The following is a 56,030-nucleotide window of genomic DNA, read 5'->3' on the forward strand; positions in this document are numbered from 1 at the left end:
CCGGAGACAAGTCTGCGGGCGAGTTCCCGCGTCGTTTCCGCTGCGATTCCCGTCAGCCCGGCCGCCCAGGCGGCATCCTTGGCGACGCCGTCCTCGGTGCCGAGAAGATAGGCGGCAAAAGCCTCGAAGCCGACGCAGCAGCGCGTGAGGAAGTCGCGGTCGTGCAGGCCTTCGCTCAGCAGCGTATGCGCGAGGCCGAGCATCAGCGCGACATCGGTGCCGGGGCGGATCGGCAGCCAGCGCGGCCTTGCCTCGCCCGGCATGTCGTCGCGCAGGGGGCTGACGGAGCAGAACACGGTGCCGCGCGCAGCGGCACGGGCCATCGCCTGCGCTTCGATGTGACGGGTGATGCCGCCGCTCGCGATCATCTGGTTCTTCAACGGCATTCCGCCGAAGGCGAGCACGAAATCGGTATGCTCGCCGATCTGGTCCCAGGTGACGTTTCGTCGCGAGAGCACCTCGAACGGGCCGAGCACATGCGGCAGGATGACGGAGGAGGCGCCGGCGCTGTAGCTGTTGATGGAGCGGACATAGCCGCCGCAGGCGGTGTTGAAGAAGCGATGGATCTGGCTCTGGGCATGATGGAAGCGCCCGGCGCTCGCCCAGCCATAGGAGCCGCCATAGATCGCTGCCGGACCGAAGCCGTCGGTGACGCGCCTGATCTCGCCGGCCAGCCTGTCCAGCACCTCGTCCCACGCGACCGGGATCAGGTCGTCGGTGAAGTCGCGCCGGCGTGGGCCGGGGCCGTTCTCCAGCCAGCCGCGCCTGACCATCGGGCGCTGCACCCTTGCCTTGTGGCGTAGCGCATCGGTGAAATTGCCGAGGATCGGCGAGGGCGCCGGATCGTCCGGGTGCGGTGTGACCGCGAGGCGTTCGCCATCCCAGCGCGCCGAGAAGCTGCCCCAATGGGCAGCGTGCGGTGTGCCTGGCAGTGGGGCTGGCAGCGTTGAGGTCGGATCATCCATGGGGGCTCGCGAGGCCTGCGTGCCGCCGGGCCGGTTTGGCCCAGGCAGCGTTGCGCCGGATATTGCTGGCGGCCCAGATATCAGTCCAATATGCAGCTCTCTGGATTTCAAGAACTTTCAATTATGAGAGATAGCCATGGCCCCCGGCCGACGACCGAGCAGCGCGACGCTGGAGCTGCGCCATCTCCGCTACTTCCTGGCCACGGCCGAGGAACTCAATTACGGGCGCGCGGCCGAGCGGCTGCGGATCGCCCAGCCTGGCCTGAGCCAGCAGATCATGAATCTCGAGGAGATCGTCGGCACGCCGCTCTTCGACCGGACGCGGCGTTCGGTACGGCTGACGCTCGCCGGCGAGCTCTTCGCGCAGGAGGCGCGCAAGGCGGTGCTGCAGACCGAGAGCGCGCTGATGGTGGCGCGCCGCGCCGGGCGCGGCGAGCTGGGGCGGATCGCCATCGGCTATGTCGGGTCGGCGGCTTATACGGGTGCGCTGACCACCATGGTCGGCGAATTCCGCGCGGCCTATCCGGAGGTCGAGCTCCAGATCGCCGAAATGGAGATGCAGCAGCAGCTCGACCAGCTCGATCAGGGCAGGCTCGATATCGGCTTCATCCGCCCGCCGGTGCCGCTGCCGATGGGCATCGCCAGCATCCCGATCATGCTCGAGGAGATCATGCTGGCCCTGCCCGAGAGCCATCCGATGGCAGGCCAAGAGGCCGTGCCGCTCTCTGCGCTCAACGGCGACATCTTCATCACCCCGCGCCATCCCCCCGAGGTCAGCTTCCACCGGCACACGACCGCCGCCTGCCAGGCGGTGGGGTTCTTCCCGAGACTCGGTCCGCAGGGCCGCGATTTCGTGACGATCGCGAGCATGGTGGCGGTCGGGCTCGGCGTTGCGCTCGTGCCGCAATCGCTGCGCTGCATCCAGGTCCCTGGCCTGCGCTACAAGGCGATTGCCGGGGAGCCGGTGCTGGCCGAGCTCGCCGTGGCCTACCGTCGCAACGAGCCATCGCCTGTGGCGCGCGCTTTCGCGGCGCATGCGCGCCGCTCGGCCGCCATGGTCGAACAGAAATCCCCCGGTTCGGGTTCAATTGAGAATTTGTAATTATCAAAAATGATGAAGATGCATATTGGACTGATTTGAAGCACTGCGCCGATACTGACTGATCTTCTGGATCAGGTTGGCGATGATGCATTGGCGCGACCGGGCGGGCAGCCCCTTCACATGCGAGAAGACCGCGGTCTCCGCCCATCGCGGCATGGCGGTCACCAATCACCCGCTCGCCTCGGCGGCTGCGGTCGAGATCCTGGCCGCGGGCGGCAATGCCATCGACGCGGGGGTCGCGTCGCTGTTCACGCTCACGGTCGTCGAGCCGATGATGGTCGGCATCTTCGGCGGCGGCGCGGCTCTGATCCGGCTGGCCGATGGGCGTGAGGTCGTGCTCGACGGGCTCTCCACCGCGCCCGCAGCGGCCCGCCCCGACAGCTTCACGCCGATCTCCGATTCCTGGCCGGACTATATGGAGACGAGGGGCCGCGCCAACCGCGTCGGGCCGCAGGCGGTCGCGGTGCCCGGCACGCTGAAGGCCTGGTGCGAGGCGGCCGGGCGCTATGGCCGGCTGCCGCTGCGCGATCTGATCGAGCCGGCGATCCGCCATGCCGCGCGCGGCTTCCGGCTCTCGCCCTATCTGGCGACCTGCATTGCCGAGATCGCGCCGGACCTGGCGCTCGATCCGGTGATCGCGGCGGTGTTCCTGCCGGGCGGCAAGCCGCTGGCGGCGGGCGAGCTGCTGGTGCAGGCCGACTATGCCGCGACGCTGCGGCTGATCGCCGAGCATGGCCCCGACATCGTCTATGGCGGCGAGCTCGGGCGCCGGATCGCGGATCATCTCGCCAGGGCGGGTTCCTACCTGCGGCTCGAGGACCTCGCCGCCTACCGTACCGTCGAGCGGGAACCGGTGCGCGGGGTCTATCGTGGCGTCGAGGTCGTGGGGCCGCCGCCGCCCTGCTCGGGCGGCGTCCAGACGCTGCAGATCCTCAACCTGCTCGAGACCTACGATATCGGGAAGCTCGGTTTCGGCACCTCCGAGACGCTGCATCTCGTGCTGGAGGCGCTCAAGATCGCCGCCGCCGACCGGCGTGCGGTGACGGCCGATCCGGCTTTCGTGGATGTGCCCGTCGCGCGGATGATCTCGCGCGACTATGCGGCGCAACGCCGGCCGGATATCGACCCCGGCCGCGCGCAGGCATTCGAGTCCAGGATCCTCTCGAATGAATCCGCCAACACCACCCATGTCACCATCGCCGATGACGAGGGCAACATCGTCACCTCGACGCAGACGATCAACAGCCTGTTCGGGGCGCGGATCATGATCCCGGGCACGGGGATCATTCCCAACAACTACATGTACCTGTTCGATCCGCATCCCGGGAACGCGCTTTCGCTGCAGCCGGGCAAGCGCATCACCAGCGGCATCACCGCGCTGATCGGCAAGCGCGACGGCCGGCCGATCTTCGCGCTCGGCCTGCCCGGTGCGCACCGGATCCCGGCTTCGGCCATGCAGGCGGTGCTCAACCTCGTCGACCACGGCATGAGCGTGCAGGAGGCCGTCGAGGCGCCGCGCGTCTTCACCTGGGGGCCGGAGGCCGAGATCGAGCGCAGCGTGCCCGACGCGGTGCGCGGGACGCTCGCCAGTCTCGGCCATCGCGTTGCGCCCGTCGATCATGTCGCGGGCGGCATGTGCGCGATCGGCTTCGCCGAGGACGGCAGCATGACCGGCGCGGCCTGCTGGCGCGCCGACGGCGTGCCGATGGGCGTGGGTGGCGGCGCCGCGCGGGCCGGAACCTCGTTCTGGCCCGATCCACGGCGCGGACGCAGCTACTGACCACCGGCGATACGCCAGACCAACGAAAAAGAGGGAACGGGAACGATGCTGATCAACCGACGCGAAGCCCTGGCCCTGTCGGCCGGCGCCCTGCTTGCCACGACGAACCTGGCGCGCGGCCAGGGCCGGAAGACGTTGCGCATGGCGCCCCATGCCGCGCTGCGCGTGCTCGATCCCGTCGTGACCAACGCCTACATCACCCGCAATCACGCCTATATGGTCTACGACACGCTGTTCTCGGTCGATTCACAGTATCGGCCGCAGCCGCAGATGGTGAAGGACTGGTCGGTCAGCGCCGACAAGCTCGCCTACACCTTCACGCTGCGCGAAAAACTCGCCTTCCATGACGGCCAGCCGGTCACGGCGGAAGACTGCATCGCCTCGATCGCGCGCTGGGCCAAGAAGGACGTCGTCGGCCTGCGTCTCGCCGCGGTGACGACGGGCATGCAGGCTGTCGATGCCCGCAGCTTCCGGATCGATCTGAAGGAGCCCTTCGGACCGATGCTGGAGGCTTTCGCCCGACCAAGCTCGATCCCGCTCTTCATTATGCCCAGGAGGATCGCCGAGCTGCCGGCCGACAAGGTGCTGGAGGAGGTCGTCGGCTCCGGCCCGTTCAAGTTCGTCGCCTCGGAGTTCCGGCCGGGCGTGAGCTGGGCTTACGAACGCAACGAGGCCTATGTGCCGCGCGACGAGGCGCCGGACGGGCTCGCTGGCGGCAAGCAGGTCAAGGTCGATCGCGTCGAGGTGATCTGGTTCCCGAGCAAGCAGACCGCGATCAACGCGCTCGCCAAGGGCGAGATCGACCTCTTGGAGAACATGAACGCCGACCAGCGCTCGCAGCTGCAGGCCAACAAGGATGTGGTGATCCGCCGCCGGCCCGGTCCCAACGCCTCGACCGTCCGCTTCAACTGGGCGCAACCGCCCTTCGACAACGTCAAGGTCCGGCAGGCGGTGCAGGCTGTCGTCACGCAGCAGGACTACATGGACGCCTCGATCGGGGATCCGGAATCCTACCAGGTCTGCCCGGCCTTCTTCGGCTGCGGCACCCCGCTCGAAACCGCGGTCGGCTTCGCCGATACCGGAAAGCCCGACATCGCCAAGGCCAAGGCGCTGCTCAAGGAAGCCGGCTACAAGGGCGAGAAGATCGTCATCATCACGCCCGGCGATATCGCTTCCTTCGCGCCGCTCGCACCGCTGACCCAGCAGCTCCTGCGCCAGATCGGCATGGATTCCGAGATCCAGACCATGGAATGGAGCGCCTTCCTGACAAGGCGCTCCAAGCCCGTTCCGGTGACCGAGGGCGGCTGGAACCTCGCCCATGCGGTGTTCGACCGCATCGACCTGATCTCGCCGCTCGGCAACCTCAACTTCGACGCGCGCGGCAAGGCCGCCTATACCGGCTTCGTCGACGATCCGCAGACCGAAGCGCTGAAGGGCCGATACCAGCGCGAGACCGATCCGGCCAGGCAGAAGGCGATCGTCGAGGAGATGCAGAAGCGCGCCTATGAGCTCGTCTTCTACATCCCGCTCGGCACCTATTTCGACTACGAGACCTTCCGCTCCACCGTTTCCGGCTATGTCCCGTCGCCCGTCATGGTCGTCTGGGGCGTCGACAAGCGCTAGTGCATCGGACCGAAAAGTGGAACCGGTTTTCGGAAAATTCCGATGCTCAAACAAGGAGCTGGATCGCCGCTCCTGCGTCCGAACGGACGCAGGAGCGGCGATCTAGGGAGGCCGCCCGATGCTGAGGCTCATCGCCCTGCGCGTCGCCATGGCCGTCCCGGTCATGCTCGTCGTCGCGACCATCGTCTTCCTGCTGCTGCGCCTCAGCCCCGGCGATCCGGCGCTGATCCTGGCGGGCGACAATGCGGGCCCGGAGGCGGTGGCCCGCATCCGGGCGGAGATGGGGCTCGACCGGCCGCTGCTCGTGCAATATTTCGGCTGGCTCGGCGAGATCGCGCGCGGCCGGTTCGGCATCTCCATCCTGTCCAAGGTGCCGGTCCTGGGCCTGATCCGCGACCGGCTGGAACCGACGCTGGTGCTGGCCTTGAGCGCCATCGTCATCACGGTGGTGCTCGCGGTGCCGCTCGGTGCGATCGCGGCCTGGCGGCATAACAGCTGGATCGACCGCGGCGTGATGATGCTCTCGGTCGTCGGCTTCTCCGTGCCGGCCTTCGTCATCGGCTATCTGCTGATCCTGTTCCTGTCCGTGAAGGCCGATCTCTTTCCGGTGCAGGGCTATGTCAGCCCGTTCGACGATCCGCTCGCGGCGCTGCGCCACCTCGCCTTGCCGTCGGTCACGCTGGCGCTCGTCTTCATGGCGCTGATCGCCCGCGTGACGCGCTCCAGCGTGCTCGAGGTCCTGGGCGAGGATTTCGTGCGCACGGCGCGCGCCAAGGGCAATGTCGAACGCCGCGTGCTCTGGCGCCATGCCCTTCCCAACGCGGCGGTTCCCATCATCACCGTGATCGGGCTTGGCATCGCGCTGCTGATCAGCGGCGTGGTCGTGACCGAGAGCGTGTTCAACCTGCCCGGCGTCGGGCGGCTGACGATCGATGCGATCCTCGCGCGTGACTATCCGGTCGTGCAGGGGCTGATGCTGTTCTTCGCGCTGATCTATGTCGGCGTGAACCTCCTCATCGACATCGCCTATGTGATCGTCGATCCGCGCATTCGCTACTGAGGTCATTCCCATGTCGGCGACCGGACAGGCCAGATCGATGCCGCAGCGGGGCGTTCTGCTCGAGGCGCTGCTTTCCAACCGCGTCGTGCTGTGCAGCGGCGTGCTGTTGCTGGCGATCATGCTCTCGGCGGTGTTCGCCGGCCTGCTGACGGGAACGGAGACGTTCCTGATCCGCCCGCGCCTGCGCCTGCGTCCGCCGGGCAGCGCGTTCTGGTTCGGCACCGATGCGCTCGGCCGGGACGTCTTTGCGCTGGTCCTGCATGGCGGCAAGCTGTCGCTGCTCGTCGGCCTGCTCGCCGCCGTCTCGGGCGCGGTCATCGGCACGGCGATCGGTCTCGTCACCGGCTATCTGCGCTGGCTCGACCCCGTCGTGATGCGGATCATGGACGGGATGATGGCGATCCCGGGCATCCTCTTCGCCGTGGCGCTGGTCTCGCTTGTCGGACCGAGCCTGATTGCCATCGTCGCCGCCATCACCTTCGCCGAGATTCCGCGCGTCACGCGGCTGGTGCGCAGCGTCGTTCTGAGCGTGCGCGAGGAATCCTATGTCCGGGCGGCGGAGGGGCTCGGCATTCCGCCCCTGCTCGTCCTGCTGCGCCATATCCTGCCGAGCTGCATCGCGCCGCTGATCGTCCAGACCACCTATATGTTCGCGGCCGCGATCCTGTCGGAGGCGGTGCTCGGCTTCCTCGGCGTTGGCTTTCCGCCCGACATTCCGAGCTGGGGCAACGTGCTCGCCGAAGGCAGGGCCGTTTTCCAGCGCGCGCCCTGGACGATCATCGCGCCCGGGCTCTTCCTCGCCATGACGGTGATGGCGGTGAACCTGCTCGGCGATGGCCTGCGCGACCGGCTCGACCCCCGTCTCTCGCGCGCCGCCAAGGTCTCGTCATGAACACGTCCGAGCCCATCCTCCGCATCGAGAACCTCAGCGTCGCCCTGCCGGCCGGGCTCGACCGCAGCCATGCGGTCCGTGATCTCTCGCTCGACGTCCATCGCCGCCAGATCGTCTGCGTCGTCGGCGAATCCGGCTCGGGCAAGTCCGTGACGGCCTCGGCGGTGATGCGCCTGCTGCCGGACAAGGTGCTGCGGATCACCGGCGGCACGATCCGGCTCGAAGGCGAGGACATCGCCGCGGTCTCGCCGGCCCGGATCTGCGAGCTGCGCGGCAACCGCATGGCGATGATCTTCCAGGAGCCCCTGACGGCGTTGAACCCGGTCATGCGCATCGGCGACCAGATTGCCGAGGTCATGCGGATTCACCGGCCGCAAGTTGCGCCGGATGCCGTCGAGGCGCGCGTCCTCGAACTGATGGGCGATGTCCATCTGCCCGATCCGGCGGCGCTGCGGCGCGTCTATCCGCACCAGATCTCGGGCGGCCAGCGCCAGCGCGTGATGATCGCGATGGCGCTGGCATTGGAGCCTGCGCTGATCATCGCCGACGAGCCGACCACGGCCCTCGACGTCACCACCCAGGCGCAGATCCTGCGGCTGTTCCGGGAGCTGCTGACCAAGCATGACAGCGGCGTGCTGATGATCACGCATGATTTCGGCGTCGTCGCCGATGTCGCCGATCATGTCGTGGTCATGCGCCGTGGCGAGGTGGTCGAGCGTGGCGCGCCGGAGCAGGTGCTGAACCGGCCGGCGCATCCCTATACCCGCGCCCTGATCGAGGCCGTGCCGCGCTTCCGCTACCGTCCGACGCGGCTGGCGACGGCGGAGCCGGTGCTCGCCGTCGAGGATCTGACGCTGACCTATCGCAGCACCAGCCTGCTCGGCCGCAAGCGGGAGACGAGGGCGCTCGACCGGGTTTCGTTCAGGCTCGCGCCCGGCGAAACGCTTGGCATCGTCGGTGAATCCGGATCGGGCAAGACCAGCCTGGCCAAGACGCTGCTGCGCTTCGAGACCCCGGATTCCGGGCGTATCCTGTTCCGGGGCGACGATGTCGCGGCGCTGTCGGGCCGCGTGCTGCGCGACTTCCGTCGCCATATCCAGATGGTTTTCCAGGACCCGTACAAATCGCTCAACCCGCGACGCCGCATCGGGCAGTCGCTGATCGAAGGGCCTGTCCAGCACGGGCTGTCACGCGTCGATGCCGTCGCGCGCGCCCGCGAGCTGATGGAGCTGGTCGGGCTCAGCCCCGATGCGCTCGAGCGCTTTCCGCATGAGTTCTCAGGCGGGCAGCGGCAGCGGGTCTGCATTGCTCGCGCGCTCGCCATGCAGCCCTCGATCATCGTCGCCGACGAGGCCGTCTCGGCACTCGACGTCTCGGTGCAGGCGCAGGTGCTGGCCCTGTTCGAGGCGCTGCAGCGCCGCATCGGTTTCGCGATGATCTTCGTCACGCATGACCTGCGCGTCGCCTCGAATATCTGTGACCGGATCGCGGTGATGAAGCGCGGGCGGATCGTCGAGCTCGGCCCGGCGCAGGCGGTGTTCGAGCAGCCGCAGGACGACTACACGCGCGAGCTCATCGCGGCGGTGCCCGGGGGCGTCTTCGAAGTCGCGCCGGCGGCTTAGAGCATCGGACCGAAAAGTGGAGTCCGGTTTTCGGGAAAATCCGATGCTCAAACAAAGAGTTAGATCGCCACTCCTGCGTCCAAACGGACGCACGGCGATCTAGCGCCATGTTGCGACACAACCCCATGAGAGCTGCGCATGAACATCTCGGACCAGGCGCCTCCGGGCCGCCGCATGGTTGGAATGCCCTGCGGCCGCGGCGAGGTCTGACATGAAGAGCCTAGGCGTCGCTCCCGCCTATCGGTCACGCTCCGGCTGGAATGCATTGCTGCCGCCGCGCATTGCCGGGGAACAGGTCCCGACAGCGCGGCGGTTTCGCACCGTGATCATTGGCGCGGGCTACACGGGCTTGGCCGCCGCGCGCCGGCTGGTCGAGCTCGTTCCGGATGAAGAGGTGCTGCTGCTCGATGCCTCGACGATCGGGGAGGGGGCGTCGGGCCGGAACTCGGGCTTTCTGTTGATCAATCCTGGCGAGCCGAGTGCCAATGCCGCCGGTTTCACGGAAGACTGGGCCATTCGGCAGATGGCCCTGGTTCAGGCAGGGCTCGATTGGTTGCGCCTGTTGGTCAGGACGCATTCCATTGCTTGCGACTGGGAGGAAGGCGTTCCGGCGATCACGGCTGCAGCGACAGCCGCCGGCGAAAAATCCGTGCGGGCGACGCGAAGCCGCTATGAGGCCTGGAATGTCGAAACGCAGGAATTCGGTTCCGAGGAACTCCGGCGCACGCTCGGGACCGGTTATTATCGCTACGGGATTCAATCCCTGACGCGGGCGCTCGTCCAGCCCGCAGCACTCCACCGCGGCCTTGCCGATAACCTGCCCGCCGGGGTCACGCTTCTCGAGAACACCACCGTGAGCGCGTTGAGCGACGGTGCTCCGTTTCGACTGCAGACCAATCGCGGCGAGTTCGTCGCCGACCGTGTGTTCATTACGAATAATCTGCACGCTCGCTCGCTGGGCATCGTTCGCGACCGGATGATCGGCATCTACACCTATGGCGCATTCACACCCGAGCTCGACGAAGCGCAGCTGAATGACCTGGGAGAGGCGCCCGGATGGGGCGCTCTCCCGGCGCATCGCATGGGAACGACGATGCGCAAGACCATGGGGCGCCTTCTCATCAGGAGCGGCGATTCCTATGAGCGAGAGCTCGATCCCGACACAGTACGCGCCATGCTGACCCGGCTCTATCGGAACCGGTTCCCGAGAATGCGGACGCATGAATTCGAGCATGTCTGGGGTGGGCTGACTGCGATCACCCAGAACGGCGCCTTCGCCTTCGGGCAGATCAGGCCGGGGCTGTTCGCATCGGTGGGCTGCGGCGGCGCAGGCGTCGTGAGAGGCACGATCCATGGCAAATTGCTGGCTGAGCTGGCCTGCGGTTCGCAATCCATGCTCCTCAGCGATCGCCTGAATCAGGCCGGCCCCAACTGGCTTCCCCCCGAGCCGTTCAGGCGTTTTGGCGCAACGGCCCAGATCGCCTGGGAACAATGGCTTGCCGGGGCGGAACGGTGATCCCGCCCGCCGGCCGCTCATGCCGTGATGGGCGGCCGGCAGGCAGGGCTTCCGTCAGGCGCTCAGGACGGTCTCGGGTGGACCGGGCGGGAGTTCGAGCCATGGGACATCAAGACGGTCGCGACAGCACGCGACCCGCCAGATCGCTGCGCGTCAGCGCTGCTATTGGGACGAACGTCGGATCATCCTTGTATGGGCGTGCCGACATTGCCGATCAACTGATTGGGCGACGCGAAGGCATGCTCCGTCTGGCGCAGCACATAGCCCGGCATCGGAGCGAGAATCACCTCCGGGGCACTGCGGGCTCCTGCGGTCGGATGAAGCAGCGCGACAGGCTGGCCCTTCGTGACCTCGTCGCCCAGCGCGACGAGATGTTCGACAAGGCCTGCTCTCGGTGCCAGGTACTGCCCTTCCGGACCGGCCGTGAAATGCACGCCGGCGAACGGCACCGGAGCCAGCATCGGCTTGATCGCGCCGAAATCGGCGAGGGCGCGGAGCAGCCCTTCTTCCATGATCGTCAGCTCGGATGATTTCATGCGCCCGCCGCCGCCCTCGACTTCGATGGAGGCCAGATCGGCGAGCTTCGCGGCGCCGCAGGCGGTTTCGTCGATTCCGTCGACATGCTGCACGAAACGGTAGCCCCATGCCTCCATCAGGCGGTTCAGCCGAGCCTCGTCGACGACGCTGTTAGGCGTCGTGAAGCCGAAGACCATGGGCACGACCGAGACGTCGCTGCCGCCGGCATGGACGTCGATCAGCAGATCGACAGCCGGAAACAGGGTCTCTGCCATGAAGGCGCAGAGGCGCTCGGTCGGCGTGCCGTCGGCATTGCCGGGGAAGAAGCGATTCATGTTCTGCCCATCGAAGGGCGAGAGGCGCTTGCCCTTCTGCGAGGCGGGGAAATTGAGGGACGGCGCGATGATCACGCGCCCGGTCACATCGGCGGGTTCGAGCCGCTCGGCAAGTCGGCGCAGGACGATCTGGGCCTCGTATTCATCGCCATGGATGCCGCCGCAGAGCAGGACGGATGGGCCCTGGCCATTATTGATGCACCAGAGGAGATCACCAGTGACACCGTCGAGCGCGCCGACGAGCGGCCCGAGATCGTAGCTGAACTTGCCGGGGCGGGTGGCGTCGAAATCAGGAAGCATAGTCGTGTCCTTCCGGCCGACAGGCGCAGCCCAACCGAGCTGCACCCGTCGGCGCTGGTTTTCGATGGGGGATGGTTCAGGCGGCAGCGCGCCCGAGCGGCGTGGCGGCGAGGATCGCGGCTGGTTTGTGAAAGCGCACCGGAGAGAAGGGCTCCAGGACCTCTGGCTTCACCCCGGAGATCAGCCATTCCGTGAAGAGCTTGGTGAACCCCAGCGAGATCGCGAAGCCATGGCCGGACCAGCCATAGCCATAGATGGTGTTGGACAGGCCCTCCGCCTGACCGATCAGCGGAATATGGTCGACGGCAACGGTATCGACCCGCGACGCATCCGCCTTGAGGAAGGTCGAGTTGTCGATGAAGGGCAGGGTCAGGATCGCATCGGTGACGTTCTGCGTCATCGCGCTGAGCGAGCCCTTCCAAAGGCCTTCCGGCGTATGGGCGACATGGGCACCGCCGGAGAGCATGATCGTTCCATCCGGAAGCTGCTTGACCGCGAGGCGCCGGTGCGCGTGCGAGAGCAGATGGTTGACCGTCTTCTTCAACGGGTTCGAGACGTAATGCATCTGCGGCATGAGGTTCCAGACCGGACCGAGCTCGTGCGGCTTGAGGACCGGCTTCAGCAGCGCCTCGGCGCCGGCATTGGCGACCACCACCAGCCGCTCTCCGACCGGGACCGTCTCGCCGTCGGCGAGCTTCACGGCGGTGGCCACGCCGCGCGCATGCAGGATCTCGACGACTTTGACGCCCGTGCGGATCACCGCTCCGGCCTTCGTCGCCTGCGCCGCGAATTGCAGCGTTGCGAATGTGTGGTCGCCGACGCCGTCATTCGGGCAGTAGATCGCGCCGACGATACCGGGGGTGAGCTCCGGTTCCCGCGCCAGCGCCTCATCGCGCGTCAATACCTCCGAAGGCGTGCCAAGGCTCGCCTGGGCGGCCGCGTTTGCCCTCATGCGGCCAAGCACTTCGTGTTCGCGATGGCCATACGACACGTCGTAGACCTGCAGGCCGCCGACGCGGCGGAACCCGACACCACCTTCAAACCTCTCCTGGTAATCGCCCCAAAGCTTCTGGGCGATGGCGCAGATCGGCAGCTCGCGCAGGTCGCGACCATTGGCGCGCACGCCGCGCTCGCCCGGTCCGCCGGAGGCGCCGCCGGCGATCTCGCCGGCCTCGAGAAGTGTCACCGTCTTGCCGGCGCTCGCCAGCTGATAGGCCAGGCTCGTGCCGTAAATGCCACCGCCAACGATGACGATTTCGGAGGCATTGCTGTGATCGGACATCGATCAGTTCCTTATGTTGCTTCGGTAGTCGGAGTCGGGGAGGCGTTCATCCGCGAAGTGACAAGTCGCGGTGCTGCGGCCTCCCGGCGCAGGAAGGGGAGGTGGCGGGTCCTCGGCGCAGGGCCGTGGCACGCGGCCATCGGCGGTCTCGACGACCGCCGTCGTACTGATGGCGAGCCGCCGCGCCAGCGGACAGCGGGTGTGGAAGCTGCAGCCCGGCGGAATCGCGAGCGGGCTCGGGATCGAGCCCTCCAGAACCGGCGCTGGCCGGTCGCGGGAGATCGGGGCGGAGTGGCCGGCGATCGCCATCAGGCTTTGTGTGTAGGGGTGGCGCGGCGTGCCACAGACCTCGCCGACATCGCCCTGCTCGACGAAGCGGCCGAGATACATCACGCCGACGGCATCGGCCATGTGCTCGACCAGGCCCAGGTCATGCGTGATGATCAGGTAGGTCAGTCCAAGCTTTGCCTGAAGATCGGCCAGGAGATTGATGATCTGTGCCTGAACCGAAACGTCGAGCGCGCTGACCGGTTCGTCGAGGACGAGCACCTCCGGCTCGCAGATGATCGCGCGGGCGATCGCAACGCGCTGGCGTTGTCCGCCAGACAACTCGTGCGGATAGCGGCCGAGATGGGCCGGGTTGAGACCCACCAGCCCGATCACCGACTTGATCCTGTCCAGCCTGGCCGTGCGGTCGGGATGGAGGCCGTGGACGGTCAGCGCTTCATTGAGCGTGTCGAAAACGGTCATGCGCGGATCGAGCGATGCTCGCGGATCCTGCAGGACGAGCTGAACCTTGCGGCGCATCGCGCGCAGGCCGGCTGAGTCGAGGGTCGAGAGTGGCACGCCGTCGATCGTGACCTCGCCGTCGGTCGGTCGCAGAAGCCCGACGACGAGCCGTGCCAGCGAGCTTTTGCCCGAGCCGGATTCCCCCACGATGGCGAAGCAGGTTCCGCGCTGGACCCGGAAAGAGACCCGGTCGACGGCCCGCACCACGGGGGCCGCCACACCGCTCAGAAAGCGCCGTCGGCCACCGAAATGCCGGCTGACATCTGCGACGACGATGATGTCGTCGGTATCGGTTCCGGGCGCGCGAGGCGGGAGCGGGAAGGGCGCGTTCATCGCATCGCCTCCTCGGCAAAAGCGCAGGCCACATCGCGGCCGGCGACGGCCCGGACATTCGGCTCGCTTGCGGCGCATTCCGCCCGGTTGGCGCTGCGCTGGCAGCGGGGGCGGAAGGCGCAGCCCGATGGCAGGCGGCCGATCAGCGGCGGCTCGCCGGCGATGGTGCGCAGATGCCGTCCGCGGCCTTCGCTGCCGCCCGGCGCCGAGGCTCGCAGCGCCTGGGTATAGGGATGGAGCGGTCGCTCCAGCACGGTCGCAACATCGCCGCTCTCGACGAGCCGGCCCGCATACATCACCGCGACGTCGTCGGCGAAGCGCGCAACCAGGTTGAGGTCGTGGGTCACGAGCAGGATGGCCATGCCGCGCTTCTTCTGGATCTCGGCCAGCAGGACGAGGATCTGCTGCTGGATCGTGACGTCCAGCGCGCTGGTCGGCTCGTCGGCGAGCAGGACTTCAGGGTCCTGCGCAAGAGCGATGGCGATGACGATGCGCTGCTTCATGCCGCCGGAGAACTGGTGCGGGTACATGTCGAGCCGGCGCTCCGGATCGGCAATGTTGACGTCGCGCAGCAGGCCGATGCAGCGCTGCCGCACTGTCGCCGGATCGAGCCGGGAGCCGGCCGTGACCGCCTCGGCGAGCTGGTTGCCGATGGTGAGCACGGGGTTCAGGGCGTTTGCCGCGTCCTGGAAGACGATGCCGATCTTGCGGCGGCGCAGATCGCGCAGGGCGGCTGGGGCGAGGCCCAATGCCGTCTCTCCACCGATGCTGATCTCGCCTGCGGTGATCGCGACTTCCTGCGGATTGACCAAAGTGCCGACCGCCCTCAGCAGCGTCGACTTGCCGGAGCCGGATTCCCCGACGACCGCCAATGTCCGCCCCGGCCTGATCGTGAGATCAACGCCGCGGACCACTTCGAGCAGGCCTTCGCTCGTGCGGTAGGCGATGCGCAAACCACGAACCGAAACGGCCAGGCCGGTCGCTTCGTCCGCAGTCTGCGGCGCAGGGTCCGCCGGAGCGCGGCGCCGCAGGAAACCGAGAAGCGGGGCCCTGCGGGCGACGCGCCGGCTGGTCGGGTCGTAGATCGTGCGCAGCGCATCCCCGAGCAGGTTGAAGGCCAGCGCCGAGACGGCGAGGAATAGCCCGGGAAACGTCGCCAGATAGGGATGGCTGCGGATATAGGAGCGGCTCTCGCCGAGCATCGTTCCCCATTCGGGGAAGGGCGCCTGGGTGCCGAGGCCGAGGAAGCCGAGGCCCGAGGCGGAGAGCAGCGTCGAAGCGAACAGCAAGGTCGACAGCGTCAGAAGCGTGCCGGAGATGTTCGGCAGCACATGGCGCAGGATCACCCGCACCGGATTGGCCCCCAGCGCGATCGAGCCTTCGATATAGGGCTCGGCGAGGATGCTGAGCGTCACCGCCCTTGCCGTCCGCGCGAAGACCGGGATCGAAACGATGCCGACCGCGATGATGACATTCTGCGTATTGGCGCCGAGGATTGCGACGACCGCGAGCGCGAAGACGATATCGGGGAAGCTCAGCATGACATCGATGGCACGCATCACCGCGGCCTCGATCCAGCCGCGCCGCCAGGCGGCGAGGACGCCAAGCGGCACGCCGACCAGAAAGGCCACGGCGACGCCGCCCACTCCGATGCCCAGCGTTGCCCGAGCCCCGACCAGGATGCGGCTGAAGACATCGCGGCCGAGTTGGTCGGTTCCGAACCAGTGTGCGGCGGAAGGGGGCCGCAGGGTCTGCGCGAAATTCTGGCGAAAGGCATCCTGGGGCGCCAGCACCGGCCCGAAGATCGCGAGCAGCAGGTAGAGCGTGACGAGCGTCAGGCCGACCACGCCCTTCGGCTGTGAAAGGATGCGCCGCAGCAGCACCCAGCGCGATTGCCGTGCAAATTCGTCGGGGCGCGCGGTTCTTTCAGGCGCGGAGAGTACGTTCGGCATGATGCTCATGTCGTCCTCTCCTGATCGCGCGTGCGGGGGTCGAGCCACTGGGTCAGCAGGTCGGTGACGAGATTGATGACCACGAAGAAGAACGCGAACATCAGGATCGCGTACTGGATCACCGGGTAGTCGGCGCGGGAGACCGCATCGACGAGCAGGCGGCCGACGCCGGGAATGCCGAACACGGTCTCGGTGACGACCGAGCCGCCCAGCATGCCGCCGAACTGCACGCCGGCGACGCTGACAGCTGCGATCAGCGAATTGCGCAGCGCATGGAACAGCACGACGCGGGTCTCGCTGAGTCCCTTGGCCCGGGCGGTGTCGAGATAGTCCTTGCCCATCGATTCCAGCAGGCTCGTTGCGACGAGGCGGCTGAACATCGCTGCCGGGCGCGTCGCGATGACGAGGATCGGCAGGACGAAATGGGCCGGCGTCGAGGCGCCCGCCGCGGGCAGCCAGCCGAGATTGACCGCGAAGAACCAGATGCAGAGCAGGCCGAGCCAGTAGATCGGCATCGAGATGCCGGCGAGCGTGAGCACCGTGATCGCCGCATCGGCGAGCCCGCCCGGCCGCATGGCGCAGATGATGCCGGCAATGGTGCCGACGACAATGCCAAGCGCGAGCCCGCCGATCGAGACGATCAACGTATTCGGCAGCCGCTCCGAGAGCTCGACGACGACGGGGCGGTGCGTGCGGAAGGACGTCGCCGCGGACGGGTCCCAGATGCCGCGCAGAAACTGGCCGTACCGCGTGAGAAGCGGCTCGTTCAGGCCGAGGAATTTGCGGATGCTCTCGATCTCTTCGTTCGAGGCGGTCGGCCCGGCGAGGATCTGTGCCGGGTCGCCCGGGATCAGGTCGACGAAGAGGAAGACGAGCAGGGAAACCGCAAAGAGCGTCGGCAGCGCGCTGCCCAGGCGTCTGAGAACGAACATTGCCGCTTCTCCGCTATGGCTAGCCTCACTTCAGCGTGACTTTGTCGAACACCAGCGTTTCGTTCGGCTGGATCGCCAGTCCCTGCACGCGGTTGGCTACGCCCAGCGCCTGGGTCTGGTACCAGAGGAAGAGGAAGGGCTGGTCGCTCCAGACGATGTTCTGGATTTCGCCATAGATCTCCTTCTGCTTCGCCGGATCAGTTGTCGCGCGGCCCTCTTTCAGCAACGCATCGACGCGGGGATTGGTGTAGCCGGTCCTGTTCGCGCCGACCCCGGTGAAGAACAGGCGGTAGAGCGTGTAGTCCATGCCCGCGGTGGCGCGGCCGACCATGCCCATGTTGTCGGTCCGCTGGGCCGGCTCCATGCCGATGACCTTGCTCCATGTGCCGCGATCAACGACGAGCGGCGCCGCCTTGATCCCGATATTCTCGAACGAACCGGCAAGGGCCTGGCAGACCTGCGAGTCCTTGATGTAGCGCCCGGTCGGGCAGGTGAAGCTGAGGGTGAGTTGGCCCGGCTTGTAGCCGGCCTCGGCGAGCAGCTTCTTGGCGCCTTCCGGGTCAAAGGCGATCGGCGGGAAGGTCTTGCGCAACTCGTCCTGCGTACCTGGGCCGACCATGCCGACCGATGGCGTTCCCAGCCCGCCAAGAATCCCCTTGGTGATGCCTTCCCGATCGATCGCGAGGTTCAACGCCTTGCGCACGCGCGGGTCGGCGAGTGGCCCGCGCAGCACCATCTCCATGTTGATGGAGAACATGCTGGGCGGGTTGATGACCTTGGCGTTCTTCAAGGCGTTGATCGCCGGCATGGATTCAGGCGGCACGCGTTCGACGACATCGACGCTGCCAGTCTCCAGCAGCGCCATGCGGGACCCGTCTTCGGGAACCACGGTGAAGTCGATGGCCTTGAGCGTCGCCGGGTAATCGCCGGAATAGGAAGGATTGGGGACGAGCCTGAAGCCTTCGCCACCGATGAATTTCTCGACCATGTAAGGGCCGGAGCCGACGGGCTTGCGGCCATATTCGGCGCCCATGGCCCGCAGGGCCTTGACGTTGACGATGCTGGCGGCGGTGTTGGACAGCAGCATCAGGATATGCCCGTTCGGCTCGGCGAGGTGGAACTCGACGGTATCCTCGCCCACCGCCTTGATCGTCCCGAGCGAAGCGTAGAGACCGCGATAGATCGAGCCGGTCTTCTCATCGAGCATGCGGTTGAAACTTGCCGCGACGGCTTCGGCGTTCAGCGGGTCGCCGTTGCTGAACGTCCTGCCTGTCCGGATCTTCACCGTGAAGACCTTCCCATCGGGCGAGAAGGCGTAGTCTGTCGCAAGATTCTTCTGGACGTTGTTCTGCGGATCGAGCCGGAAGAGGCCCTCCATGACGGCCAGATCAACCGCATTGCCAACCGGGAGATCGTTGAAGGCAGGATCGAATGTCGCCGGGTCCGCACCGACCGCGACGCGAAGGGTGCCGGCCGGCTGCGCCTGGACCTGGATGGCCATGATCGACACGCCGGCAGATAGAACGGTGACGTAGCAGGATCGACGAAGGTTGCGCATGTTCGACTGTTCCCCAAGCTCGCAAAGATATCGTTCCATGACGGCGCAGCAGGACGGGTGCCCAGCCGAACGCCATGGTGGGATTGCTGTTTTGCTTCTTGGTCGCTTTCGCGCCGCGATTGGATCGGGCGCAGCAAGGTCAGCGACAGCCTTCAGAAAACCACACGCATTGATCTGCCTCAAATTCATAATTATGCGATGTATATGAACTGAGGTTATGGCGAGGCCGCATGAATTATCGGCAGGTTGAGGTCTTCAAGGCGATCATGGATTCCGGCTCCATCACGGAGGCGGCGACGATGCTGCGGATCTCGCAACCGGCGGTCAGCAAGGCGCTGAAACTGCTCGAAGACGAACTGGGGTTGCGGCTCTTCTCGCGCACCACCAAGGGGATCGCGGCAACGGAAGAGGCGCGGGCCCTCTACACGGAAGTCGAGCGCACCTATTTCGGAATGCAGAATCTGACGCGCTTCGCTGCCAGTCTGCGCGACCGCAAGCAAGGCCGCATCGTGGTCAGCACGATTCCTGCGCTTGGTATCGCCTGGCTCCCGACGATGGTTGCGCAGTTTTCCGCAGCTCATCCGGATGTCACGGTTTCACTGCATTCGAGCAATTCCACCGACGCCGCCCGCCTGGTCGGCACGGGCGAGATCGATCTCGGCATCGCCCAGCTCCGAAGCGAGGAATATAACCTGTCGCGCCGCAAGCTGTTCGACCTCGAAGGGGTCATCGCGCTGCCGGAAGGGCATCCGCTGACGAGCAGGCCGGATATCCGGGCCGAAGACCTCGCCGACGCGGCTATCGTCGGGCTCGGACTGGATGACGAATTCCGGCGTCGGCTGTCCCAGGCCCTCGATGGCGCCAGCGTGCGCTACCGCTCGATGATCGATGCAAGCCTGGGTGTCACGGTCTGCACCCTTGTTGCGGCGGGATGCGGCGTGGGCATCGTCGACAGCGAGGCCGCTCGCACCCAGGTTGGGAAGGGGCTCGTGTTTCGTGCCTTCAGTCCGAGGATTCGCGTGCCGATCTATCTGTTCCGCCAGCGCGGTCGGCCCACGAGCAAGTTGGTTGAGGCGTTCAGTGCCAGCCTGTTGCCGCCGTCACCTTTTCGACGGGACAACTGACGGCTGCGTCTTTCACTCTTCCCGAAGCTTGACGACCGACTGAGGCGGGTTGTCGCTGAGTATGGCCGGACAAGGGTCGCAGTCTGGATTCGACACGGGTGCTGCGCAGACGCGCGGCGATGTCGGAACTCTCGATCACGAGCAAGGGGTGGTGCGTAGATGAATCTCAGGCATGTCGAGCTTTTCCGCTACATCATGAAGTTCGGGACGCTGACGCAGGCGGGCGAGATCATGGCTATCTCGCAGCCGGCAGCGAGCAAGATGCTCGTCCAGCTTGAGAGGTCGACGGGGATCACGCTGTTCCAGCGCGCCAAGGGACGTCTCAAGCCGACGCGCGACGGCGAACTGTTCTTCGCGGAGGTCCAGCGGACCTGGGAAAGCATCGAGCGGCTTGAACGGATGTCGAAGGACATCAGCCAAATGCGCCTTGGCCGCCTGAATCTGGGAGTGAAACCGGCGCTGGCCGGCACGCTGATGCCGCCGCTGATCGCGCGTTTCCGTCGCAAGCACGAGAATACGACGATCTCGTTGCATTCGCGCAGTTCCGAGCGCGTGATCGAATGGGCCATCGCCGGGCAAATCGATCTCGGCATCGCCAATACCTCGACGCCCCATCCGAACGTCGCCTGCCGCGTCATGGCGCGCATACCGGGCGTCTGTATCGTTCCCGAACAGCATCGCCTGGCGGGGCGCAGCGAGGTGCGGCCCGAGGATCTCGACGGAGAGGACTATGTCTCGATCGGTGCGATCGAGCGCAGCACGATCATCGAGAAGGCCTTTGATGCAGCCGGCGTGCGGTTGCGGATCATGATCGAGGCTCCGATGGCGCATTTGACCTGCGCTCTGGTCGCGAACGGGGCGGGCGTCGCCATCGTCGACGAGATCAATGCGCGAGCCTTTGGCGGCCGCGGCCTCGTCGTGAAGCCCTTCCTGCCAGAGATTTCCTTCCCTGTCTGGCACCTGCGGCCCCTCAGCCTCAGCAGCTCTTCCCTTGCCGAGGCCTTGACCCGCGATCTCGAGGACGAATTCGAGCGGCTTGGCTATCGGGCCGATGCTTAGGCGCTGCTCGGATGCTGTTGTGCGGGGGGGTGGAGGTCATAACCTGAAGGAATGAACTAGCAAAAACATATTCTTTGACGGCCAATTTTTCGGCTCATACGCTCCCTGTCATTGACGTAGATCAAACAGAGCCCGCCAGTTCCATGCGCGTTTAACAACGCGGTGGAACGAAGGAGATCTGTTGCCCCGTTGACCTGGAGAAGTATTCGCTGATGCGGATTTTCGTCTTCCTGACCAGGAGAACGATCTTTGCGGCCCTGCTGATGCTGGGGGTCAGCGCAGCGATCTTCTTTCTGGTCAATTCGATCGGCAACCCCATCGAATTGATGATGGCGGAAACTCCGGGAATGACCGGGGAGGTGATCGATCGGATGAAGGCCTATTACGGGCTCGATCATCCACCGATGACGCGCTACCTGCTCTGGCTGAGCCGGATCGTTCAACTCGATTTCGGCACGAGCATCGTCTACAACCAGCCGGTCGGCTCGCTTATCCTCACCTGGGGTTGGCAGACCCTCAAGATCCAGCTTCCCGCGATTCTGATCGCCCTTGCGATCGCGATCCTGTTCGGGGTCACGGCGGCGCGCCGGCAGCACTCGCGCTCCGATTTTGCGGTGATGGCCACGGCGCTGCTGGGGCAGTCGCTGCCGGCCTTCTTCCTCGGCATCCTGCTGATCTTCATCTTCTCGTACAGCCTGGACTGGCTGCCGAGCTACGGCGCCTATTCGACCCGCAATCCGCTCTGGGGCAGCCCGACGCTCGATGCGCTCTGGCACATGGTCCTGCCGATCGCGATGCTGACCTTCTTCAACACCGCGACGCTGACGCTCTTGATGCGCTCGAACATGGTCGATGTGCTGAAGAGCGACTTCATCGCGGCGATGCGCGCGAGCGGTATCCCCGAGCGGCGGGTCATCTATGTGCACGCGCTGCGGGCGGCCTTCATCCCGATGCTGACCTATCTCGGTCTGCTGATCGGCCTGATGCTGGGCACGGCGCCGGTGACCGAATCCGTCTTCACCTGGCCGGGGCTGGGATATCTCTACATCTCCGCGATCCATCAGCTCGACTACCCCGTCATCATGGGGGCGAGCGCGGTCATCGCCTTCATGCTGATCTGCACCACCCTGCTGACGGACGTCATCTACGTCCTCATCGACCCCCGCATCAGCCTGGAGTGAGCACGTGAGCGATCAAACGATCACGGCTCATCGGCCGTTTCCCGCAAAGCCGGCCCGTCGCCCGGTCAAGGGCATCTGGCGACAAGGCTGGCAGCGCTTCACGCGCAGCCGAACCGGCATGCTCGGCCTCATCCTCGTCCTGCTCGTCGTCGCGACCGCGGTGGTCGGGCCGTTCGTCGCGCCCTTCGATCCGCAGGACCAGAGCCCGATGATCGACCCCGGCGCAAAGGCGCCCCCGAGCTGGGTCCACCCGCTGGGGACGGACCGCATGGGCTACGATGTCGCCAGCCGGGTGATCTATGGTGCACCGACGGCACTTGCCGTCGGACTTGGAGCCATGTCGATCGCCTCGCTGATCGGCGTGCTGGTCGGCGGCTTTGCCGGGTATCGCGGCGGCACCACGGATGAGGTGCTGATGCGCTTCACCGATTTCTTCCTCGTCATTCCGATGTTCGTCGTCATCCTCGCCGTCATTCGCCTGCTCGGCGTGGCGGTCGTCAACACGCCCTTCGAAAGCGTGCCGTATCTCAATCTCGGCGTCATCATCCTGCTGATCGGCGTCTTCTCCTGGGCCCCGATCGCCCGGATGACGCGTGCGGAATTCCTGCGCCTGAAGAACCAGGAATTCGTCGAGGCGGCGCGCTGCATCGGCGCGACATCGGGCGATATCCTGTTCCGGCACATTCTGCCGAACGCGCTGCCGTCCCTTGTCGTCATCGTGGCGCTCGGCATCGGCGGGGCCGTGCTGGCGGAGGCGATGATCGGCTTCCTCGGTTTCGGCGACCCGGCCGCGGTGAGCTGGGGGCAATTGCTCTACTTCAACTACGAGGCGCTGAAAGTCGCTCCCTGGGCATCGCTCAGCCCGGGTGTCGCCATCTTCATCACGGTGCTCGGCTTCAACCTCCTGGCGGACGGGCTGACCGATGCCTTCAACCCGCGGGCGAAGCGCTGAGATGACGAGCCTCACCACCGCCAAGCCAGCTGTCGCCAAGCCAGCCGCTGCCAAGCCAGCCGCCACCACATCGATCGACGATATGGGCCCATTGACGCCGCCGGCCCGCAGCCTGGTCAGCGTCGAGAACCTGCGGATTCAGTTTCCCCCCTGGAACGAGCCCGTTCGGATCATCGAGGACGTCAGCTTTCAGGTTCGCGCCGGCGAGACGATGGGCATCGTCGGAGAATCCGGCAGCGGCAAGACCCTGTCGAGTCTCGCGATTTTGAACCTTTTGCCACCTCCCGCAAGGATCGCCGGTGGCCGCATCATGTTCGATGGCGAGGATCTCGCCGCGAAGTCGCAGGGCGAGATGCAGAAGCTGCGCGGGCGCAGGCTCGCCATGGTCTTCCAGAATCCCGGCTACTCGTTGAACCCTCTGATGACGGTCGGCGCGCAACTCGCCGAGATCCTGAAGGTTCACGAGAAGATGCCGCGCAGCATGGCTCTGCAGCGGGTGGAGGAGCTGTTTCGCCTCGTTGGCATAACCGATCCCGGTTCGCGGCTGTCGCAGTATCCCCATGAGATGAGCGGCGGCATGAAGCAGCGTGTCTGCATTGCCCGCGCGCTGCTCTGCAACCCGGCGCTCGTGCTCGCGGACGAGCCGACGACGGCGCTCGACGTCACGATCCAGGCCCAGATCCTCGATCTCTTCGAAGATCTGAAGGCACGGTTCGGCATGTCGATGATCTTCGTCACGCATGACATGGGCGTCGTGGCTCGCATCGCCGATCGCATCACGGTCATGTATGCGGGCCAGGTCTGCGAGACGGGCGACAAGCACGCCATCTTCGCGCGGCCCTCCCACCCCTACACGCAGGCCCTTCTGGCGAGCACGCCGCGCATCGACCGGCGCTACGCCGTCGACGGTGAGGGGCGTCGCGAGCGCTTGCCGACGGTCGGGCGCGCCGTAGCGCCCGGACAATCTCTCGGTGGCGGCTGCCGCTTCGCCGGGCGCTGTCCCGAGGCCGCGCCGGACTGCGCACGCCTGGTGCCTGAGGCCGCAGCGATCGAGACAGGCCGTGTCGTTCACTGCCTGAAACGCGGTAGCGCCGGAGTGGCGAGCCATGATTGAGCCGACCCTGGCCCTCCGCCAGCACAGCACACCCCAGCCTCTCCTGACCGTCGATGGGTTGGTGAAGAGCTACCCGCTGCGCCGCCGCGGTCTCTTCCGCCAGACGGTCACGGGCGAAATCCGCGCCGTCAACGATATCAGTTTCAGCGTGGCGGCTGGCGAGACACTGAGCATCGTCGGCGAGAGCGGCTGCGGCAAGACAACGGCGGCCCGCGCGATCCTGCACCTCGTCGAACCGACTGCCGGAGCGATCCGCCTCGGCGAAACCGATATCCGGGCGACGTTCGCCGAGGACCGGCGGCCGGACGTGCTCGCCCTGCGCCGTCAGATGCAATACGTCTTCCAGGATCCCTATCTTTCGCTCAATCCGCGCTGGAGCGTCAGGCAGATCCTGACCGAGCCGCTCCGTGTGCATGGTCATGCCCCCAGGGAGGACTGGGACGCGACAGTGGAAAGCCTGCTGGAGCGGGTCGGGCTGCCGCCGGACTATGCCGATCGCTATCCGCACGAATTCTCCGGCGGGCAGCGCCAACGCATCGGGATCGCGCGCGCGCTGGCGGTCGAGCCGCGGCTGCTGATCTGCGACGAGCCTGTCTCCTCGCTCGACGTCTCGGTGCGGGCGCAGGTCCTCAATCTGCTGGCGGACCTGCAGGAGGACCTCGGACTCTCCTATCTCTATATCTCGCACGACCTGAGTTCCGTGCGCTTTCTGAGCAACCGCATCGCGGTGATGTATCTCGGTAATCTCGTCGAGATCGGCGAGGTCGACGAGATTTTCGCACGACCGCGGCATCACTACACGGCCGCCCTGATCTCGGCCATTCCCGTGCCTGATCCGTCAAACCAGACGCAGCGCCAGGCGATCCAGGGCGAAGTCCCCAGTGTGGTCCGGCGACCGTCGGGCTGTGTCTTTCACACCCGCTGCCCTGCCGCACTGCCTGTCTGTTCCCAACAAATTCCGCCGCTGTCCGCGCCAGACGGCACCCACGGCTTCGCTTGCCACAACCCGCGCTGAGTGCGGGAAGACACCATAGGAAACGCCATGATGAACGTTATCGTCGTCGGAGCCGGAATTGTCGGCAGTTCCATCGCCTACCGCGTCGCCCAGGGCGGCGCGAAGGTCACGGTCCTCGAAACCTCTCGCGTTGGCGCCGGAACATCGGGGGTAAGCTTCGCCTGGACGAATTCCAACAACAAGACACCGCGCCCCTATCACGACCTCAACGTCGCAGGCATGCGTGCGCATGCCGCGTTGAAGGATGAGTTCGGCTCGACACCCTGGTTCCATCAGAGCGGCAGCCTGGAGTGGCGCGTCGATCCGGCGGAGGTCGCGGCTCAGGCGAAAAAGGTCGAGCGGCTGCGCGAGTGGGGCTATGCGGCGGAATTCATCGACAAGAAGCGGTTGCAGGAGCTCGAGCCGGAACTGGCGATCGACGCCGTTTCGGACAAGGCCCAGATCGCTTTCTGCCCTGAAGAAGGCTGGGTGGACCCGGTCCATTACGCAGGCGCCATGCTGCGCGCTGCCCGTCAGCGCTATGGAGCGGCGCTGAAGACCGGCGTGAAAGTGACCGGGATCGAGACCCGCAATGGTCGTGTCGTCGGCGCTCGGGATGATACGGGCGCTGTCCACGCAGCCGACCTCGTCATCAACTGCACCGGGCGCTGGTCCAACGATACGGTGAGCGAGACGGCGCCGAATGTCCCGTTGGCGCCGACCGTGGGCTTCCTCGTTTTCACGCCGCCAGTCGGTGTTGATCTGCGCCGGCCCTTCCATGCGCCCGATGTCGATGTCCGTCCGGACGGGGCAGGGCGCCTGATGATCCGCAAGGACTCGCTCGACGATCGTTTCGCCGGGTTGGAAAGCCGCCTGCCGGATTGCGAGGAGGCGAAGATCGCGCTCGCAAGCGCGACCGAGCTTCTGCCCGGTTTGGCCGGCGTCGAGGCCGAGGCGGTGCGCACGACCGTGAGACCGATCCCCGCCGATGGCCTCTCCACCGTCGGACCGGCCCGCGGCGTCGACGGCTACTACGTCGTCGTGACCCATAGCGGCGTGACGCTGTCTCCCTTCCTCGGCCAGGCCGTGGCCGACGAAGTCCTGCGTGGCAGGGAACGCCCGGAGCTGGCGCAGTTTCGTCCTTCGCGCTTCCAGGCCTGAGCGCCGGACGCTCTCGGCCCGTTTATTTCGCAGCACCAAGACTCAAGGGGAAAATCGATGTCAGGGAAATCGACACGACGCGATGTGCTGAAATGGTCCGGAGCCGGAGCGGCCGCGCTCGCGGCCGGCGGGATACCGGAGGCGGCGCTCGCCAAGCCGCCGTTCTTCAAGCTCTACCTGATGATCTTCAACAACCTCCAGTCGCGGATGATCTGGACGGACCTGATCGGCAAGCAGTTCGCCCGCCTCGGCATCGATATCGTCTCGAGCTATCAGCCACCCTCCGTCGTGATCGCGCGACGTGCCAACGACAGCGGCAAGACGCATGTCGACGGCGGCTGGGACATGTATTCCGAGCGGATTTACTACAGTGGGCTCGTGCCGCTGCCCGAGACACTCTTCCACAGCAAGAATTTTCCACCCAATGGGCAGAACTACTACCGCATCGCCGACAAGCAGATCGATGAGGCGATCGAGAAATATTCGCGCGCCGTCTCACCGGCCGACCGCAAGGCGGCGATCACCGCCTTCATGAAGCGCTGGTACGAGATCGAGCCGCTCCATGTCGTCTTCTATCCGGAAGAGGTGATCATCACCAATCCGAAGCTGAAGGGCATGGAATCGACGACCTACAACCCGGTCTTCTATCCGCGTCCCGAGAACTGGACGATCGAGGGGGCGACTGGCGACGTCACGGCCACCTTCGCGTCCTGGCAACCGCCGAGCCAACTCATCCCGATGTATGGCAGCGGCTACAACGAGGCCAATATCTTCGGTCCTGTCTACAACGCGCTGTTCGAATACGACAGCTGGGCCAACAAGAAGCTCGTCCCGGCGCTGGCGGAGTCAGTGGCGATCTCGGAGGACGGCAAGGCCTGGGTGCTGACTCTGCGCAAGGGCGTGAAATGGCATAGCGGAGAGGAGTTCACCGCCGAAGATGTCAAGTTCACCTGGGATACGGTGATCGACAAGACCTATGCCAGCGTCTTCCAGTCGCCCCTCGCGACCGTCCTGGGCAGCAAGGATGCCTACAAGGTAACCGGCACGCACGAGATTACCGTGACCTTGCGGGAGCCGAACGTGATGTTCCGGGATTTCATCCTGCCGGTGATCGCGATCATGCCGAAGCACGCCTATCAGGGCCTCAAGCCCGAGGAACTGCGTGGCCATGTCATCAGTACCTGGCTCGGCACCTTTCCGGTCAAGACTTCCGACGGCAAGACCTTCGAGGCCAAGGGCGGTATCGGCACGGGGCCATGGATTCCGCAGGGGTTCGATCCGGCCCGCAAGGCATACAAATACATCAAGAACGAAAACTACTGGAAGACGACCGAAGGCAATGTGAAGACGTTCTACGTGGTCAACATTCAGGGTGCCGACGCCGTGCTGAGCGCGATCAAGGCCGGCTCCATCGATGCGCATGATCCGATGTACGACGTCGGCGGGCTGCTCGAGACGATCGATCCCTCATGGGGCACCGTCAATCGCTTCGATTCCTTCAAGTGGATGCAGACCTGCCTGAACATGAACCACCCGGTCTTCGGAACTGGCGTCGAAACCCCGCTCGGCAAGCAGGATCCCAGCCGTGCGGCTGAGGCTGCGGCCTATGTCCGCAAGGCCATGAGCCACATGATCCCGCGCGAGCAGATCATCAAGAACGTCGTTGCCGGTTTCGGCAAGCCCGGAACGGTGCCAATTCCCTTCACCTCCGAAGACTATGACCACGATCTGCTCAAGCCGATCGCCTATGACATGACTCTGGCCAAGCAATATATGGAAAAGGCCGGGTACAAATACTGATTTCGATGTCGCCATCAGCGCCGGGCCGTTGGCCCGGCGCTCCGAAAATCTTAAAATTCCCAAGGAATCATACGATGCGTGTCGCAATACTCGGTGCGGGCTCGATAGCCTATGGCAATGCTGCGCTGCTCGCCTCCCTCGGCCATGAGCCTGTGCTCTGGTCGCCCTCCGGCAAGACCGGGCAAAGCATCGTCGCGGGCAAGCCGCTAGCGGCGACGGGCTCGCTCGACGGGACGTTCAAGGTCACGATGGCGGCGAGCGCGGGCGATGCGATTGCCGGCGCTGACGCCGTCCTGGTGGCCTTGCCGGCCAATGGCCATCGCATGGCGATGGACGCCGCCGCTCCCCATCTGGCCAGCGGTCAGATCGTCATCATCAGCTCGCACACCTCGTTCAGCGGCCTCTATATCGCCAAGAAGATTGCGGAACGCGGGCTCGACATCCCGGTCGTTGTCTGGGGAACCACTGTGACGGCAGGACGCCGCACGGGCGATGCCAGCGTGAATGTCTCGACGATCCGCTCCAAGGTCGATATCGCGACCATCCCCGCCTCGGCTGGCGCGCGTGGCCTGAAAATCTGTCAGGACCTGTTCGGAGACCGCTTCGTCGAGCGCTCCGACGCGCTGGCGATTTCACTCTCGAACCTCAATCCGCAGAACCATCTCGGCATTGCCCTGTGCAATTTCACACGCATGGAGCACGGCGAAACCTGGGGCCAGAACGAAAACAACACCGACTCCGTCGGTCGTCTGCTCGAGGCGCTCGATGCGGAACGCCTCGCCATCGCCGAGGCCGCCGGCTACAAGGTTCGGACCATCCGCGAGCACTACAACCTCTCCTTCCATGTCGAGCCCGGACCGGTCGGCGAGATGGCCCGCAAACTCGCCGAACGCGGCAATGGCGGCAACGGGCCGGACAGCATCGACACGCGCTATGTGCTGGAGGATGCGCCTTTCGGTCTGCATCCGACCGTGCTGCTCGGCAAATTGACCGATCGGCCGGCCACGCTGCATCAGGCTGGCATCGATGTCTTCTCGGCACTTTATGGCCGCGATTTCGCGAGCGAGAACGACCTGCTCGGCGACATCGGGCTCGAGACCATGTCGCTTTCCGATCTCAAGGCCCTGGTTCGTGACGGCTGGTCCGCGCGGCAGGCGCAGTAGTTCCGGCGCTCATGCCAATCGTCCCTCATTCGATCGGAAATACGCTTATGCCTGAGATCATCGTCGTCGGTGCCGGCGTCCTGGGGACGTCGGTGGCCTATCGTCTTGCGCTCGCGGGCGCGAAGGTCACGGTGCTGGAAGCCACGCGCGTCGGCGGCGGCACCTCCGGCATCAGCTTCGCCTGGACGAATTCCAGCAACAAGGCGCCCCGCCCCTATCACGATCTGAATGTCGCCGGCATGCGAGCGCATGCGGCGCTGAAGGACGAGTTTGGCGCGACGCCGTGGTGGCATTCCGGCGGTCGTGTCGAATGGCGGGACGAGGCGGGGCGGGACGAACACCGCGCCAAGGTGGCTCGCCTCAAGGAATGGGATTATCCGGTCGAATGGATCGATCGCCAGCAGCTGCTCGAGCTTGAACCCGATATCGATCCTGCGGCTGTGGGCGATGCGCCTGTCGCCTGGTATCCGAAGGACGGCTGGCTCGATCCTGTCGTCTATTCCCACGCGATGATGAGCGCTGCACGCCGCAAGGGCGCGCAGTTGCACACGCAAACGAAGGTGACCGGGCTTCTCGTGCAGGGCGGCAAGGTCAAGGGGGTACACACCGAGGCAGGAGACACCCTGAAGGCCGATGTCGTGGTCAACTGCACGGGGCGCTGGTCGAACGACACGATTGCGGGAACGGCCCCGAATGTGCCGCTGGCGCCAACTGTCGGGTTCCTGGTCTTCACGCCTCCCGTTCCCGCCTCGATCCAGCGTGTCGTCGCCACGCCGGTTTGCGATTTCCGTCCGGATGGCGCTGGCAGATTGATGGTGCACTGGGGTCCGGCCGATGCCCTGGTTACGCCCGAGATCACCGAGCGTCCCGGCCTCGATCAGGCGGCCGACCTCGTCGCGCGCTTGACACGGATCCTGCCCGGAATTGCGCCGGTGAAGCCGGAAGCAAGCCGCGTCACCCAGCGTCCGATTCCAAGGGACGGCCTGTCCGCCATCGGCCCCGTACCGAACCTCGAAGGCTACTATCTCATGGTCACCCACAGCGGCGCGACGCTTTCGCCCGCGCTCGGAGCGATGGCGGCGGACGAGATCATGAGCGGCAAGGCATGCCCGGAACTCGCGCATTTCCGGCCGGCCCGATTCTTCAGCTAGAGCATTTTCAAGCGAAGTGGACACCGGTTCGCGTAAAGAAAAAGCGATAAAACAAAGAGATAGAGCATTTTCAAGCGAAGTGGACACCGGTTCGCGTGAAGAAAATGCGATAAAACAAAGAGCTGGAGCATTTCCGCGATTCGGAGAAACACGGAAATGCTCTAGGAGACCCGGGACACCGGGGGGCCGATCACCGGGCTCTCGGCAGGGAGGTCAGCGCTCGCTTCGCAATTGCGAGCGCGGCGCCTATAGCTTGCGCGGCGATCAGTCTCGCCGGGAGGCACGCTGATGGCCTATCTGTCCGATGTCCGCGCTCTCACGCTGGCCGATTTCGCCAGGATGAAAACCGCGGGCGAGAAGGTCGCGATGCTGACCTGCTACGATTCGAGCTTTGCAAGCCTGCTCGAGACCTGCGGTGTCGAGATCCTGCTCGTCGGCGATTCCATGGGCAACGTGCTGCAGGGGCATGCCACGACCCTGCCGGTGACCATGGAGCAGATGGCCTATCACACGGCCTGCGTGGCGCGCGGCGCCAGGCGCGCCTTCATCATGGCCGACATGCCGTTCGGCTCGTATCAGGAGGGTCCTGCGCAAGCCATGCACAACGCGGCCAGGCTGATGGCTGCCGGGGCCCATATGGTGAAGCTCGAAGGCTCGGATTATGTCGTCGAAACCGTCCGCTATCTCGTCGAGCGTGGCGTCCCGGTCTGCGGCCATCTCGGGTTGACGCCGCAATCCGTGCACCAGCTGGGCGGTTATCGGGTCCAGGGCAAATCGGCGGATGCTGCGAACAAGCTGAAGGCGGATGCCGCTGCGCTTGAGCAGGCGGGCGCGCGCTTCCTGGTGCTGGAAATGGTGCCGTCGGCGCTGGCGGCCGAGATCAGCGCAGCCAGCGCCGGCATGCTGACGATCGGGATCGGCGCCGGTGTCCATTGCGATGGCCAGGTGCTCGTGCTCCACGACGCCATCGGCGTCTATCCCGGCAAGAGGCCGCGCTTCTCCATGGATTTCATGGTCGGCGCCGGCTCGATCCAGGAGGCCGTCCAGGCCTATGTCGCGGCGGTCAAGAGCCAGGCATTTCCCGGCCCGGAACAGAGCTACTGAGCGCCGGTGCGCGCGGCCGGAACCATGGCCGGTCGCTGATCGGCGCTGCGATGCAGGCGGCGGGGAGATTGCAGGCGCTATCTGTCGGACGCGCTTGCGACCACCAGGCCGAGTTCCGGCAATACATATAAGCTGCGGATGCCCGATGACTGGTAGTAGCCTCCCGGCCGTTTCAGCGCCTCCGCTATACCCCGCGGCCACAGCCAGGACTGATCATGGCCGCAATGGAGGTTCGGCGGCATTCCGTCCGAAAAGTAAGACGCTGGGACGGGCGTCTCTTTCCATTCCCCGCTGAAATAGCGACGGCTCGCCCGGTTTTCCGGGGTGTCGATGTCTTCAAAGAAGGACATGCCGTCCGACTTGATCGTCTCGACCGTCTCCTTGCTGAGACTGAAGACAAATGCCCCCTGGTGACTGAGCAGGCGTGAACAACTGCCCTCGGCATAGAACCAGCCGGTCCGAAGCTTCAGAGGCAAACTGTCCCTCTGCATGCCGCGATTGATCAGCGAATAGCCGGCCCACGACATCGCAATGAAAGCGACGCAGATCATCGTGCCCTTTGCAGTCATGCCCGGCACTCTTGGTTCCTCGTCTGCTCGTCTGTCGATGACCGCTCACCACTGACCAGCGACGTTGCGAACGCCTGTCGCGGGGCAGGGGCAAGCCGCTTTTCCTGGAGCCGCGAGGACTGTCTCCCGCGTCCTGTTCAGTCCCCGACAGTATGAGAACAGCGCTGGCGAGGCGCTTCGTTATAGGATCGACAATGCGCTCAGGCCTCGTGAGAGAAATCAAGGGCCGGCTGCGTCACGCAGAAAGAACTCCACTCATCGCGCGCTGACGCGATAGCAGCACTCTGATCACAGTCCATCGCTCCCGATCGCGCCGCCGGGGAGCGGACGCGCCTGTGATCAACCTGTGCAAAACTGTCCCTTATGGTACTGGTGCGCGTGATGGTTGTGTCTGCTGTTTGTACTATCTAATTACGAAACTATACCATATATTGTGCAGCAAATACTTTTAACAGGCCATATATTGGTCAATAGAAACAATAGTTCTAGTTGAGAAGTTTTTTTTGTTGTGCGTCGGTTGCATCAATGAATAATCTCGTCTCGCAAACGCAGATGACGATCACAACTCAGCGCAAAGATGCAGCGTGAAGCGGCGATAAGACGCTGACGGGGAGGTATTTGTCATGGCCAAGCAAGACGCGTCAATTGAACCCAGCCGTCGCGCCGGGCTGCCGGAAATCGACTGGGATGATATGATCGAAGCGGGCGCCTATGCTGAAATCGGCACCGGCGATCTCTATCGCTTCCCGAAGGAGGCCCGGGTCAAGGGCGGTTCGCCGCACGTCACCAAGAAGGGCCACGGTGCGTCCCGGCTCGCCGGGATCCTTAACGTAACGACGATGAAGGCCTGGCCCCTCTGCGCCCAGCACAATTTCGAGCCCAGTTTCTGACTGCGGCCATTCTGGCCCCAGTTTTCCCAGTTTTCCTGCTGTCCCTGGCCTGGCACGCCCACCCGAAGGGAAGGGGCGCGCTGAGCGTTCGGGCGTCAGCAGCCAGCATGACCGATGCCAAGGGCTGCCGCCGGAGAGCGACGGTCAAGGCGACGCTGTGATCCTCAGTCGGGAGACCGCCATGACTCACGAACAAAGCCCGCCGCCCAGCGCCCTCGCACGGCGCCGCAGCTTCATCCTCGGCCGCAGCCGTGACGGCAGCTGGATCGTCCGCGAGATCGGCGGCTTCGTCGCAGCCACCTTCACCAATCGCAGCGAGGCGATCCGCTTCGCCCAGTCCGAGAGCGGCCATCGACGGGGCGCGGTCGTCCTCGGGCCATTTGCCGGCGTCCGCGCCGGACAGCTCGAGGAACTTGTTCAACGCAGCAGCCGGCCTGAGCAGCCGCAGCCACATTGAGAGGAGACACGACCATGGATGACATGCCGAAAAGCCTGATGGAACCGTGGCAGGCATCTCTGGCCGCGGTCGCCAGGACAAACCGGCTTGCCCTCGACAATTTGCAGAAGCTGAGCACGCTGCAGAGGGGCGCGCTACAGACCTATATGGAGCTGGGCTTCGCGCGCCTGAAGGCCGCCGCGGATATCAAAGACGCACAGGACCTTGTGGCTTTCCAGGCCGGCCAGATCGAGGCCACGATGAGCCTGACCGAGACGCTGATCAACGACGGCAAGGCGCTGGCCGATCTCTGCGCCGGCATCATGGCCGAGTGCAGCACGTTGCCCAAAGATCTCGTCGGCCGACCGCCAATGCCTTTGCGGGCCCAGCCCCCGCGCAAGGCCGCTTGAGCGCGCTCCGGCGACTTGATGGAGCGCCTGATCGCTGCACGGTTTCTGAGGAAGCGGAGGTCGACCATGCCACCGAGCGGCATCGCGTATCGTCTGGAGATTGCTGAGGCGCGGGCGGCGTTCGACGTCGCCTGGTCCCAGATCGAGAGCCATGGATTGATCATCATGGGTACCGAGGCGAGCCGGAAAGAATGGCTCGCTCGTATCGTCCAAGGGCTTTTCAAGGCGCGGCCAGGCCAGGATGTCGCGCGGCTCGCCCTTCGGCAATTCTTCGCGACCGTTCCAATGTGAACCAGGCGAGCGCTACTGCAACCCACATTGTAGCTGAACCGGGGGCAGCCCTCCCCCAAACTGGCCCGGCTCCCCGAGAGGGGCGCTGGGCCCTCTTAATGGCGGCGGTGTCTATCGCGCGGGTCGACGCCTGGAGGGCAGGGGCGCAGCGGCGGCCTCGATCCGTTCCAGCGCCGGGACGACACAAGCGGCGACGAGCGCCGTGGTCGGTGCGGCCAGCAGGCCCGCCTGCTCCCTCGTCATATGCGGGAGAGGGCGTGCCAGCCCGGCGAGATAGTCCGCGAGTACCCGCCGCATGGTTAGGGGAATTTCAAGCGATTGATCGACCGTGTGAAGATCAGGTCGCCAAGCTGCCAGCGCATCGTCTGCGCCGGAAAGGCACCGCCCGGCTCGCGCGCGGGTGAAAGCTCGATCATCTCGGAGACGTGCTGTCGCCACGCCTCGAACTGTTCGGACGCCGGAAGGTCATGCGTCGAAAAGACCTGTCCGGCGGGTACTTCTGCGTTTGCGCCCACACCACCAGACGAGTCACCTAGCATAACGTTCCCCCAGCTCGACCAGCGGCGGCGCAATTGCTCGATTCCATAGCCACCAAGGCCGCGGCCCTGGCAATATCTTTGCTCTCGAAGAGTAACGCCGCCTGGAGACGGCGGATGAGCCGCAGACACACTTGGCGACGGCCAGTGTGCCTCGACCGTCAAGGCCCTTGCGACCCTTCGCCGGGGGGAGCTGATCGCCGACATCCTGCCGCCGGGCGTCCTGAACATCGTCAACGGCTTCGGCCTGGAGGCCGGCAAGCCGCTCGCCTTGAGCAACCGCATCGCCAAGATCGCCTTCACCGGCGAGACCACGACCGGCCGTCTGATCATGCAATATGCCAGCCATAACCTGATCCCGGTGACGCTGGAACTCGGCGGCAAGTCCCCGAACATCTTCTTCAAGGATGTGACGCTCGAGTATGACGATTTCTTCGACAAGGCGATCGAAGGTTTCGTCATGTTCGCGCTCAACCAGGGCGAAGTCTGCACCTGTCCCAGCCGCGCGCTGGTCCATGAGAGCATCTATGACCGCTTCATGGAGAAGGCGCTGAAGCGCGTCGAAGCGATCAAGCAGGGCGACCCGCTCGATGCCGCGACGATGATCGGTGCGCAGGCCTCCTCCGAGCAGCTCGAGAAGATCCTGAGCTATTTCGACATCGCTCGGCAGGAGGGCGCCGAGGTGCTGATCGGCGGCGCGCGGAACGAGCTGCCGGGTGATCTGGCGGGCGGTTATTGCGTCCTGCCGACCGTCCTGAAGGGGCACAACAAGATGCGGGTCTTTCAGGAGGAGATCTTTGGGCCGGTGGTCTCCGTCACGACATTCAAGGACGATGAAGAGGCGCTCTCGATCGCCAATGATACGCTCTACGGCCTGGGCGCCGGCATCTGGACCCGTGATGGCAACCGCGCCTACCGCTTCGGCCGGGCGATCCAGGCGGGCCGGGTCTGGACCAACTGCTACCACGCTTATCCCGCGCATGCGGCCTTCGGCGCCTACAAGCAGTCCGGCATCGGTCGCGAGAACCACAAGATGATGCTCGACCACTACCAGCAGACCAAGAACATGCTGGTGAGCTACTCCCCGAAGAAGCTCGGCTTCTTCTGAGGAAGCTCGGCTTCTCCCTGAAGAAGCTGGCTTCTCCCTGAAGAAGCTGGCTTCTTCAGATGCGTGCCCGCCCCTCCACGGGCACTGGCCCGGCACGCCCTCAGCGAAGACGTTGCTGCGGGCGTGCCGGGATGTCCTGCGAGCTGCATTGCCCGGAACGGGCGAGCGGAACGTCATCGTCCCACGCCCCCGGGAGCTTCGGTATGAGCGAGCAAGCCATCGAGCAGGTCCAAGCCATCGAGCAGGTAACCGCCACTCCGGCTGCCTTGCGCCTGATCGCGCGGCTGCAGGCCGAGCACGGAGCCATTCTGTTTCACCAATCGGGAGGCTGCTGCGACGGCTCCTCGCCGATGTGTTATCCGCAGGGCGACTTCATCGTCTCCGACCATGATGTGAAGCTCGGCGAGGTTGGCGGCGCTCCGGTCTATATCAGCGGATCGCAATTCGCCCTCTGGCGCCATACCCAGCTCATTATCGACGTCGTCCCTGGGCGGGGCGGGATGTTCTCGTTGGAAAACGGCACCGAGCAGCGGTTCCTCACGCGCTCGCGTGCCTTTTCCGGCGAAAAGATGTGCCGCCTCGATGGCGGGATGGTCAGCTCGGCCGGCTGAGCCGGAGCCGACCGCGCAACCCTCCGATCAGCTTCGTACCTTGGCCGACCCGGCCCGACCTTGCGGCAAGCAGGCTGGATACGCCTTGCGGGTCCGTTCCGTTCGCCCGTGCGCAGCCCGACTGCCGCGCTCCTTCAGTTGGAGAGACCGGTCTTGGCGACGAGGGCCGGGTCGGGGCGATAGAGCGCGGGATACAGGCGCTTCAGGCTCGCGATCTTCGGCAGGTCGTTGATCACGATATAGGGGTGGTTCGGGTTCTTCGTGAGGAAATCCTGATGATAGGCCTCGGCCGGGTAGAAGGGCCGGTCCGGCTCGATCCTGGTCACGATCGCCGCGTCAAAGGCCTTCGCCTGGTTGAGCTGCGCGATATAGGCCTTGGCGATCCTGGCCTGGTCCGCGTTGGTCGGGAAGATCGCCGAGCGGTACTGGGGGCCGATATCGGGACCCTGGCGGTTGAGCTCGGTCGGATCATGCGCCGCCGAGAAATAGACCTGCAGGATGCGCGCATAGCTGATCTTGCGCGGATCATAGGTGATCTGGACCGCTTCGGCATGGCCGGTGCGGCCCGAGCCGACCTGCTCGTAGCGGGCGGTCGCCTTCTCGCCGCCGGCATAGCCGGAGACGGCGTTGCTGACGCCGTCGACATGCTGAAAGACGCCCTGCACGCCCCAGAAGCAGCCGCCGGCCAGGACTGCGACTTCGGACGTGGCTTGCGGGGCCGGTTCAGCAGCAGACAGGGCGGGGATCGCGCGGGGCGCATTCTCGGCGGCCGATGGCGAAATCCGCAAGCCGAGACCGGCGAGCCCGATCAGCGCCAGCGCGGCGAGGGCAGGCCGGCCATAGCGCGCGACGGGCGATCCGGCGGTCTTGTCGAGTGGATGGTTCATGTCCGATCTCCCTGTTCAGCCGAAGGTGAAGGCATAGGCTTGAGACGAAGGGCAGGACAGGCAGGGTGCTGGGCTGACGATCGTCAGCACACAGCCGGGATAGGCGGAGCAGGAACAGGGTCATCGCTGCGCTCTCAGGCCGCCGCCGGCTTGAAGGTCATCGAGACGCCATTCATGCAGTAGCGCAGGCCGGTCGGCCGCGGACCATCGTTGAAGACATGGCCCTGGTGGCCGCCGCAGCGGCTGCAATGCACGCTCGTGCGCTGCATTCCGAGCGAGTTGTCCGTCTCGGTGTCGACCGCCTTGTCCAGAGGCGCCCAGAAACTCGGCCAGCCGGTGCCGCTGTCATATTTCGTTGTCGAGGAGAAAAGCGGCTGGTCGCAGCCGGCGCAGGCGAAGTCGCCGCGGCGCTTTTCGTTCAGCAGCGGGCTCGTATAGGGGCGCTCCGTGCCGCTCTGCCGCAGGACGGCGTATTGTTCGGGCTTGAGCAGGCGGCGCCATTCGGCGTCGGTATGGGTGACGGGAAAAGTCCCCGCGGAACGCGCGATGAGTGCCAGCAGGGGCGATGATGCCGCCGCCAGGCCCGCGCTTTTCAGCAGGATATGGCGTCTCGTCATCATCGTGCTGGTCTCCCGCTCCGGAATGGGGCCTGGTTCCGGAACAAGCTAGTGACGGGACCGCTATTCTTCCACGGGCATGGCGATCGCCGCGCGACCATGTGATCGGCGCGTGATGTCGCAATCCCATTCAGGTCGACCATCGCGATGGGGCGTGACAGGATGCCGTGAGCGGTCTGGCATTGTATCCATGGGGAGCGCAACGCGCCGGCCACAAGCCAGTCGGGCTCACGGTCACGAAAAAAAACTGGCGAATGACGTTTCGCATCAACGAGGTCGGCGCGATCGAGGATATCGATCTGGAGGATGATCACTGATGGCCATCAAGCTTCACCCGAGCTTCGCCGTCCATCCCGGCGAGTGGCTCAAGACCGAGTTCGTCCTGCCGCATGGGCTGAGCGTAACCGTCACCGCGGAGAAGTTGGGCGTAACCCGTCAGGCCATGAGCAATCTTCTGAACGGCAAGGCAGGCTTGTCGGCCGAGATGGCGATCCGCTTCGAGAAGGCATTCGGCCTGCGTGCCGATACGCTGCTGCGGATGCAGGCGGCCCATGATCTCGCCGAGGCCAGGGCCCATGAAAGCGATATCAAGGTGCAGCGGATCGCGGTGGCAGCCTGAGGCCGCGCTCTCAGGGGCGGCTCCTTGTGATGGGCTGATCGGGGCAGGTCACGATCCGGGGCCTGGCTGAACGGCGGGGCCCGGCCATGCCGGCCCACGTGGCGTGGGGGCGCGGCGAAGGGCTGGGGAGGTCGGAGCGCAGCCCAGCGGCTGTTCAACCGTTGAACGCGGGATGGGCGGGCGGGATCAGATGATCCCGCCATTGGCCCGCAGCGTCTGGCCGTTGATCCAGGCGCCGTCCGGCCCCGCCAGGAAGGCGACGGCATCCGCGATGTCCTTGGGCTGGCCGAGGCGTTCGAGCGGGGCGAGCTTCGCGAGGCGGTCGATCACCTCCTGCGGCTTGCCGTCGAGGAAGAGCTTGGTCGCGGTCGGGCCCGGCGCGATTGCGTTGACGGTGATATTCCGGCCGCGCAGCTCCTTGGCGAGGACGCTCGTCATCGCCTCGACCGCGGCCTTGGTCGCGGCATAGACGCCATAACCCGGCTGCAGCAGGCCGACGACACTGGACGAGAAATTCACGATCCGGCCGCCATCGCGCAGTCTCCTGGCGGCTTCGCGCAGGGTGTTGAAGGTGCCCTTCAGATTGACCGCGATCTGGCGCTCGAACAGGGCGTCGTCGCTGTCGGCGATATTCGCAAGCGTCATGATGCCGGCAGTGTTGATCAGCACGTCGACGCCGCCGAAGGCGGCCTCGGCACTGTCGAACATGCGGCGCACCGCCTCGACATGCGCGATGTCGGCCTGGGCGGTGACGGCGCGGCCGCCAGTGGCTTCGATCCGGGCGACGAGCGCCTCGGCGGATGCGGCATTGCCGGCATAGTTCACCACCACGGTGAAGCCATCCCGGCCGAGCCGTTCGGCAACCGCTGCGCCGATGCCGCCTGAGGCGCCCGTCACGATCGCGACCCTGCTGCTCTGGTTCGTCATGGTCTTTCTCCTTGGCTCGCCGCCAATGACCGCGGCTGTGAGGAGAGAATGGACGTTCCCTGTTGCGAGATAATCGGCCATTATCCGGCATCACTGTTCGAACAGGCGAATAATGGATCGCTTCGATGCCATGCGGGTCTTCACCCGGATCGTGGAGCGCCGCAGCTTCACGCAGGCCGCCGAGGATCTCGGCCTGCCGCGCTCATCGGTCACTGATGCGGTCAAGGGGCTGGAGGCGAGGCTTGGCGTCCGCCTGCTGCAGCGGACGACCCGACAGGTCAGCCCGACGCTCGACGGCGAGGCCTATTATCAACGCTGCCTGGCGCTTATCGCCGATCTCGAGGATGCGGAAGGCGCCTTTGCCGGTGCGAAACCGAGCGGCCTCGTGCGGATCGATGTCCATGGCACCCAGGCCCGGCATTTCCTGCTGCCGGGTCTTGGCCGCTTTCTGGAGACCTATCCCGGCATTCGCCTGCATATCGGCGAGGCGCATCAGGCTCTCGACATGGTCCGGGAAGGGTTCGACTGCATGCTGCGGGCGGGAGCGCTCGCCGACAGCCCCCTGATCCGGCGCAAGCTGGCGGAGCTGAGCCGTGGCACCTTCGCAAGCCCGTCCTATCTCGAACGCTTCGGCGAGCCGCGGACGCCGGATGATCTGGAGCGCCATCGGATCATCGGCCTGTTCGCTGCCGACGCGGCCAGCGTCAGCCCGCTGGTCTTCACCGAGCGCGGCCGGGAACGGCAGGTCACGCCGCCTTCCGTGGTGACCGTGACCGGCCCCGAGACGAATGTCGCCTGCGCCTGCCTCGGACTGGGGCTCATCCAGGTCCCGCGCTATCGCGTTGCGCCCGAACTGGCCAGCGGCGCGCTCGTCGAGATCCTGGCGGATTTTCCTCCGACCCCGCTGCCCGTCCACGTGCTTTATTCGCAGGCGCGCCAGCTTTCGCCGCGTGTGCGCGTCGTCATCGACTGGATGGCGGAACAGTTCCGGTCCCGCACCGTCTGAGGCTGATCGGAGCCACGTGGTGGTATCTGGCGAAAGTCTGCGACGGCACGCGGCATGACGCGGACAGAGGCAAGCCTGGGTCCGATCCCATGACCGTAGAACAGGACGTCGGCTGCCGCCGCAGACGGGTACCAGCTGCCGGAACCTCTTCAGCCCCGTTGGCGAAGAGTGCGCAGCTGGCGTTCAAGCAACATCAGCCGGATGCCGTGCTGTTTCTGAATGCGGCAGATGTCTTCGAGCATGGCCATCAATTGTGCCATATTGGCACTGACCGAGACTGGCTCGGACTCGAAGCCAAGCCGCTGAAAGAGGGAGGGATTTTCGACCAGGCGAGGCATGTCCGGCATGGTTTGATCCTCATTTCCGGCGCCCATCGGGCTGTCTTCACGGCCTCGAGCCGTTCCATTTCGGGAATACCTCAGGCCCCGCACGGCGTGCCTCGCAAGAACGCCGCCAGAGCCGGCTCAGCCCGCAGCAGCCCTGGCTGCACCGTCGCGCTCGGACAGGGAGCGGATCTGCCTCAGGTCCGCGACAAAGTCAGCATAGGCCCGTCGCCTGTCATCCTCAGCCGGAATGCGCACCAGGGAGGAGGGGTGCACGGTGATAAAGCCGAGATGGCCGTCGAAGCGCGCTTCTCCGCGCGTCCGTGCGATCGAGAGCGCTTTGCCTGACAGCGCCAGCACGGCCGTGGCGCCGAGCGCGACGACAATTCGCGGCTCGACGAATTCCAGTTCCTTCATCGGCCACCAGCGATAATGCCTGACCTCTCCCGCGGTCGGCCTTTGGTGGATGCGGCGTTTGCCGCGCTGGGCAAACTTGAAGTATTTGACGGCATTGGTGAAATAGCTGCGATCGCGTGCGATGCCGGCTTCCACCATCGCGCGGTCGAGGAGCCGGCCGGCGGGCCCGACAAAGGGGCGGCCCTGCAGATCTTCCTGGTCGCCCGGCTGTTCGCCGACAAAGGCGATCGGCGACCTGATCGGGCCTTCGCCCAGGACCCACTTGGTTGCCCCCGGGACCAGCGGGGCGTCGGCCACCAGCGCCTCGTTGAGAGCCTTGAGCGTCTTCGGTTCGGGGCGCGCCGTCGCGGCCTTGGCTGAAGTGATCATCAATACCCCCGTCGCGTTCAATCGCGTCCACGCCGCAACTTCGGTGTTTCCAGCGAATTCCTGACAGAGCGGTCCGCGAGACAACGGCGGAGCCAGGGCCGGGTTCCACGTTCCCGAGCGGAAAGGACATCATTCTCCTGTCGCCGGCCAATGCGGCGCGCGAACGCCTGGGGGAGAAACTGGCTGATTGAAGAGCTGCATCCCGCGAAACGTCATCCTGGGTGCATGCACTCCTGGGCGCATGGAACACTTGGGGTCTGCGGCGAAAGGGGCGGGAAACCTCAAGATCAGTTTCTGCCGAGATCAGTCTCTTCAAAGACGCTGCCATAGGGGCCATCACGGGCCGGCTCGGAAGCCGATTTCCCCCTGCGCTCATTAACAAATGAGAATGTGCGTTCCCCTCCCGGGGCTACTCTGGCTGGTTGGTTGGGACCGGCGCCAGAGCATCGGACCGAAAAGCGGAATCCGGTTTTCGGAAGAATCCGATGCTCAAACAAAGAGTTAGATCGCCGCTCCTGCGTCCGAACGGACGCACGGCGATCTAAAGCGCGGGAGAGGGTCGTGTTCAGCGGACGGGGCGTTCTGATCACGCGAGCGGGACATCAGCTGCCCCTGAGCTACGAGTATGTCCTGACCGGCGATAATGGCCGCATCGGCCATCTGGTTTGCGACGCCTCCGCCATCGATCCAGCGATGTTTGCCTATCTGATGCGCCTCCGTTGCGAAGAGGGCGTCGAGATGGATGTCATCGTGACGCAGCTCTCGGATCTCGGGCTGGGTTTTGTGGGAAAGTGCATCGCAACGGTCCACCGCAGCGAATGGGAAGCGAGTCAGGGTGCTGAGTAAGGGGATCTCCGTGCGTCTCGCCGGGGGCGACCAGCCACGCTTCCGGCGGGAACAGCCCCGCGCGGTCGGTCGACGGATGTAGCCCCTCTCGCGCGATGCCGCGGAAAAAGCAGGGAACAAGGGTGCGCAGAGCGGGTTCGTCCATGAGTACGATTCAGCGAAGGAGCGGCTTCATGGCAGGCACCCTCATCAGGTCCTACGACAGTTACGGGCAGGCGGCTTTCGTCGTCAGGGAACTCGAGGCTGCAGGAATTCCGGCCGAGCAGATCAGCATCGTCGGCCGGCATGACGCGATCGGGACGGCGGCGGAGGCCGGAGGCATGATCGGCAGCGGGGCCGGCCTGCTTGGAGCCCTGATCGCCTTGCCGATTCCTGGAGCAGGCCCAGTGCTGGCGGCGGGCTGGTTGATTGCAGGCACGGCTCTTGGCGCCGCCGGCGGGGCGGCGGCGGGAAGCCTGATCGGGGTGTTGACGGGCGCGGGCCTCACCGAAAGCGATGCCAACACCGTCGCCGAAATGGTGAGGCGGGGCGGTGCGTTTGTTGCCGTCCGCAGCTCAGGTGGCCTCGCAGCCATTGCGGAGGCCATCATGCGGAGCGGTCGGCCGATTGATCCGGAGCACCGGCGGGCAGCCTACGAACGCGAGGGCTGGAGACGCTTCGATGAGAAGTCGGGCCGAAAGCCTGCCGATTTGTCCGGTGTCGTCTCCTGAGCTGGAGGCGTCGTTTACGAGGAGTATCAAAATGTCCACCAAGACCAGACCCATCCCACCGGAGAACCGCAGCGACAAGGGCCCCGGCGGCAATGCCGCCGAGCCGGTCAACCACCCCGAGGGGCGTCCCCAGGAACGCTCCGACAAGACCGGCCGGCACGCCAATATTCGGCAGAACACGACCAACCAAGGTTACCAGCAGGATCGATAGGAGGCAGCAATGTCCACGTCGAGGAAGATACCGGCCAGCATCCGACAAGGCGGCCCGGGTGCCGCTCACGAGAATGCCAAGGCTCCCTTGGAAATCAAGAAGCCGCCAGCCGAGTCGGATCTTCGGCGACGGAGTACCGTGTCGGGCGGCGGGGGCGAGCGAGACAGCCATCATTCCCGCCTGGCACGGATGAAGGGTGGAAAATCGGATTCCTAGAGCATTTTCGAGCGAAGCGGACACCGGTTCGCGTGAAGAAAGTGCGATAAAACAGAGAGTTGGAGAATTTCCGCGATTCGGGGAAACACGGAAATGCTCTAATCGGGATTTGCCGGCGTCGGGCGCTTTCAGTCTTTTCGCGAGGGGGCAGCCTTTTCGTGAGGGGCAGCCCTCGGGCGCCCGCTCTCCCAGTCTCTCGCGGCCTCCTGCAGGGCCGCGAGTTCGCGCTCCTCGTCCTCGCCTTTTGGCGTTGCCTTGAGCCCGGCAATGCGTTCCATCACGTGCTTGTAGTCCGCGGGCGATTCCAGCTTGATCACCGGAGAGCCGCCGCTGCCCGCACTATCGTGCTTGATGCTCGTCTTCATGAGATCCCTTTGCGATCTGCGGTTGGATTTTGCGGTTTGCTCAGAAGGCGCCGCCCAAAAGCAACAGCACCGCGCCTAGCCCGATGAGGGCCAATCCAGGCCAGTTCCTGGACAGGGCGAAGACCGTGATCCCGGGCCCCGGAGGTTCCAGACTCTGGTGGCTGTCGGGGGCGGGCGATCGGCTGGCCGTGCTCATCGGCCCCTTCCAGACGGCCTTGCCGACCAGCACCAGAATGCCGGCAAGAACCAAAAATGCTCCCAGCCAGATCAACAGCATCAGGAATGCTCCTCACGGCCTCTCGATCACGCTGCGTTTGGACGAAATCGTCCAAACGCAGAAAACCTGATCGACTCTCATCGTTTAGAGCATGCTTGATGCGAAAAACCGTTGCCACTTTTTCGCAGCATGCTCCAGGGTGAACGCTCGGCCCCGGACCTTGTTCCCGATGGCAGCGGCCAGAAGCGTTTGGGGAACAAGCCGGCATTGAAGTTGGTTCATCCCGAGGCCCATCATGCGAGGACGGACCTCATGACACGCACCATAATCCGCTCCTATGACGATCATGCCGACGCGGAGACCGCGATCACCAGGCTCGAAGCAGCCGGCCTGCCGCCAGAGGACATCAGCATCATTCGGTCTCCGACCGCCAGCATCGAGAATGACGCCGGGCGGGGGGCAGAAGTCGGCGGCGCCGTCGGCGCGGGCGCGGGCCTTCTGGCAGGGTTGACGGCGCTTCCCCTGCCCGGCGTCGGGCCGGTTCTTGCGGCCGGGTGGCTTTTTGGCACGCTGGCTGTCGGCACGACGGCCGGCGCCGCGGCTGGCAGCTTGATCGGGGCGCTGACCGGCGCCGGATTGAGCGAGGACGAGGCCCATTTCCACGCAGAAACGATCCGGCGCGGCAGCACGGTGGTTTCGGTCCGCACCTCCGATTCCCATGCCGCGGTCATCGAGAAGATTCTGGACGGAGCCGGTCCGATCGATGCGGATGCGCGCCGCAGCGAATATGAGCGGGCGGGCTGGACCCGCTTCGACGAAACGAAATCGCCCGCGTGACCGCGCGTGGAGGCGACTGCGCGTGGAAGGCGTCGCGAGATCTGAGGAGACTGCATCCGGGTTTATCGCCGGGCCGAACGCTGGTCAGCGCGGCCCGGCGGGGAGTGGTGGCGAGTACCTCGTTCAGTTCCCGCTCGGCAGCGGGATGCTGATGCCTTCCTTTGACAGGATATCGCGGACGCTCTGGAATTTCTGATAGTCGGACAGCGTCATCGGGCCGGAATAGCTCTCGCTCTGCAGCTTGCGCGGCGGATACTGCACATAGGTCTTCATCAGCTTGTTGATGGCGTCGGAGATGGTCACCATCGTCCAGGTGCGCTCGGTGTAGTTGTTCATGAAGATGTCGTAGCGCTCCTGCGGATCCTGCCAGAGGTCGAAGACCTGCGGCACGGTGGCGACATATTTCTCCGCGCCCTTCCAGCCGAGATTGCTATCGACTGCCAGGCCACCGGTCGACGCGCCGTCGTCGCCACGCAGGTTGAAGACGGCCTTGTAGTTGCCGATGCGTGCCGCGCCTGGAGAGAGCTCGTTCTCAGTGAAGTAGAACCACTCGCTGCGTGGCGAGGGACCGGTCCCGAACAGCACCGGCGACAGGTCATAGCTGTCGAACATGATCGGCTGGTTGGCGCGATCCTGCGTTGGCAACCGCACTCCGCCGACCGAGGCGAAGGTCGCCATCAGATCGAGACCGCCAAGGATCTCGTGGTTCTTGGAATTGGGAGCGATCCTGCCCGGCATCCAGGCGATGGCGGGAACACGGTTGCCACCTTCGCGTACCGTGCCCTTGGTGCCGCGGAACGGGGTATAGCCGGCATCAGGATAGACATCCTGCCAGGCGCCGTTGTCGGTGGTGTAGAAGACCAGCGTGTTGTTGGCGCGGCCGGAACTGCGGACCTTGTCCATGATCCGCCCGATGCGGGCGTCGAGTTCGACGACGGAATCCGCGTATTTGCTCTTCGACATCGACTTATGGATGTAGTCGGGATGCGGCATGTTGGGCTGGTGCACCTTCATGAAGTTGATGCTCATGAAGATCGGCTCGGGCGAGTTCGCATTGCGGTCGAGATAGTCTAGGGCCGCCTTTTCGACATAGCCGTCGAAGAAGGGAATGCCGACGACACCTTCGCGCCCGTTGATCACCGGCGTATCGACATATTGGCCGTTGATCTTGAATTCCTCGCGCGCCGGCTGCCCGGCATTGCCCGACAGGGCGCCCTTCGTCACCCGCTGGAACATCGCGCGAAGCTCGGGCGACATGTCCGGGAACCAGGTCGGGTCGGCATAGGTGTAGGCGTTGAGATGATAGAGGCCGCAATACTTCATCTCGTCATAGCCTTGCGCATTGGGCAGCGCGTAGTCGGCCTCGCCAAGGTGCCATTTGCCGGTGAAGAAGGTCTTGTAGCCGCCAGTCTTGAGCACCGATGCCAGCGTCCACTCGGCTGCCGGTAGACCACCGCCCTGGCCCTGGAAGGCCACGGTCGTCATGCCGCTGCGGTTCGGGATGCGGCCCGTCTGCATGGCGGCGCGGCCGGGCGTGCAGCTCGGCTGCGCGTAGAAGGAGAAGAACGTCATTCCCTCCGCTGCCAGCTTGTCGATATTGGGGGTCGGCATGCCGCGGCCAATGCCGCCGCCATAGGGGCCAAGGTCGCCATAGCCTGTGTCGTCGGAAATGATCATGATGATGTTCGGCCGCTGCTGCGTCGCCGGGGCTGGTTGCGTTTGCGCCGCAACGGTCCCGCTGAAGGCCAGCGTCGTCAGCGCCGTCGCTCCGAAAAGCGCCGCGCCGTAGCGCTCCCGCCACGCTCCGAACCTCTCCAGTGCTCTGGCCGTTGAACTGTGATTTGCATCAAGCTGTAGGCAATCCGGCATGACCTCACTCCTCACGCTGCAATGGATCGGACAGTGATCTCCAGACGCATCGAAAACCGACATGGCTGGTCGAGGTGTCGACCGGTTCCGCGTGGCGCGCGGCCGGCCGATAGCGGCGGCAATAGCTGGGGGCGCAAAGGTGCGAGCCACCCTTGATCACCTTGCGTGGAATCCTGATCTCCGGCAGTCCGGGATCGTAGCTTGCGTCCTCCCGCCCGCCGCGCGGGTTCACCGGGATACAGCAGGCCTTGGCCGCGTCGGCCTCATGACGGGCTGAGTACCAGTCCTCGGTCCATTCCCAGACATTGCCGATCATGTCGTGGAGGCCGTAGCCGTTCGGCGGAAAGGCCGTGACCGGCGAGGTGCGCTCAAAACCGTCCTGGTTGCTGTTCTCGTGCGGGAAATTGCCCTGCCAGGTATTCGCGAGATGCCGGTTGCCAGGCGCGAGCTCCTCGCCCCACGCATACTCGGCGCCGTCGAGTCCGCCGCGCGCTGCGAATTCCCACTCCGCCTCGCTCGGCAGGGCCTTGCCGGCCCAGCGCGCATAGGCGAGCGCATCGCTGAAGGTCACGTGGACGACCGGGTGGTTGTCGAGTGCGTTGATGTTGCTCCCGGGGCCGTAGGGGCGACGCCAGTTCGCGCCCTGCATCAGGCTCCACCATTGGCTCCAGTCACGCAGATCGACCGGCCTCGCGGGCGGCGTGAAGACCAGGGAGCCGGCATAGAGCATGTCAGGCTTCGTTCCGGGATAGTTTTTCGGATCGGGCGCGACCTCGGCGAAGGTGACATGTCCCGTTGCCCTTACGAATTCCTTGAACTGCCGGTTGGTCACCGGAGTTCGGTCCATCCAGAAACGATCGACGGTGACGCGATGAGCCGGGGCCTCCTCGGGATAGTGCCGATCCGAGCCCATGCGGAAGGTGCCGCCGGGAATGAAGAGCATGCCTGGCGGCGCTGCTGTTCCCGCGTCAGGAGAACCAAGGAGCGCATCGCCGGATGCCGACGACCCTCGCTCGGTGGTTTCGAGTTTTCGCATTGAACACACTCTTTGGAGAATTGGTTCAATTCTGTTCTAGAGTTTGCAAAGGAAAAAAGACGGAACGAACGGCGGTTGCTTCTAATCAAGGTCAATGGTGTTCAAAAAATAGGATATCATTCTGCGTGTAGCGGATCGTGCAAAAATTCAATTAATTTATAGCGTATTGCATATCGAGATCGACTGGCTGGTTCTAACGATAAGGCGATATTTCTTCATTGTCGTCAAAATTCAAAAAAATATTATGTATTCGCCCCATGCTAAGGCTGTTTTGTGCGTGTGTCTACTGAGTGCGGGCGAGCGTTGGTTCGTCGAAAATGCCTCTTTGCAATGGTGAACCGAGGGCGATGTACGGGAATCCTGCAATCGCTCGATACCCCCCAACCCGAAATCCCGGCGCACCCTTCGTAAGGCAGGGCCAGCTGAAACGAGGGCAGGCGGACGACCGCTAGGACGGGGTGGGCGCGCGCCCGGGCGGCAATTCCAGTCGCCGGGAGATCTGCGACGCCTCCAGAAACGCCTCGTCATGGCTGACGACCACGAGCGCACCGTCATAGGCGCGCAGCCCGGCCGCGACGGCCTCGATCGAGCCGATGTCGAGATGGTTCGTCGGCTCGTCGAGCAGGAGCAGCGGAGGAGGGGTCTTTCCGCCGAGAACGCAGGCGAGTCCGGCACGCAGCATCTGTCCGCCGCTGAGGGACGAGACGTGCTGAAACGCGGCATCGGCCCTGAACATGAAACGGGCAAGCGCCGCCCGGCAGGCATTCTCGTTTGAGCACGGAGCAAGCTGCGCGAGCTGGCCCGAGGCTGTCAGCTAAATGTCAGCTTGCCGGGCGTAAGCTCATGCGAGCGTGGCACATCTTCAGCCCCCCAGCTCTTGTGTCGCGCTTGCTTCGGCCCCGCCGTTTCACATGATCCGGCGGGGCTACGCATGTCGGGGTCTTGCCCGCGCTGCCCCAAAGCTGGCTCAGGCGAAGAGCAGTCCGGGATTCGGCGTGTAGCGGGCGAGCTTGTCCTGGTCGATCGTGACGCCCAGGCCCGGTCGGTCGGGGATCGTCAGCCAGCCTTCGGAATCCAGCACGAAGGGCTCGGCGAGGATGCCGTCGACATAGGGGCTGCCGCCGATGAACTCGACCAGATCCGCGCTCGGGAACGCCGCCGCCATCTGCAGGTCGGCCGCGAGGCCGAGCGCGGTGTTCCAGCCATGGCCGATATATTTCACGCCGAAATCATCGGCCATCCAGGCGATGCGGCGCTGCTCCGAGAGCCCGCCGACCTTGGTGACGTCGGGTTGCACGATATCGACGGCGCCGCGCGCCAGCCAGGGCAGGAAGGCCTGGCGCCGCGTCAGCACCTCGCAGCCGGCGATCGGCACCGGTGAGCACAGCCGCAGCTCGCGATACTCCTCGATCGCGTCGGGGCGCACCGGCTCCTCGAACCAGCCGACATCGAAATCCGCCAGCATCTCCGCGGTGCGCTTGGCCCATTTGAAGCCATGCGGCCAGAGTGCATCGCTGGCGCCGGCATCGACGAAGAGCTTGGCCTTTTCGCCGGCCGCCTCGCGCGCCGCCCGCACGATCGCCTCGTCGAGCCGGGTGTCGAGCGCCCGGCCGAACGGCCCCCAGCCGATCTTGAAGGCGGTGAAGCCCTTGTCGCGATAGGTCGCGATCACCTCGCGCATCGCCGCCGGCTCCTCCATCAGCAGCGAGCAATAGGGCTGGACGCGACGGCGATAGCTGCCGCCGAGCAGCCGCCCGACGCTGAGCCCGGTCGCCTGGCCGAGAATGTCCCAGAGCGCGATGTCGATGCCGCTGATCGTATGGGTGAGCGTGCCGCCGCGTCCCATCCAGAACGTGTTCTGGTGCAGCCGCTCGCTGAGATGATCGGGGGAGAGCGCGTCCTCGCCGAGGAACAGCGGCTCGAGCACCTTGAGCCCGGCCTGCACCAGGCGCCCATCCGTGAACGAGCTGCCATAGCCGATCAGCCCCTGGTCGGTATGGACCGCGATCAGTGCATGGATCGAGTCGTCCGGCCGGATTTCCGCCGACCAGCCGCCCTTGGGGCTCTCGCCGAAAAGCGGCGCGGCCTCGATCCGCGTGATCTTGAAGGGGGGAAGGGCTGCGGGGCGCTGGGTCGTCCTGGCGGAGCTAATCTCGGAAACAGTCACGCTTCGTCCCTTTCTGCGCGGCGGCGGGCGATGATGGCTTCGTAATCCATGGCCTGGTTCATCACGGTGATGTGCTCGTCCAGCGCCGCGCGGATCGCGGCGATATCGCCGGCCTCGAACACCACGAGGAGATCCTGATGCTCCTCGACGACGCCGAGCATCGGCTTGCCGAAGGTCGCCAGGCCGAAAATGATGGTGAACTGCCGTGACAGCGTCTCCCAGAGATCGAGCGTCACGCTGTTGCCGCCGAGCTCGCAGAGCGCGCGGTGGAACAGTGTGTCGGCCGCGGCGACGCCATAGGCATCGTGGCGGGCCGCCATCAGCTCCATTTCCGCAACCGCCTTGCGCAGCGGGTCGAGATGGTGGCCGCGATTGCGCCCTGCCGCCGTCGCCCGCGCCATGGCGCTGGCTTCGAGCGCGATACGGGTTTCGATGAGGTCGGCAACCCGGTCATTCGTCACCGGGCGCAGCCGGATGCCCTTGTATGGCTCGTTGACGACGACGCCCTGGCTCTCGAGCAGCCGCAGCGCCTCGCGCACCGGCACGCGGCTGACGCCGAGCTTGCGGGCGAGCTCGGCCTCGACGACCCGGTCCCCCGGCAGGATCAGGCCGGCGGCTGCACCGGCGATGATCGCCTCGATCGCCTGGTCGACCAGGGTCTGCGGCTGCAGCGGCAGCCAGCCCGTGCCGCGCGATACCGGCCTTGGCGCCTCCGCCCTCGATGTGGTTTTCGTCTGCTGCATCGTCGCCTGTTGCACTTGCCTCGCCCTGCGGCGGTCTCACTTGACTAATCGTAGAATCGTATACGATCATACGATTACAAGAGCAAGGAGGGGTGGGGATGGTGACCGTTGCCGAGAGCCGCATTCGCTGCGAAATCGACCTCGATGCGCCAGGTCGCCAGGTCGGCTACCTGAAGGCGCCGCTCTCGCGAAACACCTCCGGCTGGGGCACGGTCGAGATCCCGATTGTCTGCGTGCGCAACGGTGCCGGTCCGACCGTGCTGTTTACAGGCGGCGTCCATGGCGATGAATATGAGGGTCAGATCGCCATCTCCCGGCTCGCACGCAGCCTGGATGCTGCTGCGATCCAGGGGCGCGTCATCATGATACCGGCGCTGAACATCCCGGCAGTGATGAACGACACGCGGCTCTCGCCGGTCGACAACCGCGACATGAACCGCTGCTTCCCCGGCAATCCGCGCGGCACCTTCTCGGAGATGCTGGCGCATTTCGTCGATGCGGTGCTGCTGCCGCATGTCGACATCTCCATCGACCTTCACACGGCCGGCCATTCCGGCGATTCAGCCCTGTCGACCAACATGCATTACGTCGCCGATGTCGGGCTCCGGGAGCGCACCATGGCGGCGGCCGCGGCCTTCGGCGCGCCCTATAATGTCGTGTTCTGGGGCGTCGACGAGGGCGCCACGCTGACCTCCTCCGTCGAGCGCCGGGGCATTCTCTCGCTCGGGACCGAGCTCGGCGGCTGGGGGCGCGTCAATGTCGAGGGCGTGCGCATCGCCGACCGTGCGCTTCTCAACATTCTCAAGCATTTCAAGCTGATGGAGGGCAGCCCCGACACGCGCCAGCGCGACGGGGCGCAAGCCACCCGCCACATGATGGTCCGCAACGCGGCGGGATACAGCTTTGCGCCATCGGGCGGGCTGTTCGAGCCCAAGAACATCGTCGGCGACATCTGCCGGGCCGGCGAACTCGCCGGGCTGCTGCATTTCGTCGAGGATGTCGACCGGCCACCGATCGAGGTTCGCTACCGGCTCGACGGCGTCCTGTGGATGTCGGCCGGTCCGGGCCGCGTCCAGCGCGGCGACGCCGTGGCTGTGGTGATGGAGGACTACGACGAGACCCGCGCTGCCCAGTGACGTCCTGAATCATCAAAAAGGGGAGATCAGGCATGAAAAAGCACAGCATTCTCGGCCATGCGCTTGCAGCAACCATGCTCCTGGCCATGCCGGCCGGAGCCTTTGCCCAGCAGAAGGGCGGGGACGTCGTCATCGGCATCAGCCAGGCGCCGCCTTCGCTCGATGCGCAGATCACCTCCGCACAGGCCTCACGCAACGTCACCCTGCATGTCTTCGAGACGCTCTATGCCCGCGACGAGAACGCCAGGCCGGTGCCGGAGCTGGCCGAGGGCGTCACCATCTCGCCGGACGGCAAGACCTATGTCTTCCCGATCCGCAAGGGCGTGAAGTTCCATAACGGCAAGGAGCTCGACGCCAATGACGTCGTCGCCTCGCTCGAACGCTACCGCAAGATCGGCGCCTCGCTCGCCCTGGTCTCCGCGATCGACAGCATCAAGGCGACCGGCCCGCATGAGGTCACCATCACGCTGAAGCAGGTGCAGGCGACATTCCTCGACAATCTCTCCTCGCCTCGGGCTCCGCTGGCGATCTATCCGGCGAGCGAGGCCGCGAAGGACGCCGGCAAGATCGAGATCATCGGCACCGGCCCCTATAAATTCGTCGAGTACAAGCCCGACAGCCATGTGAAGCTCGCCCGCTTCGACGGCTATGTGCCCAATCCCAACGGCACGGGGCGCGATGGCTTTGCCGGCAAGAAGGAGGCCTTCCTCGACACCGTGACCTTCCGCTTCATGCCGGAGGGCGGCGCCCGCACCGCAGCGCTCGAATCCGGCCAGATCCAGTTCAACGAGACGGCGGATGGGCCGACCGCCAAGCGCCTCGGCAGCGATCCGCGCTTCGCGATCCACAAGGTCGTGCCCTTCGGCCTCCAGGTGATCAAGTTCAACCATGCCGAGGCGCCGGGCAACGACAAGAATTTCAGGCTCGCCGTCCAGGCCGCGTTGAACATGGACGACATCATGAGCATCGCCTATTCTGACATCAACCAGATGGATCCGAGCTGGCTCTATCCCGGCGCGCCCTTCTACAGCACGGCCGGTAGCGCCAAATACAACAAGGCCGACCTGACGGAGGCCAAGGCGCTCCTGGCGAAATCCTCCTACAAGGGCGGCAAGACCACCTTCATCGTCGACAACCTGCGCGCCAATGTCGACACGGCGACCGTGCTGCAGGAGCGGCTGAAGGAGATCGGCGTCAATGTCGATATCTCGATCGCCGACTGGCCGACGGTCTCGAAGATCGGCTTCACCCCGCAGGGCTGGACCTTCTGGACCCATGGCTTCGGCATCGAGCCTTTCGAGGGGCCGGCCTCCGTCATGGCGCCCTGGGTCAACGGCCTGTCGCAGCAGGCCAAGGATCCCGTCATCGACGAGTTGGCGGCGTCGCTTGGCAGCGAGATGGACGAGGCGAAGCGCAAGGCGCTGTTCGACCGCTTCCAGACCCATATGTACGACAATGCGGTTGCCATGAAGGCCGGCAATTACGGCGTCTTCCAGGTCAGCACCGCCAAGCTGAAGAACTTCAAGCCCTACCGCATCCCGCGCATGTGGGGCGTCTGGCTCGAGCGCTGACAACCGTCGGCGGGCGCGTCAAGCAGCGCGCCCGCCGACCGGTCCGCTGCAAACCGGCCCGCTGCAGGCGGGCGGCGTGACTGCGCCTTCTCCAAGCGGGAGATCTGATGGCAACCTTCATGATCCGGCGGATCGCCAGCGCGATCCTGGTGCTCGCGCTGGTCTCGCTGATGTCCTTCGCCCTGATCTGGCTGGTCCCGGGCGATACGGCGGCGGCCTTCCTCGACGCTTCGGCCACGCCCGAGCAGGTCGCGGCGCTGCGCACGGCGCTTGGACTGGACAAGGCGCTGCCGCTGCAGATGGCGGAATGGTACGGGCGCGTCCTCAGCGGCGATCTCGGGCAATCCGTGCTGCTGAACCGCTCGGTTGCCGGCGCGCTGCTGGAGCGGTTGCCGGTGACGCTCTCGCTCGCCAGTTTCGCGCTCGCCATCGCCATCACGCTCGGCGTGCCCGCCGGAATCGCGGCCGCCGTTTTCCATAATCGCTGGCCGGACCAACTCTTCATGACGACCGCGCTGCTCGGCCTCTCCGTCCCCGATTTCTGGCTGGGACTGGTGATGATCCTCGTCTGCGCCGTCTCGCTCGGCTGGCTGCCGAGCGGCGGCTTCACGGCCTTCGGCAGCGATCCGCTGGGCTGGCTCAGGACGGTGATCCTGCCGGCGTTCACGCTCGGGCTCGTTCAGGTCGGCTTCATCGCGCGCATGGCCCGCGCCTCGATGCTGGAAACGCTGAACCAGGATTTCGTCCGCACGGCCAACGCCAAGGGCCTGTCGCGCTTCTATATCGTGCTGCGCCACGGCCTGCCCAACGCCATGATCCCGATCCTGACCGTGATCGGCATCGTCGCCGGCGCGCTCTTGGGCGGCGCCGTCATCATCGAGCAGGTCTTCTCGATTCCCGGCATTGGCCGGCTGATCGTCGGCGCCATCGCCTCCCGCGACTTTCCCGTGCTCCAGGGCGGCCTGCTCTTCCTGGCGGTGGTCTATCTCCTGATCAATCTGATCGTCGATCTCCTCTACGCGGTCGTCGACCCGCGGGTGAGGCTGTCGTGACCATGACGATCGCCTTTCCCCAGCCGGCCCTGAGCCCGCGGCAGGCCAGCCTGCGCCGGCTCGCCCGCAGCCGCTCCTTCCAGATCGGGGCCGCGATCGTGCTCGCCATCGTCCTGGTCGCGCTGCTGGCCGATGTGCTCGCGCCCTTCGATCCGCTGCGCAGCAACGCCCGCATGCGCCTGACGCCGCCCAACGCCACCTACTGGTTCGGCACCGACCATTTCGGCCGCGACATCCTCTCCCGCGTCATGGTGGGCGCCCGGATCTCGCTCAGCATCGGTGCGGCGACCGTCATTCTCACCGGCCTCTTCGGCACCGTCATCGGCGCGGTCGCAGGGTTCTTTCCGCGTCTCGACAACCCGATCATGCGGCTGATGGATGCGCTGATGGCGTTCCCTTCCATCGTGCTCGCCATGGTGGTCAGCGCCGTGCTCGGCGCCTCGCTGACCAATGTCGTGATCGCCCTGTCGATCGCCACCATGCCCCACACCGCCCGCATCGTGCGCGCCTCGGTGCTGGTCGCGCGCGAGCTCGACTATGTCGAGGCCGCCCGCTCGCTCGGCGCGGGCGAATTGTCGATCCTGTTCCGGCATGTGCTGATCAACGCCATGGGGCCGCTGATCGTCCGGCTGACCTATGTCTTCGCTGTCGCCATCCTCGCCGAGGCCGCGCTCTCCTTTGTCGGCGCCGGGCCGCCGCCGCCGGCGCCCTCCTTCGGCGCGATCATCGCCCAGGGCCGCGACTTCATGCGCGAGGCGCCGTGGATCACGATCTTCCCGGGGCTGGCGATCGTTCTCTCCGTGCTCGGCCTCAACCTGCTCGGCGATGGCCTGCGCGACGCGCTTGATCCGCGCTCGACCATGTAGACGCCGCCATCCCGAAGGCCGGCGCGGAGAGCCGCGCCCGGGAGACAAAACCGGAGACCAGACGTGAAACGCATCCTCATCGCCGAATGCAAGCAGGAGATCTCGTCCTTCAATCCGCTCCCGTCGGGCTATGGCAATTTCCACATCAGGCATGGTGACGCCCTCTATGAGCAGCGCGGCACCAACCAGGAGATCGGCGGCGCACTGGCTGTGTTCGAGGCGCGCGGCGATATCACCGTGGTGCCCAGCATCAGCGCCCGCGCCGGCAGCGCCGGGCTGCTCTCGGCCGAGGGCTGGAAGCGCCTGTCGCAGGAATTCATTGAGGCCGTCTTCGCCCGCCTCGACGGCGTCGACGGCATCTATCTCTGCCTGCATGGTGCGATGGCCGCCGCGGGCGAGCTCGATCCGGAGGGCTACCTGCTCGAGGCTTTGCGCCGGCGCGTCGGCCCGGAGATGCCGATCGTTATCTCGCTCGACCTGCATGGCATCCTGACCGACCGCATGCTGCGGCAGGTCAACGGCTTCGCGATCTACTGGACCTATCCGCATGTCGATTTCGCCGATACCGGGCGCCGCGCCGCCGCGCTGCTGCTGCGCCTGATGGAGGGCGGACTTCGCCCGGTCGCCGCGCGCGTCGTCATGCCGACGCTGGTCCGCGGCGACGAGCTCATCACCAAGACCGGCTGCTATGGCGATCTCCTGCGCGACTGCCGGCGCCTCGAGGAGGAGGGCAGGGCGCTGGCCGCCGGCATCATGATCGGCAACCCCTTCACCGACGTGCCGGAGCTATGCTCGCAGGTCCTGGTCCTGAC

55 protein-coding genes and 2 pseudogenes (2 of these 57 running past the window's edge) are annotated in these 56,030 nt (G+C 65.4%); 37 read left to right on the forward strand and 20 right to left on the reverse strand.

Going from position 1 to position 56,030, the window contains the following annotated elements:
- Positions 1-965, reverse strand: the 5' portion of a protein-coding gene (locus FG93_RS23980; RefSeq protein WP_043239369.1) for a molybdopterin guanine dinucleotide-containing S/N-oxide reductase. The gene continues 1,366 nt to the left of window position 1, outside the view; only the first 965 of its 2,331 coding nucleotides appear in the window; the start codon lies at positions 963-965; its stop codon lies off the left edge, out of view.
- 136 nt (positions 966-1,101) lie between these two features.
- On the opposite strand from FG93_RS23980, the gene FG93_RS23985 reads away from it, so the two are divergent.
- The 7 genes from FG93_RS23985 (at position 1,102) to FG93_RS24015 (ending at position 10,560) form a co-directional block, all read left to right on the forward strand.
- A complete protein-coding gene (locus tag FG93_RS23985) occupies positions 1,102-2,067 on the forward strand; it encodes a LysR substrate-binding domain-containing protein (RefSeq protein WP_052514121.1) in 966 nt (321 codons plus the stop codon).
- An 82-nt stretch (positions 2,068-2,149) separates the two neighbouring features.
- Positions 2,150-3,847 carry a gamma-glutamyltransferase gene (gene ggt / locus FG93_RS23990; protein WP_244448714.1) on the forward strand — a complete coding sequence of 566 codons (1,698 nt, stop codon included), beginning with the start codon at positions 2,150-2,152 and terminating at the stop codon, positions 3,845-3,847.
- 45 nt (positions 3,848-3,892) lie between these two features.
- Entirely contained in the window at positions 3,893-5,470 is a 1,578-nt protein-coding gene (locus FG93_RS23995; protein ID WP_043239371.1) for an ABC transporter substrate-binding protein, read from the forward strand.
- A gap of 118 nt (positions 5,471-5,588) precedes the next feature.
- The gene (locus FG93_RS24000; RefSeq protein ID WP_043239373.1) at positions 5,589-6,530 is read left to right on the forward strand and encodes an ABC transporter permease; all 942 of its coding nucleotides are present in this window, start codon (positions 5,589-5,591) and stop codon (positions 6,528-6,530) included.
- A gap of 10 nt (positions 6,531-6,540) precedes the next feature.
- Positions 6,541-7,422 carry an ABC transporter permease gene (locus tag FG93_RS24005; protein WP_081881794.1) on the forward strand — a complete coding sequence of 294 codons (882 nt, stop codon included), beginning with the start codon at positions 6,541-6,543 and terminating at the stop codon, positions 7,420-7,422.
- Positions 7,419-9,044 (forward strand): ABC transporter ATP-binding protein, encoded by a 1,626-nt coding sequence (locus FG93_RS24010; protein WP_043239375.1) that lies wholly within the window; start codon positions 7,419-7,421, stop codon positions 9,042-9,044. Before FG93_RS24005 ends, FG93_RS24010 begins: the two co-directional genes overlap by 4 nt.
- 211 nt (positions 9,045-9,255) lie before the next feature.
- Entirely contained in the window at positions 9,256-10,560 is a 1,305-nt protein-coding gene (locus tag FG93_RS24015) for an FAD-binding oxidoreductase (RefSeq protein ID WP_043239378.1), read from the forward strand.
- Positions 10,561-10,742: 182 nt separating this feature from the next.
- On the opposite strand, the gene FG93_RS24020 is transcribed toward FG93_RS24015, so the two are convergent.
- The 6 genes from FG93_RS24020 to FG93_RS24045 all read right to left on the reverse strand — a co-directional run bounded on the left by FG93_RS24020 (position 10,743) and on the right by FG93_RS24045 (position 18,557).
- Complete coding sequence (locus FG93_RS24020; RefSeq protein ID WP_052514122.1) at positions 10,743-11,711, reverse strand: succinylglutamate desuccinylase/aspartoacylase family protein; 969 nt, start codon at positions 11,709-11,711, stop codon at positions 10,743-10,745.
- Positions 11,712-11,787: 76 nt separating this feature from the next.
- Positions 11,788-12,993: an FAD-binding oxidoreductase gene (locus tag FG93_RS24025; protein WP_052514123.1), complete on the reverse strand. Its 1,206-nt coding sequence runs from the start codon at positions 12,991-12,993 to the stop codon at positions 11,788-11,790.
- A 3-nt stretch (positions 12,994-12,996) separates the two neighbouring features.
- Complete coding sequence (locus FG93_RS24030; RefSeq protein WP_052514124.1) at positions 12,997-14,115, reverse strand: ABC transporter ATP-binding protein; 1,119 nt, start codon at positions 14,113-14,115, stop codon at positions 12,997-12,999.
- Positions 14,112-16,076, reverse strand: a complete 1,965-nt coding sequence (locus tag FG93_RS24035) for a dipeptide/oligopeptide/nickel ABC transporter permease/ATP-binding protein (protein ID WP_052514125.1) — start codon at positions 16,074-16,076, stop codon at positions 14,112-14,114. Before FG93_RS24035 ends, FG93_RS24030 begins: the two co-directional genes overlap by 4 nt.
- Positions 16,073-16,999, reverse strand: coding sequence for an ABC transporter permease (locus FG93_RS24040; protein ID WP_043239379.1), 927 nt, complete (start codon positions 16,997-16,999; stop codon positions 16,073-16,075). The genes FG93_RS24035 and FG93_RS24040 overlap by 4 nt, the downstream gene beginning before the upstream one ends.
- Before the next feature lie 25 nt (positions 17,000-17,024).
- On the reverse strand, positions 17,025-18,557 hold the full coding sequence (locus tag FG93_RS24045) for an ABC transporter substrate-binding protein (RefSeq protein WP_161783877.1): 1,533 nt from the start codon (positions 18,555-18,557) through the stop codon (positions 17,025-17,027).
- Positions 18,558-18,787: 230 nt separating this feature from the next.
- Between FG93_RS24045 and FG93_RS24050 the strand changes: the two genes are divergently transcribed.
- From FG93_RS24050 to panB, 11 genes are all read left to right on the forward strand, one after another.
- Positions 18,788-19,681, forward strand: coding sequence for a LysR family transcriptional regulator (locus tag FG93_RS24050; protein WP_043239384.1), 894 nt, complete (start codon positions 18,788-18,790; stop codon positions 19,679-19,681).
- Between the two features lie 159 nt (positions 19,682-19,840).
- The gene (locus FG93_RS24055; protein ID WP_052514126.1) at positions 19,841-20,740 is read left to right on the forward strand and encodes a LysR substrate-binding domain-containing protein; all 900 of its coding nucleotides are present in this window, start codon (positions 19,841-19,843) and stop codon (positions 20,738-20,740) included.
- Between the two features lie 212 nt (positions 20,741-20,952).
- Positions 20,953-21,921 (forward strand): ABC transporter permease, encoded by a 969-nt coding sequence (locus FG93_RS24060; RefSeq protein ID WP_043239386.1) that lies wholly within the window; start codon positions 20,953-20,955, stop codon positions 21,919-21,921.
- 4 nt (positions 21,922-21,925) lie between these two features.
- Positions 21,926-22,873: an ABC transporter permease gene (locus FG93_RS24065; RefSeq protein ID WP_052514127.1), complete on the forward strand. Its 948-nt coding sequence runs from the start codon at positions 21,926-21,928 to the stop codon at positions 22,871-22,873.
- Position 22,874: 1 nt separating this feature from the next.
- Entirely contained in the window at positions 22,875-23,987 is a 1,113-nt protein-coding gene (locus tag FG93_RS24070; protein WP_052514128.1) for an ABC transporter ATP-binding protein, read from the forward strand.
- The gene (locus tag FG93_RS24075) at positions 23,980-25,002 is read left to right on the forward strand and encodes an ABC transporter ATP-binding protein (RefSeq protein WP_052514129.1); all 1,023 of its coding nucleotides are present in this window, start codon (positions 23,980-23,982) and stop codon (positions 25,000-25,002) included. Before FG93_RS24070 ends, FG93_RS24075 begins: the two co-directional genes overlap by 8 nt.
- A 27-nt stretch (positions 25,003-25,029) precedes the next feature.
- Positions 25,030-26,142 (forward strand): FAD-binding oxidoreductase, encoded by a 1,113-nt coding sequence (locus FG93_RS24080; protein ID WP_052514130.1) that lies wholly within the window; start codon positions 25,030-25,032, stop codon positions 26,140-26,142.
- A 57-nt stretch (positions 26,143-26,199) separates the two neighbouring features.
- The gene (locus FG93_RS24085) at positions 26,200-27,942 is read left to right on the forward strand and encodes an ABC transporter substrate-binding protein (RefSeq protein ID WP_081881809.1); all 1,743 of its coding nucleotides are present in this window, start codon (positions 26,200-26,202) and stop codon (positions 27,940-27,942) included.
- A gap of 74 nt (positions 27,943-28,016) precedes the next feature.
- On the forward strand, positions 28,017-29,105 hold the full coding sequence (locus tag FG93_RS24090) for an NAD/NADP-dependent octopine/nopaline dehydrogenase family protein (RefSeq protein WP_043239391.1): 1,089 nt from the start codon (positions 28,017-28,019) through the stop codon (positions 29,103-29,105).
- Between the two features lie 47 nt (positions 29,106-29,152).
- Positions 29,153-30,256 (forward strand): FAD-binding oxidoreductase, encoded by a 1,104-nt coding sequence (locus FG93_RS24095; RefSeq protein WP_052514131.1) that lies wholly within the window; start codon positions 29,153-29,155, stop codon positions 30,254-30,256.
- 288 nt (positions 30,257-30,544) lie between these two features.
- Positions 30,545-31,360: a 3-methyl-2-oxobutanoate hydroxymethyltransferase gene (gene panB, locus FG93_RS24100; RefSeq protein WP_043239394.1), complete on the forward strand. Its 816-nt coding sequence runs from the start codon at positions 30,545-30,547 to the stop codon at positions 31,358-31,360.
- A 77-nt stretch (positions 31,361-31,437) separates the two neighbouring features.
- Here panB and FG93_RS24105 read toward each other — a convergent pair whose 3' ends face one another.
- Positions 31,438-31,929: a hypothetical protein gene (locus FG93_RS24105; protein ID WP_210165839.1), complete on the reverse strand. Its 492-nt coding sequence runs from the start codon at positions 31,927-31,929 to the stop codon at positions 31,438-31,440.
- A 623-nt stretch (positions 31,930-32,552) separates the two neighbouring features.
- Here FG93_RS24105 and FG93_RS24110 point away from each other — a divergent pair.
- The 6 genes and pseudogenes from FG93_RS24110 to FG93_RS24140 all read left to right on the forward strand — a co-directional run bounded on the left by FG93_RS24110 (position 32,553) and on the right by FG93_RS24140 (position 36,211).
- Positions 32,553-32,819 carry a hypothetical protein gene (locus tag FG93_RS24110; protein ID WP_043239399.1) on the forward strand — a complete coding sequence of 89 codons (267 nt, stop codon included), beginning with the start codon at positions 32,553-32,555 and terminating at the stop codon, positions 32,817-32,819.
- Between the two features lie 181 nt (positions 32,820-33,000).
- Positions 33,001-33,276: a hypothetical protein gene (locus FG93_RS24115; protein ID WP_043239402.1), complete on the forward strand. Its 276-nt coding sequence runs from the start codon at positions 33,001-33,003 to the stop codon at positions 33,274-33,276.
- Between the two features lie 14 nt (positions 33,277-33,290).
- Complete coding sequence (locus FG93_RS24120; RefSeq protein WP_052514132.1) at positions 33,291-33,665, forward strand: phasin family protein; 375 nt, start codon at positions 33,291-33,293, stop codon at positions 33,663-33,665.
- Between the two features lie 18 nt (positions 33,666-33,683).
- The gene (locus tag FG93_RS24125) at positions 33,684-33,956 is read left to right on the forward strand and encodes a hypothetical protein (protein WP_043239490.1); all 273 of its coding nucleotides are present in this window, start codon (positions 33,684-33,686) and stop codon (positions 33,954-33,956) included.
- Between the two features lie 726 nt (positions 33,957-34,682).
- Positions 34,683-35,600 (forward strand): annotated as a pseudogene (gene adh / locus FG93_RS24135) (aldehyde dehydrogenase); the annotation flags it as partial.
- 203 nt (positions 35,601-35,803) lie between these two features.
- Complete coding sequence (locus FG93_RS24140; protein WP_052514133.1) at positions 35,804-36,211, forward strand: DUF779 domain-containing protein; 408 nt, start codon at positions 35,804-35,806, stop codon at positions 36,209-36,211.
- Between the two features lie 134 nt (positions 36,212-36,345).
- Here the strand turns inward: FG93_RS24140 and msrA are convergent, their stop codons facing one another.
- Both msrA and msrB read right to left on the reverse strand, forming a co-directional pair.
- The gene (msrA, locus tag FG93_RS24145) at positions 36,346-37,098 is read right to left on the reverse strand and encodes a peptide-methionine (S)-S-oxide reductase MsrA (protein WP_052514134.1); all 753 of its coding nucleotides are present in this window, start codon (positions 37,096-37,098) and stop codon (positions 36,346-36,348) included.
- A 134-nt stretch (positions 37,099-37,232) separates the two neighbouring features.
- Positions 37,233-37,718, reverse strand: coding sequence for a peptide-methionine (R)-S-oxide reductase MsrB (gene msrB, locus FG93_RS24150; RefSeq protein ID WP_043239493.1), 486 nt, complete (start codon positions 37,716-37,718; stop codon positions 37,233-37,235).
- Positions 37,719-37,882: 164 nt separating this feature from the next.
- Here msrB and FG93_RS33330 point away from each other — a divergent pair, with 164 nt between their 5' ends.
- The gene (locus FG93_RS33330) at positions 37,883-38,032 is read left to right on the forward strand and encodes a hypothetical protein (RefSeq protein WP_200878152.1); all 150 of its coding nucleotides are present in this window, start codon (positions 37,883-37,885) and stop codon (positions 38,030-38,032) included.
- On the forward strand, positions 38,032-38,334 hold the full coding sequence (locus tag FG93_RS24155; RefSeq protein WP_043239495.1) for a HigA family addiction module antitoxin: 303 nt from the start codon (positions 38,032-38,034) through the stop codon (positions 38,332-38,334). The genes FG93_RS33330 and FG93_RS24155 overlap by 1 nt, the downstream gene beginning before the upstream one ends.
- A gap of 186 nt (positions 38,335-38,520) precedes the next feature.
- Here the strand turns inward: FG93_RS24155 and FG93_RS24160 are convergent, their stop codons facing one another.
- Entirely contained in the window at positions 38,521-39,261 is a 741-nt protein-coding gene (locus tag FG93_RS24160; RefSeq protein WP_043239627.1) for an SDR family oxidoreductase, read from the reverse strand.
- A 112-nt stretch (positions 39,262-39,373) separates the two neighbouring features.
- Between FG93_RS24160 and FG93_RS24165 the strand changes: the two genes are divergently transcribed.
- Positions 39,374-40,267, forward strand: coding sequence for a LysR family transcriptional regulator (locus FG93_RS24165; protein WP_043239497.1), 894 nt, complete (start codon positions 39,374-39,376; stop codon positions 40,265-40,267).
- 149 nt (positions 40,268-40,416) lie between these two features.
- On the opposite strand, the gene FG93_RS24170 is transcribed toward FG93_RS24165, so the two are convergent.
- Positions 40,417-40,614, reverse strand: coding sequence for a hypothetical protein (locus FG93_RS24170; protein ID WP_152579600.1), 198 nt, complete (start codon positions 40,612-40,614; stop codon positions 40,417-40,419).
- A 117-nt stretch (positions 40,615-40,731) separates the two neighbouring features.
- The gene (locus FG93_RS24175; RefSeq protein WP_052514135.1) at positions 40,732-41,376 is read right to left on the reverse strand and encodes a UdgX family uracil-DNA binding protein; all 645 of its coding nucleotides are present in this window, start codon (positions 41,374-41,376) and stop codon (positions 40,732-40,734) included.
- Between the two features lie 561 nt (positions 41,377-41,937).
- Between FG93_RS24175 and FG93_RS24180 the strand changes: the two genes are divergently transcribed.
- The 4 genes from FG93_RS24180 to FG93_RS33670 all read left to right on the forward strand — a co-directional run bounded on the left by FG93_RS24180 (position 41,938) and on the right by FG93_RS33670 (position 43,359).
- Positions 41,938-42,222, forward strand: a complete 285-nt coding sequence (locus FG93_RS24180; protein ID WP_043239500.1) for a hypothetical protein — start codon at positions 41,938-41,940, stop codon at positions 42,220-42,222.
- Positions 42,223-42,395: 173 nt separating this feature from the next.
- Complete coding sequence (locus FG93_RS24185) at positions 42,396-42,932, forward strand: hypothetical protein (protein WP_043239502.1); 537 nt, start codon at positions 42,396-42,398, stop codon at positions 42,930-42,932.
- A 31-nt stretch (positions 42,933-42,963) separates the two neighbouring features.
- A complete protein-coding gene (locus FG93_RS24190; protein WP_043239504.1) occupies positions 42,964-43,143 on the forward strand; it encodes a hypothetical protein in 180 nt (59 codons plus the stop codon).
- 9 nt (positions 43,144-43,152) lie between these two features.
- On the forward strand, positions 43,153-43,359 hold the full coding sequence (locus tag FG93_RS33670) for a hypothetical protein (RefSeq protein WP_081881801.1): 207 nt from the start codon (positions 43,153-43,155) through the stop codon (positions 43,357-43,359).
- Positions 43,360-43,487: 128 nt separating this feature from the next.
- Here the strand turns inward: FG93_RS33670 and FG93_RS24195 are convergent, their stop codons facing one another.
- A complete protein-coding gene (locus FG93_RS24195) occupies positions 43,488-43,724 on the reverse strand; it encodes a hypothetical protein (protein WP_043239506.1) in 237 nt (78 codons plus the stop codon).
- Positions 43,725-43,764: 40 nt separating this feature from the next.
- Positions 43,765-44,001: a hypothetical protein gene (locus FG93_RS24200; protein ID WP_043239508.1), complete on the reverse strand. Its 237-nt coding sequence runs from the start codon at positions 43,999-44,001 to the stop codon at positions 43,765-43,767.
- Positions 44,002-44,253: 252 nt separating this feature from the next.
- Between FG93_RS24200 and FG93_RS24205 the strand changes: the two genes are divergently transcribed.
- Positions 44,254-44,778 carry a hypothetical protein gene (locus tag FG93_RS24205; RefSeq protein WP_052514141.1) on the forward strand — a complete coding sequence of 175 codons (525 nt, stop codon included), beginning with the start codon at positions 44,254-44,256 and terminating at the stop codon, positions 44,776-44,778.
- 123 nt (positions 44,779-44,901) lie between these two features.
- Here the strand turns inward: FG93_RS24205 and FG93_RS24210 are convergent, their stop codons facing one another.
- The 5 genes and pseudogenes from FG93_RS24210 to FG93_RS24230 all read right to left on the reverse strand — a co-directional run bounded on the left by FG93_RS24210 (position 44,902) and on the right by FG93_RS24230 (position 50,593).
- A complete protein-coding gene (locus FG93_RS24210; protein WP_161783878.1) occupies positions 44,902-46,455 on the reverse strand; it encodes an arylsulfatase in 1,554 nt (517 codons plus the stop codon).
- Positions 46,456-46,651: 196 nt separating this feature from the next.
- On the reverse strand, positions 46,652-47,590 hold the full coding sequence (locus FG93_RS24215; RefSeq protein WP_043239509.1) for a formylglycine-generating enzyme family protein: 939 nt from the start codon (positions 47,588-47,590) through the stop codon (positions 46,652-46,654).
- Positions 47,591-48,131: 541 nt separating this feature from the next.
- A pseudogene (locus tag FG93_RS24220) lies at positions 48,132-48,473 on the reverse strand (ABC transporter ATP-binding protein); the annotation flags it as partial.
- 177 nt (positions 48,474-48,650) lie between these two features.
- Complete coding sequence (locus FG93_RS24225) at positions 48,651-49,850, reverse strand: mandelate racemase/muconate lactonizing enzyme family protein (RefSeq protein ID WP_244448716.1); 1,200 nt, start codon at positions 49,848-49,850, stop codon at positions 48,651-48,653.
- Positions 49,847-50,593 (reverse strand): GntR family transcriptional regulator, encoded by a 747-nt coding sequence (locus tag FG93_RS24230; RefSeq protein WP_081881811.1) that lies wholly within the window; start codon positions 50,591-50,593, stop codon positions 49,847-49,849. The genes FG93_RS24225 and FG93_RS24230 overlap by 4 nt, the downstream gene beginning before the upstream one ends.
- A gap of 98 nt (positions 50,594-50,691) precedes the next feature.
- Here FG93_RS24230 and FG93_RS24235 point away from each other — a divergent pair, with 98 nt between their 5' ends.
- From FG93_RS24235 to FG93_RS24255, 5 genes are all read left to right on the forward strand, one after another.
- Positions 50,692-51,729 (forward strand): succinylglutamate desuccinylase/aspartoacylase family protein, encoded by a 1,038-nt coding sequence (locus tag FG93_RS24235; protein WP_043239513.1) that lies wholly within the window; start codon positions 50,692-50,694, stop codon positions 51,727-51,729.
- A gap of 32 nt (positions 51,730-51,761) precedes the next feature.
- Positions 51,762-53,300 (forward strand): ABC transporter substrate-binding protein, encoded by a 1,539-nt coding sequence (locus FG93_RS24240; RefSeq protein WP_043239515.1) that lies wholly within the window; start codon positions 51,762-51,764, stop codon positions 53,298-53,300.
- Between the two features lie 107 nt (positions 53,301-53,407).
- Positions 53,408-54,352 (forward strand): ABC transporter permease, encoded by a 945-nt coding sequence (locus tag FG93_RS24245; protein ID WP_043239518.1) that lies wholly within the window; start codon positions 53,408-53,410, stop codon positions 54,350-54,352.
- Between the two features lie 2 nt (positions 54,353-54,354).
- Positions 54,355-55,218: an ABC transporter permease gene (locus FG93_RS24250; RefSeq protein WP_043239519.1), complete on the forward strand. Its 864-nt coding sequence runs from the start codon at positions 54,355-54,357 to the stop codon at positions 55,216-55,218.
- Positions 55,219-55,281: 63 nt separating this feature from the next.
- Positions 55,282-56,030: the 5' portion of a M81 family metallopeptidase gene (locus tag FG93_RS24255; protein ID WP_043239521.1), read on the forward strand. 739 nt of this gene lie beyond the right edge of the window; 749 of the gene's 1,488 nt are visible here — the first part of the coding sequence; it begins with the start codon at positions 55,282-55,284; its stop codon lies beyond the right edge, outside the window.

The organism is Allobosea sp. LC85, from assembly GCF_000735605.1.
GTDB lineage: Bacteria > Pseudomonadota > Alphaproteobacteria > Rhizobiales > Beijerinckiaceae > Allobosea.

Bases quoted from the DNA above. Each gene is read 5' to 3' on its own strand.
- FG93_RS23985 (WP_052514121.1), top strand. From the start codon at position 1,102: ATGGCCCCCGGCCGACGACCGAGCAGCGCGACGCTGGAGCTGCGCCAT.
- ggt (WP_244448714.1), top strand. From the start codon at position 2,150: ATGATGCATTGGCGCGACCGGGCGGGCAGCCCCTTCACATGCGAGAAG.
- FG93_RS23995 (WP_043239371.1), top strand. From the start codon at position 3,893: ATGCTGATCAACCGACGCGAAGCCCTGGCCCTGTCGGCCGGCGCCCTG.
- FG93_RS24000 (WP_043239373.1), top strand. From the start codon at position 5,589: ATGCTGAGGCTCATCGCCCTGCGCGTCGCCATGGCCGTCCCGGTCATG.
- FG93_RS24005 (WP_081881794.1), top strand. From the start codon at position 6,541: ATGTCGGCGACCGGACAGGCCAGATCGATGCCGCAGCGGGGCGTTCTG.
- FG93_RS24010 (WP_043239375.1), top strand. From the start codon at position 7,419: ATGAACACGTCCGAGCCCATCCTCCGCATCGAGAACCTCAGCGTCGCC.
- FG93_RS24015 (WP_043239378.1), top strand. From the start codon at position 9,256: ATGAAGAGCCTAGGCGTCGCTCCCGCCTATCGGTCACGCTCCGGCTGG.
- FG93_RS24020 (WP_052514122.1), bottom strand. From the start codon at position 11,711: ATGCTTCCTGATTTCGACGCCACCCGCCCCGGCAAGTTCAGCTACGAT.
- FG93_RS24025 (WP_052514123.1), bottom strand. From the start codon at position 12,993: ATGTCCGATCACAGCAATGCCTCCGAAATCGTCATCGTTGGCGGTGGC.
- FG93_RS24030 (WP_052514124.1), bottom strand. From the start codon at position 14,115: ATGAACGCGCCCTTCCCGCTCCCGCCTCGCGCGCCCGGAACCGATACC.
- FG93_RS24035 (WP_052514125.1), bottom strand. From the start codon at position 16,076: ATGAGCATCATGCCGAACGTACTCTCCGCGCCTGAAAGAACCGCGCGC.
- FG93_RS24040 (WP_043239379.1), bottom strand. From the start codon at position 16,999: ATGTTCGTTCTCAGACGCCTGGGCAGCGCGCTGCCGACGCTCTTTGCG.
- FG93_RS24045 (WP_161783877.1), bottom strand. From the start codon at position 18,557: ATGCGCAACCTTCGTCGATCCTGCTACGTCACCGTTCTATCTGCCGGC.
- FG93_RS24050 (WP_043239384.1), top strand. From the start codon at position 18,788: ATGAATTATCGGCAGGTTGAGGTCTTCAAGGCGATCATGGATTCCGGC.
- FG93_RS24055 (WP_052514126.1), top strand. From the start codon at position 19,841: ATGAATCTCAGGCATGTCGAGCTTTTCCGCTACATCATGAAGTTCGGG.
- FG93_RS24060 (WP_043239386.1), top strand. From the start codon at position 20,953: ATGCGGATTTTCGTCTTCCTGACCAGGAGAACGATCTTTGCGGCCCTG.
- FG93_RS24070 (WP_052514128.1), top strand. From the start codon at position 22,875: ATGACGAGCCTCACCACCGCCAAGCCAGCTGTCGCCAAGCCAGCCGCT.
- FG93_RS24075 (WP_052514129.1), top strand. From the start codon at position 23,980: ATGATTGAGCCGACCCTGGCCCTCCGCCAGCACAGCACACCCCAGCCT.
- FG93_RS24080 (WP_052514130.1), top strand. From the start codon at position 25,030: ATGATGAACGTTATCGTCGTCGGAGCCGGAATTGTCGGCAGTTCCATC.
- FG93_RS24085 (WP_081881809.1), top strand. From the start codon at position 26,200: ATGTCAGGGAAATCGACACGACGCGATGTGCTGAAATGGTCCGGAGCC.
- FG93_RS24090 (WP_043239391.1), top strand. From the start codon at position 28,017: ATGCGTGTCGCAATACTCGGTGCGGGCTCGATAGCCTATGGCAATGCT.
- FG93_RS24095 (WP_052514131.1), top strand. From the start codon at position 29,153: ATGCCTGAGATCATCGTCGTCGGTGCCGGCGTCCTGGGGACGTCGGTG.
- panB (WP_043239394.1), top strand. From the start codon at position 30,545: ATGGCCTATCTGTCCGATGTCCGCGCTCTCACGCTGGCCGATTTCGCC.
- FG93_RS24105 (WP_210165839.1), bottom strand. From the start codon at position 31,929: ATGACTGCAAAGGGCACGATGATCTGCGTCGCTTTCATTGCGATGTCG.
- FG93_RS24110 (WP_043239399.1), top strand. From the start codon at position 32,553: ATGGCCAAGCAAGACGCGTCAATTGAACCCAGCCGTCGCGCCGGGCTG.
- FG93_RS24115 (WP_043239402.1), top strand. From the start codon at position 33,001: ATGACTCACGAACAAAGCCCGCCGCCCAGCGCCCTCGCACGGCGCCGC.
- FG93_RS24120 (WP_052514132.1), top strand. From the start codon at position 33,291: ATGGATGACATGCCGAAAAGCCTGATGGAACCGTGGCAGGCATCTCTG.
- FG93_RS24125 (WP_043239490.1), top strand. From the start codon at position 33,684: ATGGAGCGCCTGATCGCTGCACGGTTTCTGAGGAAGCGGAGGTCGACC.
- FG93_RS24140 (WP_052514133.1), top strand. From the start codon at position 35,804: ATGAGCGAGCAAGCCATCGAGCAGGTCCAAGCCATCGAGCAGGTAACC.
- msrA (WP_052514134.1), bottom strand. From the start codon at position 37,098: ATGAACCATCCACTCGACAAGACCGCCGGATCGCCCGTCGCGCGCTAT.
- msrB (WP_043239493.1), bottom strand. From the start codon at position 37,718: ATGATGACGAGACGCCATATCCTGCTGAAAAGCGCGGGCCTGGCGGCG.
- FG93_RS24155 (WP_043239495.1), top strand. From the start codon at position 38,032: ATGGCCATCAAGCTTCACCCGAGCTTCGCCGTCCATCCCGGCGAGTGG.
- FG93_RS24160 (WP_043239627.1), bottom strand. From the start codon at position 39,261: ATGACGAACCAGAGCAGCAGGGTCGCGATCGTGACGGGCGCCTCAGGC.
- FG93_RS24165 (WP_043239497.1), top strand. From the start codon at position 39,374: ATGGATCGCTTCGATGCCATGCGGGTCTTCACCCGGATCGTGGAGCGC.
- FG93_RS24170 (WP_152579600.1), bottom strand. From the start codon at position 40,614: ATGCCGGACATGCCTCGCCTGGTCGAAAATCCCTCCCTCTTTCAGCGG.
- FG93_RS24175 (WP_052514135.1), bottom strand. From the start codon at position 41,376: ATGATCACTTCAGCCAAGGCCGCGACGGCGCGCCCCGAACCGAAGACG.
- FG93_RS24185 (WP_043239502.1), top strand. From the start codon at position 42,396: ATGGCAGGCACCCTCATCAGGTCCTACGACAGTTACGGGCAGGCGGCT.
- FG93_RS24190 (WP_043239504.1), top strand. From the start codon at position 42,964: ATGTCCACCAAGACCAGACCCATCCCACCGGAGAACCGCAGCGACAAG.
- FG93_RS33670 (WP_081881801.1), top strand. From the start codon at position 43,153: ATGTCCACGTCGAGGAAGATACCGGCCAGCATCCGACAAGGCGGCCCG.
- FG93_RS24195 (WP_043239506.1), bottom strand. From the start codon at position 43,724: ATGAAGACGAGCATCAAGCACGATAGTGCGGGCAGCGGCGGCTCTCCG.
- FG93_RS24200 (WP_043239508.1), bottom strand. From the start codon at position 44,001: ATGCTGTTGATCTGGCTGGGAGCATTTTTGGTTCTTGCCGGCATTCTG.
- FG93_RS24205 (WP_052514141.1), top strand. From the start codon at position 44,254: ATGACACGCACCATAATCCGCTCCTATGACGATCATGCCGACGCGGAG.
- FG93_RS24210 (WP_161783878.1), bottom strand. From the start codon at position 46,455: ATGATCATTTCCGACGACACAGGCTATGGCGACCTTGGCCCCTATGGC.
- FG93_RS24215 (WP_043239509.1), bottom strand. From the start codon at position 47,590: ATGCTCTTCATTCCCGGCGGCACCTTCCGCATGGGCTCGGATCGGCAC.
- FG93_RS24230 (WP_081881811.1), bottom strand. From the start codon at position 50,593: ATGCAGCAGACGAAAACCACATCGAGGGCGGAGGCGCCAAGGCCGGTA.
- FG93_RS24235 (WP_043239513.1), top strand. From the start codon at position 50,692: ATGGTGACCGTTGCCGAGAGCCGCATTCGCTGCGAAATCGACCTCGAT.
- FG93_RS24240 (WP_043239515.1), top strand. From the start codon at position 51,762: ATGAAAAAGCACAGCATTCTCGGCCATGCGCTTGCAGCAACCATGCTC.
- FG93_RS24245 (WP_043239518.1), top strand. From the start codon at position 53,408: ATGGCAACCTTCATGATCCGGCGGATCGCCAGCGCGATCCTGGTGCTC.
- FG93_RS24250 (WP_043239519.1), top strand. From the start codon at position 54,355: ATGACGATCGCCTTTCCCCAGCCGGCCCTGAGCCCGCGGCAGGCCAGC.